This is a genomic window from Streptomyces violaceoruber, assembly GCF_033406955.1.
Classification (GTDB): Bacteria; Actinomycetota; Actinomycetes; order Streptomycetales; family Streptomycetaceae; genus Streptomyces; species Streptomyces violaceoruber.
Genome location: NZ_CP137734.1, coordinates 5,571,776 through 5,629,446, shown reverse-complemented (window position 1 = coordinate 5,629,446; position 57,671 = coordinate 5,571,776). Strand labels below are relative to the sequence as shown.

The 57,671-nt window shown below is 71.8% G+C and carries 48 protein-coding genes and 2 tRNA genes (1 of these 50 cut by a window edge); 26 read left to right on the top strand and 24 right to left on the bottom strand.

The annotated features are described in order from the left end of the window. On the bottom strand, positions 1-2,163 hold the 5' portion of the coding sequence (locus R2E43_RS25145) for a valine--tRNA ligase (protein WP_016326212.1). Its footprint begins 462 nt before the window's first position; 2,163 of the gene's 2,625 nt are visible here — the first part of the coding sequence; it begins with the start codon at positions 2,161-2,163; its stop codon lies off the left edge, out of view. 137 nt (positions 2,164-2,300) lie between these two features. Here R2E43_RS25145 and R2E43_RS25140 point away from each other — a divergent pair, with 137 nt between their 5' ends. After that, the gene (locus tag R2E43_RS25140) at positions 2,301-3,308 is read left to right on the top strand and encodes a hypothetical protein (protein WP_191849454.1); all 1,008 of its coding nucleotides are present in this window, start codon (positions 2,301-2,303) and stop codon (positions 3,306-3,308) included. 71 nt (positions 3,309-3,379) lie between these two features. On the opposite strand, the gene clpX is transcribed toward R2E43_RS25140, so the two are convergent. The 5 genes from clpX to R2E43_RS25115 all read right to left on the bottom strand — a co-directional run bounded on the left by clpX (position 3,380) and on the right by R2E43_RS25115 (position 8,234). Beyond that, positions 3,380-4,666 (bottom strand): ATP-dependent Clp protease ATP-binding subunit ClpX, encoded by a 1,287-nt coding sequence (clpX, locus tag R2E43_RS25135; protein WP_003976182.1) that lies wholly within the window; start codon positions 4,664-4,666, stop codon positions 3,380-3,382. A gap of 191 nt (positions 4,667-4,857) precedes the next feature. Next, a complete protein-coding gene (locus R2E43_RS25130; protein WP_011028458.1) occupies positions 4,858-5,568 on the bottom strand; it encodes an ATP-dependent Clp protease proteolytic subunit in 711 nt (236 codons plus the stop codon). 50 nt (positions 5,569-5,618) lie between these two features. Next, positions 5,619-6,224 carry an ATP-dependent Clp protease proteolytic subunit gene (locus R2E43_RS25125; protein WP_030186848.1) on the bottom strand — a complete coding sequence of 202 codons (606 nt, stop codon included), beginning with the start codon at positions 6,222-6,224 and terminating at the stop codon, positions 5,619-5,621. A 357-nt stretch (positions 6,225-6,581) separates the two neighbouring features. Beyond that, positions 6,582-7,988, bottom strand: a complete 1,407-nt coding sequence (gene tig / locus R2E43_RS25120) for a trigger factor (protein ID WP_003976179.1) — start codon at positions 7,986-7,988, stop codon at positions 6,582-6,584. A gap of 169 nt (positions 7,989-8,157) precedes the next feature. After that, positions 8,158-8,234 (bottom strand) — tRNA-Pro (locus R2E43_RS25115). 163 nt (positions 8,235-8,397) lie between these two features. On the opposite strand from R2E43_RS25115, the gene R2E43_RS25110 reads away from it, so the two are divergent. Further along, positions 8,398-8,468, top strand: a tRNA-Gly gene (locus R2E43_RS25110). Positions 8,469-8,564: 96 nt separating this feature from the next. Here the strand turns inward: R2E43_RS25110 and R2E43_RS25105 are convergent. Then, entirely contained in the window at positions 8,565-8,759 is a 195-nt protein-coding gene (locus tag R2E43_RS25105; protein ID WP_003976178.1) for a hypothetical protein, read from the bottom strand. Positions 8,760-9,392: 633 nt separating this feature from the next. Between R2E43_RS25105 and R2E43_RS25100 the strand changes: the two genes are divergently transcribed. Beyond that, a complete protein-coding gene (locus tag R2E43_RS25100) occupies positions 9,393-10,562 on the top strand; it encodes an acyltransferase family protein (protein ID WP_003976177.1) in 1,170 nt (389 codons plus the stop codon). A gap of 10 nt (positions 10,563-10,572) precedes the next feature. Here the strand turns inward: R2E43_RS25100 and R2E43_RS25095 are convergent, their stop codons facing one another. Both R2E43_RS25095 and R2E43_RS25090 read right to left on the bottom strand, forming a co-directional pair. Further along, positions 10,573-11,067 carry an HD domain-containing protein gene (locus tag R2E43_RS25095; protein WP_016326214.1) on the bottom strand — a complete coding sequence of 165 codons (495 nt, stop codon included), beginning with the start codon at positions 11,065-11,067 and terminating at the stop codon, positions 10,573-10,575. A 23-nt stretch (positions 11,068-11,090) separates the two neighbouring features. Beyond that, complete coding sequence (locus tag R2E43_RS25090; RefSeq protein WP_003976175.1) at positions 11,091-12,278, bottom strand: PP2C family protein-serine/threonine phosphatase; 1,188 nt, start codon at positions 12,276-12,278, stop codon at positions 11,091-11,093. Between the two features lie 213 nt (positions 12,279-12,491). Between R2E43_RS25090 and R2E43_RS25085 the strand changes: the two genes are divergently transcribed. Next, a complete protein-coding gene (locus R2E43_RS25085; protein ID WP_030869926.1) occupies positions 12,492-13,733 on the top strand; it encodes a GNAT family N-acetyltransferase in 1,242 nt (413 codons plus the stop codon). A 10-nt stretch (positions 13,734-13,743) separates the two neighbouring features. On the opposite strand, the gene R2E43_RS25080 is transcribed toward R2E43_RS25085, so the two are convergent. Then, positions 13,744-14,586 (bottom strand): Fpg/Nei family DNA glycosylase, encoded by an 843-nt coding sequence (locus R2E43_RS25080; RefSeq protein WP_003976173.1) that lies wholly within the window; start codon positions 14,584-14,586, stop codon positions 13,744-13,746. Between the two features lie 106 nt (positions 14,587-14,692). After that, on the bottom strand, positions 14,693-15,178 hold the full coding sequence (locus tag R2E43_RS25075; protein ID WP_037666673.1) for a ribose-5-phosphate isomerase: 486 nt from the start codon (positions 15,176-15,178) through the stop codon (positions 14,693-14,695). Positions 15,179-15,386: 208 nt separating this feature from the next. On the opposite strand from R2E43_RS25075, the gene R2E43_RS25070 reads away from it, so the two are divergent. Next, complete coding sequence (locus tag R2E43_RS25070; RefSeq protein ID WP_265701481.1) at positions 15,387-16,832, top strand: amino acid permease; 1,446 nt, start codon at positions 15,387-15,389, stop codon at positions 16,830-16,832. Between the two features lie 78 nt (positions 16,833-16,910). Here the strand turns inward: R2E43_RS25070 and R2E43_RS25065 are convergent, their stop codons facing one another. Then, entirely contained in the window at positions 16,911-17,492 is a 582-nt protein-coding gene (locus tag R2E43_RS25065; protein WP_016326217.1) for a biotin transporter BioY, read from the bottom strand. A 388-nt stretch (positions 17,493-17,880) separates the two neighbouring features. On the opposite strand from R2E43_RS25065, the gene R2E43_RS25060 reads away from it, so the two are divergent. Together R2E43_RS25060 and R2E43_RS25055 are read left to right on the top strand one after the other, a co-directional pair. Beyond that, complete coding sequence (locus R2E43_RS25060; RefSeq protein ID WP_003976169.1) at positions 17,881-19,266, top strand: amino acid permease; 1,386 nt, start codon at positions 17,881-17,883, stop codon at positions 19,264-19,266. A gap of 337 nt (positions 19,267-19,603) precedes the next feature. Further along, complete coding sequence (locus R2E43_RS25055; protein ID WP_003976168.1) at positions 19,604-20,245, top strand: superoxide dismutase; 642 nt, start codon at positions 19,604-19,606, stop codon at positions 20,243-20,245. 115 nt (positions 20,246-20,360) lie between these two features. Here the strand turns inward: R2E43_RS25055 and R2E43_RS25050 are convergent, their stop codons facing one another. After that, positions 20,361-20,999: a mycothiol-dependent nitroreductase Rv2466c family protein gene (locus R2E43_RS25050; protein WP_016326218.1), complete on the bottom strand. Its 639-nt coding sequence runs from the start codon at positions 20,997-20,999 to the stop codon at positions 20,361-20,363. A gap of 145 nt (positions 21,000-21,144) precedes the next feature. Here R2E43_RS25050 and pepN (R2E43_RS25045) point away from each other — a divergent pair, with 145 nt between their 5' ends. The 3 genes from pepN (R2E43_RS25045) to R2E43_RS25035 all read left to right on the top strand — a co-directional run bounded on the left by pepN (R2E43_RS25045) (position 21,145) and on the right by R2E43_RS25035 (position 28,724). Continuing rightward, the gene (gene pepN, locus R2E43_RS25045; RefSeq protein ID WP_161270041.1) at positions 21,145-23,718 is read left to right on the top strand and encodes an aminopeptidase N; all 2,574 of its coding nucleotides are present in this window, start codon (positions 21,145-21,147) and stop codon (positions 23,716-23,718) included. 323 nt (positions 23,719-24,041) lie between these two features. Next, positions 24,042-25,112 carry a hypothetical protein gene (locus R2E43_RS25040; RefSeq protein ID WP_161270042.1) on the top strand — a complete coding sequence of 357 codons (1,071 nt, stop codon included), beginning with the start codon at positions 24,042-24,044 and terminating at the stop codon, positions 25,110-25,112. A 315-nt stretch (positions 25,113-25,427) separates the two neighbouring features. Beyond that, the gene (locus R2E43_RS25035) at positions 25,428-28,724 is read left to right on the top strand and encodes a S8 family serine peptidase (RefSeq protein ID WP_332056592.1); all 3,297 of its coding nucleotides are present in this window, start codon (positions 25,428-25,430) and stop codon (positions 28,722-28,724) included. A gap of 71 nt (positions 28,725-28,795) precedes the next feature. On the opposite strand, the gene R2E43_RS25030 is transcribed toward R2E43_RS25035, so the two are convergent. Beyond that, entirely contained in the window at positions 28,796-29,545 is a 750-nt protein-coding gene (locus R2E43_RS25030) for a hypothetical protein (RefSeq protein ID WP_011028470.1), read from the bottom strand. A 1-nt stretch (position 29,546) separates the two neighbouring features. Next, positions 29,547-30,083: an RNA polymerase sigma factor gene (locus R2E43_RS25025; RefSeq protein WP_003976162.1), complete on the bottom strand. Its 537-nt coding sequence runs from the start codon at positions 30,081-30,083 to the stop codon at positions 29,547-29,549. A 267-nt stretch (positions 30,084-30,350) separates the two neighbouring features. On the opposite strand from R2E43_RS25025, the gene R2E43_RS25020 reads away from it, so the two are divergent. Beyond that, complete coding sequence (locus R2E43_RS25020) at positions 30,351-31,373, top strand: aspartate-semialdehyde dehydrogenase (RefSeq protein WP_011028472.1); 1,023 nt, start codon at positions 30,351-30,353, stop codon at positions 31,371-31,373. A 122-nt stretch (positions 31,374-31,495) separates the two neighbouring features. After that, positions 31,496-32,683: a TerD family protein gene (locus R2E43_RS25015; protein WP_011028473.1), complete on the top strand. Its 1,188-nt coding sequence runs from the start codon at positions 31,496-31,498 to the stop codon at positions 32,681-32,683. Positions 32,684-32,695: 12 nt separating this feature from the next. Here the strand turns inward: R2E43_RS25015 and R2E43_RS25010 are convergent, their stop codons facing one another. Beyond that, positions 32,696-33,172, bottom strand: a complete 477-nt coding sequence (locus tag R2E43_RS25010) for a DUF1203 domain-containing protein (protein WP_011028474.1) — start codon at positions 33,170-33,172, stop codon at positions 32,696-32,698. A 112-nt stretch (positions 33,173-33,284) separates the two neighbouring features. Here R2E43_RS25010 and pepN (R2E43_RS25005) point away from each other — a divergent pair, with 112 nt between their 5' ends. Then, positions 33,285-35,855 (top strand): aminopeptidase N, encoded by a 2,571-nt coding sequence (pepN, locus tag R2E43_RS25005; RefSeq protein ID WP_332056591.1) that lies wholly within the window; start codon positions 33,285-33,287, stop codon positions 35,853-35,855. A gap of 274 nt (positions 35,856-36,129) precedes the next feature. Further along, positions 36,130-37,467: a hypothetical protein gene (locus R2E43_RS25000; RefSeq protein ID WP_193484999.1), complete on the top strand. Its 1,338-nt coding sequence runs from the start codon at positions 36,130-36,132 to the stop codon at positions 37,465-37,467. Between the two features lie 9 nt (positions 37,468-37,476). Here R2E43_RS25000 and R2E43_RS24995 read toward each other — a convergent pair whose 3' ends face one another. From R2E43_RS24995 to R2E43_RS24985, 3 genes are read right to left on the bottom strand one after another with little or no spacing between them, the layout of a single operon-like run. Then, complete coding sequence (locus tag R2E43_RS24995) at positions 37,477-38,394, bottom strand: LysR family transcriptional regulator (RefSeq protein ID WP_191849463.1); 918 nt, start codon at positions 38,392-38,394, stop codon at positions 37,477-37,479. Positions 38,395-38,423: 29 nt separating this feature from the next. Then, positions 38,424-39,410, bottom strand: a complete 987-nt coding sequence (locus tag R2E43_RS24990) for a DMT family transporter (protein WP_332056590.1) — start codon at positions 39,408-39,410, stop codon at positions 38,424-38,426. A gap of 33 nt (positions 39,411-39,443) precedes the next feature. Then, on the bottom strand, positions 39,444-40,406 hold the full coding sequence (locus R2E43_RS24985; protein ID WP_332056589.1) for an EamA family transporter: 963 nt from the start codon (positions 40,404-40,406) through the stop codon (positions 39,444-39,446). Positions 40,407-40,518: 112 nt separating this feature from the next. On the opposite strand from R2E43_RS24985, the gene R2E43_RS24980 reads away from it, so the two are divergent. Further along, positions 40,519-41,037: a MarR family winged helix-turn-helix transcriptional regulator gene (locus R2E43_RS24980; RefSeq protein ID WP_319231522.1), complete on the top strand. Its 519-nt coding sequence runs from the start codon at positions 40,519-40,521 to the stop codon at positions 41,035-41,037. A 114-nt stretch (positions 41,038-41,151) separates the two neighbouring features. Here the strand turns inward: R2E43_RS24980 and R2E43_RS24975 are convergent, their stop codons facing one another. The 4 genes from R2E43_RS24975 to R2E43_RS24960 form a co-directional block, all read right to left on the bottom strand. Further along, positions 41,152-41,439, bottom strand: a complete 288-nt coding sequence (locus R2E43_RS24975) for a hypothetical protein (RefSeq protein WP_030866333.1) — start codon at positions 41,437-41,439, stop codon at positions 41,152-41,154. An 85-nt stretch (positions 41,440-41,524) separates the two neighbouring features. Next, positions 41,525-43,660, bottom strand: a complete 2,136-nt coding sequence (gene malQ / locus R2E43_RS24970) for a 4-alpha-glucanotransferase (protein WP_332056588.1) — start codon at positions 43,658-43,660, stop codon at positions 41,525-41,527. A gap of 9 nt (positions 43,661-43,669) precedes the next feature. After that, positions 43,670-43,981 carry a hypothetical protein gene (locus tag R2E43_RS24965; RefSeq protein WP_332056587.1) on the bottom strand — a complete coding sequence of 104 codons (312 nt, stop codon included), beginning with the start codon at positions 43,979-43,981 and terminating at the stop codon, positions 43,670-43,672. 305 nt (positions 43,982-44,286) lie between these two features. Beyond that, entirely contained in the window at positions 44,287-45,024 is a 738-nt protein-coding gene (locus R2E43_RS24960; protein ID WP_011028483.1) for an SDR family NAD(P)-dependent oxidoreductase, read from the bottom strand. 127 nt (positions 45,025-45,151) lie between these two features. Between R2E43_RS24960 and R2E43_RS24955 the strand changes: the two genes are divergently transcribed. From R2E43_RS24955 to R2E43_RS24945, 3 genes are all read left to right on the top strand, one after another. Continuing rightward, positions 45,152-45,586, top strand: coding sequence for an Rrf2 family transcriptional regulator (locus tag R2E43_RS24955; RefSeq protein ID WP_011028484.1), 435 nt, complete (start codon positions 45,152-45,154; stop codon positions 45,584-45,586). A 242-nt stretch (positions 45,587-45,828) separates the two neighbouring features. Then, positions 45,829-46,494: a class I SAM-dependent methyltransferase gene (locus tag R2E43_RS24950; protein ID WP_003976148.1), complete on the top strand. Its 666-nt coding sequence runs from the start codon at positions 45,829-45,831 to the stop codon at positions 46,492-46,494. A gap of 57 nt (positions 46,495-46,551) precedes the next feature. Then, entirely contained in the window at positions 46,552-47,136 is a 585-nt protein-coding gene (locus tag R2E43_RS24945) for a Uma2 family endonuclease (protein WP_193484995.1), read from the top strand. 37 nt (positions 47,137-47,173) lie between these two features. Here R2E43_RS24945 and R2E43_RS24940 read toward each other — a convergent pair whose 3' ends face one another. After that, the gene (locus tag R2E43_RS24940) at positions 47,174-47,710 is read right to left on the bottom strand and encodes an HNH endonuclease (protein WP_011028487.1); all 537 of its coding nucleotides are present in this window, start codon (positions 47,708-47,710) and stop codon (positions 47,174-47,176) included. Positions 47,711-47,966: 256 nt separating this feature from the next. Here R2E43_RS24940 and R2E43_RS24935 point away from each other — a divergent pair, with 256 nt between their 5' ends. The 8 genes from R2E43_RS24935 to R2E43_RS24900 all read left to right on the top strand — a co-directional run bounded on the left by R2E43_RS24935 (position 47,967) and on the right by R2E43_RS24900 (position 57,622). Then, complete coding sequence (locus tag R2E43_RS24935) at positions 47,967-49,154, top strand: mechanosensitive ion channel family protein (protein WP_247703340.1); 1,188 nt, start codon at positions 47,967-47,969, stop codon at positions 49,152-49,154. 223 nt (positions 49,155-49,377) lie between these two features. Further along, positions 49,378-50,595 carry an ROK family transcriptional regulator gene (locus R2E43_RS24930; RefSeq protein ID WP_332056586.1) on the top strand — a complete coding sequence of 406 codons (1,218 nt, stop codon included), beginning with the start codon at positions 49,378-49,380 and terminating at the stop codon, positions 50,593-50,595. A gap of 76 nt (positions 50,596-50,671) precedes the next feature. Next, positions 50,672-52,009, top strand: a complete 1,338-nt coding sequence (locus tag R2E43_RS24925; protein ID WP_030866325.1) for an ABC transporter substrate-binding protein — start codon at positions 50,672-50,674, stop codon at positions 52,007-52,009. Positions 52,010-52,015: 6 nt separating this feature from the next. Further along, positions 52,016-52,960 carry a carbohydrate ABC transporter permease gene (locus R2E43_RS24920; protein WP_003976142.1) on the top strand — a complete coding sequence of 315 codons (945 nt, stop codon included), beginning with the start codon at positions 52,016-52,018 and terminating at the stop codon, positions 52,958-52,960. Beyond that, positions 52,957-53,868, top strand: coding sequence for a carbohydrate ABC transporter permease (locus tag R2E43_RS24915; protein ID WP_003976141.1), 912 nt, complete (start codon positions 52,957-52,959; stop codon positions 53,866-53,868). Before R2E43_RS24920 ends, R2E43_RS24915 begins: the two co-directional genes overlap by 4 nt. A gap of 7 nt (positions 53,869-53,875) precedes the next feature. After that, the gene (locus R2E43_RS24910; protein ID WP_003976140.1) at positions 53,876-55,141 is read left to right on the top strand and encodes a 6-phospho-beta-glucosidase; all 1,266 of its coding nucleotides are present in this window, start codon (positions 53,876-53,878) and stop codon (positions 55,139-55,141) included. Beyond that, complete coding sequence (locus tag R2E43_RS24905) at positions 55,132-56,103, top strand: N-acetylglucosamine kinase (RefSeq protein WP_030866323.1); 972 nt, start codon at positions 55,132-55,134, stop codon at positions 56,101-56,103. The genes R2E43_RS24910 and R2E43_RS24905 overlap by 10 nt, the downstream gene beginning before the upstream one ends. A gap of 154 nt (positions 56,104-56,257) precedes the next feature. Continuing rightward, positions 56,258-57,622 (top strand): hypothetical protein, encoded by a 1,365-nt coding sequence (locus R2E43_RS24900; protein ID WP_003976138.1) that lies wholly within the window; start codon positions 56,258-56,260, stop codon positions 57,620-57,622. The last annotated feature ends 49 nt before the right edge of the window (positions 57,623-57,671 follow it).

Sequence of the window (57,671 nt, the reverse complement as noted above, 5' to 3'; positions counted from 1 at the left end):
CCGGAAACCGGAGTCCGTCGGCCACTCGGCGATGACGACCGACTCGCCGCCCGTGAGCGTCGTCCACAGCGTCTCCGTGACGAAGGGGACGACCGGGTGGAGGAGACGCAGCGTCACGTCCAGGACCTCGCCCAGGACGCGCTTCGAGACCTCGGCCGCCTCGCCGCCCGCCTGGAAGGTGGTCTTGGACAGCTCGACGTACCAGTCGAAGACCTCGTCCCAGGCGAAGTGGAACAGGGCGTCGGAGAGCTTCGCGAACTGGTAGTCCTCGTAGTACGCGTCGACCTCGGCGACGACCGAGTTCAGGCGGGAGAGGATCCAGCGGTCGGTCGAGGACATCCTCGACGCGTCCGGCAGCGGGCCCTCGACCGTCGCGCCGTTCATCAGCGCGAAGCGGGTGGCGTTCCAGATCTTGTTGGCGAAGTTGCGGGAACCCTGGACCCAGTCCTCGCCGATCGGGACGTCGACGCCCGGGTTGGCGCCGCGCGCGAGGGTGAAGCGCAGGGCGTCGGAGCCGTACTTGTCCATCCAGTCCAGCGGGTTGACCACGTTCCCGAAGGACTTGGACATCTTCTTGCCGTTCTGGTCACGGACCATGCCGTGCAGGGCGATGGTGTGGAACGGCGGGGTGCCGTCCATCGCGTAGAGGCCGAACATCATCATCCGGGCGACCCAGAAGAAGAGGATGTCGTAGCCGGTGACCAGGACGGAGTTCGGGTAGAACTTCGCGAGCGACTCGGTCTGCTCGGGCCAGCCGAGCGTGGAGAACGGCCACAGGCCGGAGGAGAACCAGGTGTCCAGGACGTCGGAGTCCTGGTACCAGCCCTCGCCGCTCGGCGGCTCCTCGCCGGGTCCGACGCAGACGACCTCGCCCTCGGGGCCGTACCAGACGGGGATGCGGTGGCCCCACCACAGCTGGCGCGAGATGCACCAGTCGTGGAGGTTGTCGACCCAGTCGAAGTACCGCTTCTCCATCTCCTGCGGGTGGATCTTGACCTTGCCGTCGCGGACCGCGTCACCGGCGGCCTTCGCCAGCGGACCGACCTTGACCCACCACTGCATGGACAGGCGCGGCTCGATGGTGGTCTTGCAGCGCGAGCAGTGGCCGACGGAGTGGACGTAGGGCCGCTTCTCGGCGACGATCCGGCCCTCGGCGCGCAGCGCGGCGACGATGGCGGAGCGGGCCTCCAGGCGGTCCTGGCCCTGGAAGGGGCCGTGGGCGGTGATGACGGCGTGCTCGTCCATCACGGCGATGGACGGCAGGCCGTGCCGCTGGCCGATCTCGAAGTCGTTCGGGTCGTGGGCGGGCGTCACCTTGACGGCGCCGGTGCCGAACTCGGGGTCGACGTGCTCGTCGGCGACGACCGGGATGGAGCGGTCGGTCAGCGGCAGCTTGATGAGCTTGCCGACCAGGTGCTTGTAGCGCTCGTCCTCGGGGTGGACGGCGACGGCGGTGTCGCCGAGCATCGTCTCCGCGCGGGTGGTGGCGACGACGATGGTCTCGTCGCCCTCCCCGTACTTCATGGAGACCAGCTCGCCGTCGTCGTCCTGGTACTCGACCTCGATGTCGGAGATCGCGGTCAGACAGCGCGGGCACCAGTTGATGATGCGCTCGGCGCGGTAGATCAGCTCGTCGTCGTAGAGCCGCTTGAAGATGGTCTGGACGGCCTGGGAGAGGCCCTCGTCCATCGTGAAGCGCTCGCGCGACCAGGCGACCGCGTCGCCGAGGCGGCGCATCTGGCCGGAAATCTGCCCTCCGGACTCGCTCTTCCACTGCCAGACGCGCTCGACGAAGGCCTCCCGGCCGAGGTCGTGCCGGGACTTGCCCTCCTTGCCCAGCTCGCGCTCGACGACGTTCTGGGTGGCGATGCCGGCGTGGTCCATGCCGGGCTGCCACAGCGTCTCGTAGCCCTGCATGCGCTTGCGGCGGGTCAGGGCGTCGATGAGCGTGTGCTCGAAGGCGTGCCCGAGATGCAGGCTGCCCGTGACGTTCGGCGGCGGGATGACGACGGTGTACGGCGGCTTGTCGCTCTTCGCGTCGGCTTCGAAGTAACCCCGTTCCACCCAGCGCTCGTACAGCTGCCCCTCTACCTCGGCCGGCGTGTACTGGGTCGGCAGTTCGGTGCTGGGTGCGGGCTGCGGCTGCTGAGAGTTCTCGGTCACGGGGTCAGTTTACGGGCGTCACGGCGCTGTCCCGAAACGCGTTTCTTCTGTAACGGTGCGGCCCCCGGTGACCTGCGCACGCCAGGTCTGAGTCAGGATGTCAGAACCACGTAAAGCATCCGAGGGGGAACCCAGGAATGAGTCACAACCAGCCGGGCCCGTACGGCGGGCAGCCCCAGCAGCCCGGACCGTACGGCCAGCCGGGCCCGTACGGTCAGCAGCCGCCGCAGGCTCCCCAGCCCGGCTACGGCTACCCCCAGCAGACGCCTCCCCCGCAGCAGCCGGGCTACGGCTACCCGCAGCAGCCCCAGCAGGGCGGCGTCCCCCCGCAGGCTCCGCCGTACGGCCAGCAGCCCGGCTACGGCCAGCAGCCCCCTTACGGCCAGCAGCCGCCCTACGGTCAGCAGCCGTACGGCATGCCCCAGCCACCGGCTCCGGGCGGTGGCGGCAAGAAGAAGGCCGGTCTGATCATCGGCGCGGTCGCCGTCGTGGCGGCGATCGGCGTGGGGGTCTACTTCGTGATCGGCGGCGGCGGTGGCGCGGGCGGCCTGGAGGACGACGGCGCCCACAAGCTGACGACGCCGGCGACGGTGCTCACCGATTACAAGCGCGCCAGCGACGAGGCCGCCGAGACCGACTCGGACACGGTCAAGGACCTTGAGAAGAGTGGCGTCAAGGACGGCACGAGCGTGACCGGTTTCTACACCACCGCGGACCTCACGGGGTACGACCCTTCGGACCCGAGCACTGCCCCCGACCCCAGTGAAATGGCGACCGCCAAGGGCATCACCTACCTCGGCGCGTACGGGAAGATCTCGGACCCGGAGGCGGTGCTCGACAAGTTCTTCGCCGAGTTCAAGAAGGAGTCCGAGAAGAACTCGTCTTCCTCCTCCGAGACGGGAGGCGGCGGCAAGGCCGTGGGCGAGCCCGAGTCGGTCGACATCGACGGCGCGGTCATGAAGTGCCAGGGCGTCGAGGGCACCAACCCGGTCTCCAAGAAGGAAAAGACCGACTGGATCTGTGCTTGGGCCGACTACAGCACGATCGCCCTGGTCTCCCCGGGTGACGCCACCAAGGGTGTGCCGAAGGACGTCGCCGTCGACATCACCACCAAGCTCCGCAAGGAAATCCGCGTCAAGGCCTGACGCGGAGCGGCAACGTGGAGGGGGCCCGGTCGAGCGACCGGGCCCCCTCCACATGTGTTCGTACGGTGCGGCTACGCCGTCTTCTGCTCGCCCGGGCCGCGCCCCCGCGAATCCCGGGGGATCAGCGTCGGGTTGACGTTGGAGAGGACCACGTCGGCGGTGATGACGACGCGGGCGACGTCCTTGCGGGAGGGGACCTCGTACATGACGCCCTGGAGGACTTCCTCCATGATGGCGCGCAGGCCGCGGGCGCCGGTCTGGCGCAGGATCGCCTGGTCGGCGATGGCCTCCAGGGCCTCGCGCTCGAAGTCCAGCTCCACGCCGTCGAGTTCGAAGAGGCGCTCGTACTGCTTGACGAGGGCGTTGCGCGGCTCGACCAGGATCTGGAGGAGCGCCTCGCGGTCGAGGTTGTGGACGGAGGTGATGACGGGCAGCCGGCCGATGAACTCGGGGATCATGCCGAACTTGACCAGGTCCTCCGGCATGACCTGCTCGAACTGGTCCTTGGACTCGATCTCCCGCTTGGAGCGGATCTGCGCGCCGAAGCCGATGCCCTTGGCGCCGGCCCGGCCCTCGATGATCTTCTCCAGGCCCGCGAAGGCACCGCCCACGATGAACAGCACGTTCGTCGTGTCGATCTGGATGAACTCCTGGTGCGGGTGCTTGCGGCCGCCCTGCGGCGGGACGGAGGCGGTGGTGCCCTCCAGGATCTTCAGCAGGGCCTGCTGGACGCCCTCGCCCGACACGTCGCGCGTGATGGAGGGGTTCTCACTCTTCCGCGCGACCTTGTCGATCTCGTCGATGTAGATGATCCCGGTCTCGGCCTTCTTGACGTCGTAGTCGGCGGCCTGGATCAGCTTCAGCAGGATGTTCTCGACGTCCTCGCCGACGTACCCCGCCTCGGTGAGCGCCGTGGCGTCGGCGATCGCGAACGGGACGTTCAGCATGCGGGCGAGGGTCTGGGCGAGGAGGGTCTTGCCGGAGCCCGTGGGGCCCAGCAGGAGGATGTTGGACTTCGCCAACTCGATGGCGTCCTCGCGGCCTTGGGCGCCGCCGTTCTCGCCGGCCTGGACCCGCTTGTAGTGGTTGTACACCGCGACGGAGAGGGCCTTCTTGGCCGCCTCCTGGCCGACCACGTAGCTCTCGAGGAACTCGTAGATCTCGCGGGGCTTGGGGAGCTCCTCCCAGCGCACCTCGCTGGTCTCGGCCAGCTCCTCCTCGATGATCTCGTTGCAGAGGTCGATGCACTCGTCGCAGATGTACACACCGGGCCCTGCGATGAGCTTCTTGACCTGCTTCTGGCTCTTCCCGCAGAACGAGCACTTGAGCAGATCGCCGCCGTCACCGATGCGTGCCACGGTGTGCTTCCCCTTCGCCTGGGAGACTCCCGGACGTCGACGTCACGTCAACGGCGGGCGGACTCCTGGTGCTGCCTTATGTCCGACGGTACCTTGCCGGGCCCCTCGTCCGGGCCCCCCTTGGCACGGTTCCCTTTGACGTGAATCGCGTCAAACCGTGCCAAGGAGCGGCAGACGATACAGCCTCTTGCCTAGCGGAGAGAGGAGTTGTCCATCTTCCGGGTGGTGATGATCTGGTCGATCAGGCCGTAGCTCAGCGCGTCCTCGGCCGTGAGGATCTTGTCGCGCTCGATGTCCTCGCGGATCTTCTCGACCGGCGTGGTGGAGTGCTTGGCCAGCATCTCCTCCAGCTGCGAGCGCATCCGGAGGATCTCGTTGGCGGCGATCTCCAGGTCGGAGACCTGACCGCGGCCGGTCTCGCTGTACGGCTGGTGGATCAGGACGCGGGCGTTCGGCAGCGCCATGCGCTTGCCCGGCGTACCGGCGGCCAGCAGGACGGCGGCGGCGGAGGCGGCCTGGCCCATGCAGACCGTCTGGACGTCCGGCTTCACGTACTGCATCGTGTCGTAGATGGCCGTGAGCGCGGTGAAGGAGCCGCCGGGGCTGTTGATGTAGACCGAGATGTCCCGGTCGGGGTCCATCGACTCCAGGCACAGCAGCTGCGCCATGACGTCGTTGGCCGAGGCGTCGTCGATCTGGACGCCGAGGAAGATCACCCGCTCCTCGAAGAGCTTCGCGTACGGGTCGTACTCGCGCACGCCCTGCGAGGTGCGCTCGACGAAGCGCGGGATGACGTAGCGGGACTCGGCCTGCGGGCCGGTGTAGCGGCCCTGGGAGGCGGCGCGCATGTCCTGTGCGGCGTTCACGCGGTCGTACAGGCCGCTGCCGGGGAAGTCGTTCACAGTGTCTCCTGTAAAGGGGCTGAGGCGGTCGGCTCGGGGCGGAGGATGGCTCAGGCGCCCGTGCCGCCGCCGCCCGGCATGCCGGCGGCCGTGGCGATGACGTCGTCGATGAGGCCGTACTCCTTGGCCTCGAAGGCGTCGAACCAGCGGTCGCGGTCCGAATCGCGGGTGATCTGCTCGATCGTCTGGCCGGTGTGCTGGGAGGTCAGCTCGGCCATGCGCCGCTTGGTGTGCAGCAGCCGCTCGGCGTGGATCTTGATGTCCGAGGCCGAACCGGCCAGGCCGGCGGAGGGCTGGTGGATCAGGATCTCGGCGTTCGGCAGCGCGAAGCGCTTGCCGGGGGTGCCCGCGCTGAGCAGGAACTGTCCCATGGAGGCCGCGAGACCCATCGCGATCGTCACCACGTCGTTCTTGATGTACTGCATGGTGTCGTAGATCGCCATGCCGGCCGTGATCGAACCGCCCGGGCTGTTGATGTACAGGAAGATGTCCTTGTCCGGGTCGGAGGCAAGGAGCAGCAGCTGTGCGGTGATCTTGTTGGCGATGTCGTCGTCGACCGGCTGGCCGAGGAAGATGATCCGCTCGCCGAGCAGTCGGTTGTAGACCTGGTCGCCGAGGCCGCCACCGATAGAGGGCTCGCCGGCGGCTGAGGGCATCAGATTCGTCACGTATCCACCTGCTCGTCTTACGACGGCGCCGGGCCGTCTCACGTTTCCCTGCGGGGCTGGAGCCGCTTTCCGGGACTCCCCTGCCCTCGTATTCATGGACCCTAACGCGGTGACCCTCCGGTGCCATCCCGGTTCTGCGGGTGTTCGCCGGGGGCGTAGCGCTCCGCGGGGTGCGCGGAGCGCCACCGCCGTGGCGGATTGGCCGGTTCCCGGGCGGCGGGCCGTCCGTGGCCCGTCGCGCGGTTCCCCGCGCCCCTGGGCGGGCTGTCCTGCCCTATACGAACGGGCCCCGGCGTCGGAACGTCCGGGGCCCGTTTCACATCCGTCGGGGACGGCGCGAGGGGATCAGCCCTCGGTCTTCTCCTCGGCCTTGTCGTCGGCCTTCTCGGCGTCGGCGGCCTCGGTGGCGTCGGCCTCGGCGGCCTCCGTCTCCTCGTCCTCCTCGTCGTCCAGGTCGACGATCTCGCCGTTGGTGTCCTTGACCGTGGCCTTCTCGACCACGGCGGCCAGGGCCTTGCCGCGGGCGACCTCACCGACGAGGAGCGGGACCTGGCCCTGCTCGACGACGGCCTGGGCGAACTGGTCGGGGGACATGCCGGAGGAGGCGGCACGGCGCATGAGGTGCTCGGTCAGCTCTTCCTGGCTGACGTTGAGCTTCTCCTGCTTGACCAGCTCGTCGAGGACGAACTGGGTCTTGATGCCCTTGACCGCGGCCTCGCGGGTCTCGGTCTCGAACTCCTCGGCGGTCTTGCCCTGGAGCTCGAGGTACTTCTCGAGGTCGAGGCCCATCTGGCCGAGCTGGTGGTGCTCGAGGTTGTGCTTGCGGGTGTTGATCTCGTCCTCGAGGAGCTTCTCGGGGACCGGGACCTCGACCAGCTCGAGCAGCTTGTCCAGGACGCGCTCCTGGGCCTGCGTGGCCTGGTCGTACTGCTTCATGTTGGCCAGGCGCTTGCGGCTGTCGGCCTGCAGCTCCTCCAGCGTGTCGAACTCCGACGCGAGCTGCGCGAAGTCGTCGTCCAGCTCGGGCAGCTCGCGCGCGGCGACCTGGGAGACCTTGACGGTGACCTCGGCCTCCTTGCCGGCCGCCGAGCCGCCCTTGAGCTCGGAGGTGAAGGTGGCCTCGCCACCGGCCTCCAGGCCCTTCACGGCCTCGTCGATGCCGTCCAGCAGCTCGCCGGAGCCGATGGTGTAGGACACACCGTCGGCGACGCCGTCCTCGAGGATCTCGCCGTCGACCTTGGCCTGCAGGTCGAGGGTGAGCACGTCGCCGTCCGCGGCGGCGCGCTCGACCGGGGAGGTGGAGGCGAAGCGCTCGCGCAGCTGCTCCACCGACTTCTCGACGTCCTCGTCGGTGACCTCGACGGCGTCGACCTCGACCTCGATGCCGGAGTAGTCCGGGATCTCGATGGAGGGGCGGATGTCGACCTCGGCGGTGAAGTTCAGCGTTTCGCCGTCCTTCAGCTCCGTGATGTCGACCTCGGGCTGGCCGAGCGGGTTCAGCTCGGCCTCGTTGACCGCGTCGGTGTAGAACTTGGGAAGCGCGTCGTTGACCGCCTCCTCCAGCACCGCACCGCGGCCGAACCGCTGGTCGATGACCCGGGCCGGGATCTTGCCCTTGCGGAAGCCCTTCACCGTGACCTGCTGGTTGATCTTCTTGTACGCCGCGTCGAGGCTGTCCTTGAGCTCCTCGAAGGGCACCTCGACAGTGAGCCGAACCCGGGTCGGGTTCAGGGTCTCCACGGCGCTCTTCACGGTTCGGTCTCCTTGGTGGCTGACTTCTTGGGTTCTGCCGGAACCAGAGAGTGTCCGGCAAATTTCGCCGCCCGGAGACTTCAGACGCTGATGACACACGGGCGTGCAGCTTGCATAGTAACGGCAGCGACTACACGGCCCAAAAGGCGATCACTCGGCGATCACTCGGTGGTCGGGGTGGCGGGATTTGAACCCACGGCCTTCCGCTCCCAAAGCGGACGCGCTACCAAGCTGCGCCACACCCCGTCTGGTGCGAGACGTAGGGTACATGCCGCCGGCCACCGGGGACCGCAGAGTTTCCGGAGCGTCCGCGAAGGTGCGGCGCGGACCCGAAGGGGTGTGCGTCGAGGGGGGACGACCCGCTACGATGCGTGCAGTGCCGCGGTCACCGACCTGCGGCGCGTGCTGTGCGGGCGTAGCTCAATGGTAGAGCACCAGTCTTCCAAACTGGCTACGCGGGTTCGATTCCCGTCGCCCGCTCCGAGAGGCCTCCGGCCCGGTCCCGCAGGGATCGGGCCGGAGGCCTTTGTGCGGTCCCGGGGGTGGCCGGACCGCACGGGGCCCGGAGGCGGCGGGCTAGAACTGGATCGAGTTGATCGTGTCCGCTATCGAGTCCAGGAAGCGCTGGATGTCGTCGGCCATCCCGGTCGAGGCGAGGAAGAAGCCGAAGAGGACCGCGACGACCGCCGGCCCCGCCTTGATCGACCCTCCCCGCAGCAGCACCACCAGGATGATCCCCAAGAGCAGCACCACTGACAGTGAAATGGCCACAACTGATCACACCCTCGGTCGGTCCGCACTCCCGCCCGGAGGTGTGGCACCGCAACACCCCCGCCAGAACCATCGTGCCACCAACCGGGCCCCGTCATGCGGCAGGTGACACATCGTCCGGCCGGTTCCGTGAGCGGCACGCTCCCCCGCGCACGCGGGCGCGGCCCGCCGTCGCCTCCCGCACACGATTTCGGCGGTCCACTCGTACGGGAAATTCGAGCCGTTTCGTTTCCATGCCCACACAACGCGTTCGCAGGTATTTCGAATTGTCGTGGCGGACACATCGGCGGGTGCGTCGGAAGCGTCACCGCAGGGAGATCACAGAGAGATCACACGGAGTCCACAGGACCCCCCTGAAGCCCGTAAGTGCGCTGTTCAGTCATGATGTGTCATGACAAACAGGACGCTCCACATGGGGTCCGTCGCGCGTCCGGGGAGGCCGAGTTCCCGGATTACGGGGTACTCGCACGGTACTCACACCGTGCCCAAGACCCGAAATGCGGGAATGACGTCGAGTGTTTTACGGAATGCGACGGCGAACGCTAGGGTGCCTCAGATGTTCTACGCTGCCTCGTCCCCCACCAGAGCAGCGAGGTCCTGTGACTACTCGCCGGTTTTTCGGCGGGGGGTTGCATGACTAGCTCGCTGCGATCCGACGGCGACCGGAAGTCGCCGCCGCCACGCACCCGCCCGAGCCGGCAGCGCGACGCGTTCTTCGACAACGCCAAGTACCTGGCGATCGTCCTGGTCGGTGTGGGCCACGCCTGGGGTCAGATCCTGGACGGGAACCGGACCGTGGAGACCCTCTACCGGGTCCTGTACACGTTCCACATGCCGGCGTTCATCGTCATCTCCGGCTACTTCTCGCGCAGTTTCGACCTGAGCCCCAAGCGCGTCAGACGGCTGATCACCGGCGTCGTCGTCCCCTACGTCGTCTTCGAGGTCGCCTACGCGCTGCACCGCCGCGTCAGCGAGGACCCGGGCAACGACATCAGCCTGCTGGACCCCACCTACCTGTTGTGGTTCCTGTGCGCGCTGTTCGTGTGGCGGCTGACCACCCCCCTCTGGCAGACGCTCCGTTGGCCGCTCCCGATCGCCCTCGGCATCGCCGCGCTGGCCTCCGTGACGCCCACCGTCGGCAACGACCTGAACATGCAGCGGGTGCTGCAGTTCCTGCCCTGCTTCGTGCTGGGTCTGCTGCTGCGCCCCGAGCACTTCCAGCTGGTGCGGCGCCGTTCGGTGCGGATCTGGTCCGTGCCGGTGGTCGCGGCGGCGCTGGTGATCGCCTGGTGGTCGGTGCCGCGCATGGAGACCGGCTGGTTCTACCGCAACGCCTCGGTGCAGGACACGAGTGCCCCGTGGTGGTCCGGGCCCGTCCTGACCCTCGCGCTGTTCGGCTGCTCCGTGGTGCTCACCGCGTGCTTCTTCGCCTGGGTGCCCGGCCGGCGCATGTGGTTCACCGCGCTCGGCGCCGGCACGATCTACGGCTACCTGCTGCACGGCTTCCTGGTGAAGGAGGGCGACTACACCGGCTGGTTCCAGCAGCCCTTCCTGGACCGGCCGCTCGGCGAGATCGGGCTCACCGTACTCGGCGCCACCGCCGTCACCCTGCTGTGCACCAGGCCCGTCCAGCGGGTCCTGCGGTACGTGGTCGAACCGAGGATGGACTGGGCCTTCGGACGGGATCCCGGTGACACCGCCCGGGGGCGCGGGAAGCGGGACCAGGCAGCCGGTCCCGGCGCACGCGAGACGTCCACCGAGCCCGCCGCTTCGAACGCCGGCGGCGAGAAGGTCTCCGTCTAGAACCGGTGGGTCACCCCTGACCGAGAAGGGCGCGCATCCGCGTGTACTTCTCGGTCAGTCGTGTGCGGGTGGCCCCGTCGAGGACAGCCAGCCGCGCGGGGTCGGCGTTGTGCGCCAGGTCGGCCTCCTTGACCAGCCGCGCGCCGGGGGTGGCCAGGATCCGCGCGGCGTACGCCTCGGGCGGCTCCCCCGCCCGCTTGGTGAGGGCCAGGACGATGTCCTTGGTACGGCGGCTCAGCGGCGCCTCGGCCAGCCACCCCTCGGTCAACGCGTCGTCCTCCACGGCGTCGTGCAGCCAGGCGGCCGCGATCTGCTCGGCGTCGCCGCCGCGCCGCCGCACGCCCTCGGCGACGGCCCGCAGGTGCTCGGCGTACGGCCGGCCCGCCTTGTCGGTCTGTCCGGCGTGGGCGGCGCGGGCCGTGGCCTCGACCTCGGCCAGGGAGAGCGGCCGGGCGGGCGGTCCGGAGTCGTGAGGCAGGGGTGGCGTGGGCGGCATGGGCGGCATGGGCCCAGTATGCGGCGCGGGCCTCAGTCCGTGGCCGGCGCGGACTGGGCCGTCGGGCCCTCCCGGCAGATCAGCAGCAGTGCCCGGTCGTCGTTGACGTCCTTGGCCACGGCCTCGATCAGGTGCCAGGCCGCGCCGTGGAAGCCGCCCGCGACATAGCGGTCGGCCTCGCCGGTGAGGCGGTCGATGCCCTCGGCGATGTCCCGGTCGGAGGTCTCCACCAGTCCGTCCGTGAACAGCATCAGTACGTCCCCGGGCCGCAGCGAGCCCTTCACCTGGTCGAACTGCGCACCGTCGTACACGCCGAGCAGCGGTCCGTCGGCGGACTTCTCCTCCCAGCGGCCGGTGCCCGCGCTGAGCTGGAGGCCCGGCGGGTGCCCGGCGGAGTACAGCTCGTAGTCGCCGGAGTCGAGGTCCAGGACGAGGTGGATGGAGGTGGCGAAGCCCTCGTCCCAGTCCTGGCGGAGGAGGTAGCCGTTGGCGGCCGGCAGGAAGGCGTGCGGGGGCAGGCTGCCCAGCAGTCCGCCGAAGGCCCCCGACAGCAGCAGGGCGCGCGAGGCGGCGTCCATGCCCTTGCCGGAGACGTCGGTGAGGACGACCTCCAGCGTCCGGCCGCCGTTGGTGCGGGCCGCGACGACGAAGTCGCCGGAGAAGGACTGGCCGCCGGCCGGGCGCAGCGCCATCTCGCGGTGCCAGCCCTTGGGCAGCTTGGGCAACTTGCTCTGGACGCGGATGCGTTCGCGCAGGTCGAAGAGCATGGTGCCGCCGCGCCGCCAGGGCACGCCGACCCGGCTGCGGAACTGGGCGACGAGGAGTCCGAAGAAGCCGCAGGCCGCGACGACGAGGACCACGCCGGGGGTGACCCGCGACGGTCCCTCGGTGTACGGGCCGAGCTGCACCGACTCCACGATCAGCGCGGTGGCCGCCGCGGCGTACAGGCCGAGCAGGCTCGCCGGGCGCAGCAGCAGGCCGCCCGCGACGATCGGGATGACCAGCGCGGAGGGGGAGCACCACACCGAGTTGGCCATCGTGGTGGCCGCGATGACGGGGATCGTCAGCAGCAGTCCGGCGAGCGCGATCCAGTCCGAGCCGTCGCCGCGGAAGTAGTCGACGGCGGCCCGGCGCACGCCGACGCGGGCCCGGTGCCACTGCTTCTTCCACCGGGCCGTGAACGTCTCGGCCTCCGCGCGCCGCTGTCGTCCTGCTGCCATTAGTTCGGGACCCTATCCATCGGACCGGCCGCTTGGCACGGGAGGTCCCACTTGTCCCCCGTCCGAGACCGGACTTCACAGTGAACTTCACGAACGGCTCCCGCGCCGCACCCCTGCGGAAATTGTGTCGCCCGACTCGTGCCGCCCTGGTACGCATGCCGTATGGAACGGTCCACGGGTGATGACGGCGGCGGCGTGACGAAGACGACGACGATGACGATGGAGCCGCGGGTGCTGCGGCGCGAGGAGTGGGACAGCTGGTACGGGTCGCTGATCCGTGCCTTCGGCGGGGTTCCGGAGCCGGCCGAGGAGCTGGAGCTGTTCCGGGAGCTGACGCGGGTGGACCGGTCGATCGGCGTCTGGGAGCGCGACGGGGCGGCCGAGGCGTGCGTCGGGACGACGGGGTCGTTCGACTTCCGGATGACCGTGCCGGGCGGCGCGCAGGTGCGCGCGGCGGGCGTGACGATGGTGAGCGTCGCCGCCACGCACCGGCGCCGGGGCGTGCTGACGTCGATGATGCGGCGGCAGTTGGACGACGTACGGGCCTGGGGCGAGCCGCTGGCGGTCCTGACGGCCTCCGAGCCGGCCATCTACGGCCGCTTCGGGTACGGCGCCGCGACCTTCTCGCTGAGCGCGGAGATCGACACGAGCCGGGTCCGGCTGTCGGTGCCGGCCGGTACGGATGACGTACGGCTGCGGTACGCGGCGCCCGCCGACGTGCTCGACGCGTGCGAGGCGGTGTACGCCCGGCTGGTGCCGGGGCGGCCGGGGATGCTGGCCCGGCGGCCCGGCTGGGAGCGGCTGGCGCTGCTGGATCCGGAGAGCGGGCGGGACGGCGCCTCGCCCCTGCAGTGCGTCGTGGCCCGGCGGGGCGGCGAGGTCACCGGGTTCGCGCGCTTCCGGGTGCGGCCGGCCTGGGGGCCCGAGGGGGCCGGGGGCACGGTGGTCCTCGACGACTTGGCGGGGCTCGACCCGGCGACCGAGGCGGCGTTGTGGCGGTTCCTGTACGACGTCGACCTGACCTCCCGGCTGGCGGTGCGGGGGCGGCCGGTGGACGAGGCGTGGCAGTACCAGGTGTCGGACATCCGGCGGTGCCGGCCGGAGTCGCGGGACGCGTTGTACGTGCGGCTGGTGGACGTGGGGGCGGCGCTCGCGGCGCGGACCTACCAGGCGCCGGTGGACGTGGTGTTCGAGGTCGAGGATGCCTTCTGCCCCTGGAACGCGGGGCGTTGGCGGCTGAGCGGCGACGCGAAGGGCGCGTCGTGCGAGCGTACGTCCGACGGGGCGGATCTGGCGCTGTCCGTGCGGGAGTTGGGCGCGGCGTACCTGGGGGGTGTGCGGCTGAGTTCGCTGGGCGCGGCCGGGCGGGTGCGCGAGGTGCGGGCCGGGGCGCTGGCGGAGGCGTCGGTGGGGTTCGGGTCGGACGTGGCGCCGTGGCTGCCGCACGGGTTCTGAGTGCGGGCTCTCACCGTTTCTGACAGGTGGGGCACCAGAAGAGGTTGCGGGCGGCGAGGCCGGCCGTGCTGATCGGGCCGCCGCACAGGTGGCAGGGCTGGTTGGCCCGGCGGTAGACGTAGACCTCGCCGCCGTGGTCGTCGACGCGGGGCGGGCGGCCCATGGCCTCGGGGGTGTGCTCGGGGCGGACGGTGTCGATGCGGTTGTTCCGCACCCCCTCGCGCATGAGGGCGGTGAGGTCCTGCCAGATGGTGTCCCACTCGGCGGGGGTGAGGTCCTTGCCGGGGCGGTACGGGTCGATGCCGTGGCGGAAGAGGACTTCGGCACGGTAGACGTTGCCGACGCCGGCGATGACCTTCTGGTCCATGAGCAGGGCGGCGATGGTGGTGCGGCTGCGGGAGATCCGGCGGTGGGCGGCCGCCGGGTCGGCGTCCGGGCGCAGGGGGTCGGGGCCGAGGCGGTCGTGTATCGCCCGCTTCTCGGGGTCCGTGATCAGGGCGCAGGTGGTGGGGCCGCGGAGGTCGACGTGGGCGGTGTCGTTGGCCAGGCGGAGGCGGACGGTGTCCGTGGGCGGGGGCGCGGGGACCGGGCCGAAGGCGACCTTGCCGAAGAGGCCCAGGTGGATGTGGACCCAGGCGGGGTTCTCGGCGGCGTCCTCGGCCGCGTTCCCGGCTGCGCCGAAGCCGAGGAAGAGGTGCTTGCCGTGGGCGTCGGCGGTGGTCAGGACGGTGCCGTCGAGGAGGGCGGCCGAGTCGGCGAACTTCCCCTGCGGGCTGGTGACGCGGACTGCCGTGCGGGCGAAGGCGGCGGTGCAGTCCTGGGCCAGCCGGTGGATCGTGTGCCCCTCTGGCACGTGAGGTGTCCTTTCGCCCGGCCCGCGAGGCCGGTGCCGCCCCCCGGTGCTCGTGCGGTGGGGGGCGGCAGGGCGGTCGGGGGATCGGGGTGCTGCTGCGGGGGTTCTACTGCTGCGGGTGGTGGGACGGGACCGGGGGAAGGTCGCCCGTCGTCTCGTAGGACGTGAGCATGTCGATGCGGCGGATGTGGCGTTCGTCGCCGGAGAACGGGGTGCCGAGGAAGGTCTCGACGAACTTCGTCGCCTCCTCCTGCGTGTGCATGCGGGCGCCGACCGCGACGACGTTGGCGTTGTTGTGCTGGCGGCCCAGCGACGCCGTCTCCTCGCTCCAGGCCAGCGCCGCGCGCACGCCCTTCACCTTGTTCGCCGCGATCTGCTCGCCGTTGCCGGAACCGCCGATCACGATGCCGAGGGCGCCCTGGTCCGCGGCCGTGCGCTCGGCGGCGCGCAGGCAGAAGGGCGGGTAGTCGTCCTGGGCGTCGTAGATGTGCGGACCGCAGTCGACGGGCTCGTGTCCCGCCGCCGCGAGCCACTCGACGAGGTGGTTCTTGAGTTCGAAGCCCGCATGGTCCGAGCCGAGATACACGCGCATGCGTCGAGTGTGACACGCGGGCCAGGCGGTGGACGCTTCGGGTCGCGACTGGGAAAACGATGCGTAAAACTTTAAAAGCTCAGGAAAAGCTCAAGTAACGATCCGGATTCAAAGGTTCCTGAATTCGTTCGCCTCCGTTTCACTGGTCCGGCTCGTACACCGCTCGTACGGGAAAGTGCTCGACCGGCGCAAAGGAAACCCTCCCCCCATGACTTCGCAGCCGACCCTGACCAAGCCCGAGGAAGGACCCGCGGGCCCCTGTGGACCCGATACCGGTCTTCAGGCCGGACTCAAGAACCGCCACCTTTCGATGATCGCCATCGGCGGCGTCATCGGAGCCGGGCTGTTCGTGGGTTCCAGTTCGGGAATCGCCACCGCGGGACCCGGCATCCTCCTCTCGTACGCCCTCGTCGGCACGCTCGTGGTGCTGGTGATGCGGATGCTCGGGGAGATGTCGGCCGCCAACCCGACCTCGGGCTCGTTCTCCGCACATGCCGACCGCGCGCTCGGCCCGTGGGCCGGGTTCTCCATCGGCTGGCTCTACTGGTTCTTCTGGGTCGTGGTGCTGGCCGTGGAGGCCACCGCCGGGGCCAAGATCCTGGAAGGGTGGATTCCCGCCGTGCCGCAGTGGGGCTGGGCACTGATCGTGATGGTCGTGCTCACCGCCACCAACCTCGCCTCCGTCGGCTCCTACGGCGAGTTCGAGTTCTGGTTCGCCGGGATCAAGGTCGTCGCCATCGCCGCGTTCATCGTCGTCGGCGGGCTGGCCGTCTTCGGGGTGCTGCCCGGCGTCGACAGCGACCGGGCGGGGCTCGGGAACCTCACCGAGCACGGCGGCTTCCTGCCGCACGGGGCCGGGGCCGTTCTCACCGGCGTACTGCTCGTCGTCTTCTCGTTCATGGGCAGCGAGATCCCCACGCTCGCCGCCGGTGAGTCCGAGGACCCGCAGCGGGCCGTCACCAAGGCGACCAACAGCATCATCTGGCGCATCGCCGTCTTCTACCTCGGGTCCATCTTCGTCGTGGTCGCGCTGCTGCCCTGGGACTCGCAGTCGATCGTCGACCAGGGCTCCTACGTCGCCGCGCTGGACTCGCTCGGGATCCCGAACGCCGGCGAGATCATGAACTTCATCGTGCTGACGTCCGTGCTGTCCTGTCTGAACTCCGGGCTCTACACCGCCTCCCGCATGGCCTTCTCGCTCGGCCGGCGCGGGGACGCGCCGAAGGCGTTCGCCCGGACCACCCGGCGCGGGGTGCCGCAGGCGGCGATCCTGTCGTCCGTCGTCTTCGGCTTCGTCGCGGTCTTCTTCAACTACAAGTTCCCCGACACGGTCTTCCTCTTCCTGCTCAACTCCTCGGGCGCCGTGGCCCTCTTCGTCTGGCTGGCCATCTGCTTCTCGCAGCTGCGGCTGCGGAAGATCATCCAGGCCGAGGCGCCGGAGAAGCTGGTCGTGCGGATGTGGCTGTACCCGTATCTGACCTGGGCGGCCGCCGCGGTCATCGTCTTCGTGCTCGGCTACATGCTGACCGACACCGAGCACGACGGGCGCAGCACCGTACTGCTGTCGCTGCTCGTCGCCGCGCTCGTCGTGGTCGTCGCCCTCGTCAAGCAGCGGATCACCGCGACGCGGACGGCCGGCGCCGCGAAGGGCTGACCCCGCGGGGAAACGGAAGAGGCTCGCCGGGGCGCTGTCGCGCTCCGGCGAGCCTCTTCCGCGTGGGCCCGCGGCCGGTTACCGCTTGTCGACCAGCTTCCACGCGGTGGGCAGGACGCCCATCGCCAGCGCGGCCTTCAGCGCGTCGCCGATCAGGAACGGGGTGAGACCGGCCGCGATCGCGGCGGTGAGGGACATGTCGGCGGCGAGGGCCAGGTACGGCACGCCGACGGCGTAGATGATCGCCTCGCCGAGCAGCATCGTGCCGGCCGTGCGCAGCACCGAGCGGTCGGCGCCGCGGCGGGCCAGGGCGCCCACGACCGTGGCGGCGAGCAGCATGCCGAAGACGTAGCCGAGGGAGGGCGCGGCGGTGCCGGAGCCGCCCTCGGCGAACCACGGCACGCCCGCCATGCCGAGAAGGGCGTAGAGCGCGAGGGAGAGCAGGCCGCGGCGGGCGCCGAGCGAGGTGCCGACGAGCAGTGCCGCGAAGGTCTGGCCGGTCACCGGCACCGGGGAGCCGGGCACGGGCACCGCGATCTGGGCCGCGATGCCGGTGAGCACGGCACCGCCCGCCACGAGCGCGACGTCCCGGACTCGGGAGGAGGGGATGAGGTCGGCGAGGACCTGCCCGGATCGGGCGGGGACGGCAGCGGTGCTCATGGGGACTCCGCGAGGGGTGGTGTGGACATGTCGGACACCGCGACGCTATCCCAGCGGGCGGGACCGATCACCGGCAGCGCTCGACAAAGGCCCGCTCCCGGACTTGGTGGGCTCCCGACAAAGGCCGCGGGATACACCCGGACTCGGGTGAGACCGGTCACCGAGCAGGTGAGGCGGACGTCACCCGGGCGCGCCGGCAGGCGGAACGCCGTATTCGGATGATCGCATTCCGTATCCGGTCCGTCCGCATCGTGGGCCGCCGCTGTCGCCGGGCGGCGCGAGACCGGAAACTGTGGGCGCTTTTGCCCTGCCCAGCCCCCACGTCCCCGCACCCCACCCCCCTCACCCCACCGCCACCCGTCCCCCCACGCATTGGACGAGCCGCTCCATGTCCAACAGCACCACCGCCAAGGCGCCCCGGCAGCCGGCGGACGCTTCCCTCTCCCACGGCCTCAAGCAGCGCCACCTGTCGATGATCGCCCTCGGCGGGGTGATCGGAGCCGGGCTGTTCGTCGGCTCCGGCGCCGGTATCGCCGCCGCGGGGCCCTCGATCGTCGTCGCCTACACCGTCTCCGGCCTCCTCGTGATGCTGGTGATGCGGATGCTGGGCGAGATGTCCGCCGCGTACCCCTCCTCCGGTTCCTTCTCCGCGCACGCCGAGCGGGCGATCGGCCCGTGGGCCGGTTTCACCGCGGGCTGGGCGTTCTGGGTGCTGCTGTGCACGGCCGTCGGGCTCGAGGGCATCGGCGCGGCGCAGATCGTGCACGGCTGGCTGCCGGGCACGCCCGAGTGGGCGTGGGTGGCGCTGTTCATGGTGGTGTTCTGCGGGACGAACCTGGCCGCCGTGAAGAACTTCGGCGAGTTCGAGTTCTGGTTCGCCGCGCTCAAGGTCGGCGCCATCTCGCTGTTCCTGGTGCTGGGCGTGCTGGCGATCTGCGGGGTCCTGCCGGGCACCGACTCCCCCGGCACCTCCCACCTGGGCGACTTCCTGCCCCACGGCGGCAACGGCCTGATCATCGGCCTGCTCGCCTCGGTGTTCGCCTACGGCGGCCTGGAGACGGTGACCATCGCGGCGGCCGAGTCGGAGAACCCGGTCAGGGGCGTGGCGAGCGCCGTGCGGACGGCGATGTGGCGCATCGCGCTGTTCTACATCGGCTCGATGGCGGTCATCGTGACCCTGGTCCCGTGGGACTCCCCCGAGGTCGTCGAGAAGGGCCCGTACGTGGCGGCCCTCGACGAGCTGGGCATCCCGGGCGCGGGGCAGCTCATGAACATCGTGGTGCTGGTGGCGCTGCTGAGCGCGATGAACGCCAACATCTACGGGGCCTCACGCATCGGCTACTCGCTGGTCGAGCGGGGTCAGGGACCGAAGGTGCTGGGCCGGGTGTCGGGCGGGGTGCCGCGGGTCGCGGTGCTGGTCTCCTCCCTCTTCGGCTTCGGCTGCGTGCTGCTCAGCTACTGGCGGCCGGACGACGTCTTCTCCTGGCTGCTGAACATGATCGGCGCGGTCATCCTGGTCGTCTGGATCTTCATCGCCGCCGCGCAGCTGCGGCTGCGCCGCCGCCTGGAGCGGGAGGCGCCCGAGAAGCTGGTCGTGCGCATGTGGGCCTTCCCGTGGCTGACCTGGGTGGCGCTGGCGGGCATGGCCGCGGTGTTCGTCCTGATGGCCCGCGAACCGGACACCCGGGTGCAGCTGTACTCGACGGGCGGGATGACGCTGGTCCTGGCGGCCGTCGGCTACGCCCGGCAGCGGCGGGGCGCGGCCCGCGACTAGGGGGTGTCGTTTGGATCAGGCCGGCCGCGGCCGACGGTGCCTTGTGGCCGACCCGAGCGGGGTCTGGTGCGTGCGGCTGCAAGGCGGAGGAGGGCGACAACGCGGAGCGTTGGCAACCGACGACAACGCCGCAGATGTGCGTGCCAGACCCCGCGCCCCCGGCAAGATCCAAACGACACCCCCTAAGGCCTGCCGCGAGGCTCCCGAGGGCCCCCGCACGAAGCCGTGCGGGGGCCCTTTCGTGTGCGCCGGGCCCGGCCCGCCACCCCTTCCGAGCCTCTTGCTGCTAGCGTGCAGTTGCAAGGCTTTTGCAATAAGAGGCCGGAGGGGATCCGCCATGTCCGTCTACACGCTTCCTGAACTGCCGTACGACTACTCCGCGCTGGCTCCCGTGATCAGTCCCGAGATCATCGAGCTGCACCACGACAAGCACCACGCCGCGTACGTCAAGGGCGCCAACGACACGCTGGAGCAGCTCGCCGAGGCGCGGGACAAGGAGACGTGGGGCTCGATCAACGGCCTGGAGAAGAACCTGGCCTTCCACCTCTCCGGCCACATCCTGCACTCGATCTACTGGCACAACATGACCGGTGACGGCGGCGGCGAGCCCCTGGACAAGGACGGCGTGGGCGAGCTGGCCGACGCGATCGCCGAGTCCTTCGGCTCCTTCGCCGGATTCCGGGCGCAGCTCACCAAGGCCGCCGCGACCACCCAGGGCTCGGGCTGGGGCGTGCTGGCCTACGAGCCGCTGAGCGGCCGGCTGATCGTCGAGCAGATCTACGACCACCAGGGCAACGTCGGCCAGGGCTCCACCCCGATCCTGGTCTTCGACGCCTGGGAGCACGCCTTCTACCTGCAGTACAAGAACCAGAAGGTCGACTTCATCGACGCCATGTGGGCCGTCGTCAACTGGCAGGACGTGGCCAGGCGCTACGAGGCCGCCAAGTCCCGCACCAACACGCTGCTGCTGGCCCCCTGAACCCCTTGAGTCGTCCCGCCTCGTGATCGTCTTCTCAACCTTCACCGGGCGGGCGGAATGAGGAAGGCCCCCGCGAGGACGTGACTCGCGGGGGCCTTCTGTGCGCCGGCACGGCTTACAGGTTGCTGAAGTCCGGGCCCTTGGTGCGGGTCCGCTTGATCTCGTAGAAGCCCGGTACGGAGGCCACGGCGAGGGTGCCGTCCCAGAGCTTGGCGGCGTCCTCGCCCTTGGGGGCGGGGGTGACGACCGGGCCGAAGAAGGCGAGCTGCCCGCCGTCGGCGCCGGGCACGGCGATGACCGGGGTGCCGACCTCCTGGCCGACCTTGTCGATGCCCTCCTTGTGGGAGGCGCGCAGCTGCGGCTCGTAGGGGGTGCCGTCCCAGTGGTCCATGAGGGACTCGGGCAGGCCGACGTCCTTCAGGGCCGCGGCGACCGTCTCCCGGCCCGGGCCCTCCTCCTGGTTGTGGATGCGGGTGCCCAGCGCCGTGTAGAGGTCGCCGAGCACGTCGGCGCCGTGCTCCTCCTGGGCGGCGATGACGACCCGTACCGGGCCCCAGGCCTTGGTCTCCAGCAGCTCGCGGTACTCGGCGGGCAGCTCGTCGAGCTTGTCCTCGTTGAGGACGGCCAGGCTCATCAGGTGCCAGCGGACCTCGATGTCCCTGACCTTCTCCACCTCCAGGACCCAGCGGGAGGTCATCCAGGCCCAGGGGCACAGGGGGTCGAACCAGAAGTCGACGGGCGTCTTCTCCGACATGTCTCTCCTCATGAGGCGGCGCGAACGAGTACTCAACCCGGCAACCGAACGACCGGCCCGCCCATTCCCGGCTGCCGCGCGTCAGGGGCGCATGGCAGGATCGGTGCTGTCCGCATACTGAACACCATCCGAGGGAGTGCCGCCCGTGCCCGGTGAGAATCTGTCCCGCGACGAGGCCCGGGAGCGGGCCGCCCTGCTGTCCGTCGACGGGTACGAGGTGTCCCTCGACGTGCGCTCGGCCGTCGGTGACGCGCAGGGCGGGGGGCCGCGCACGTTCCGGTCCGTCACCACGCTCCGCTTCCGCTGCAACGAGCCCGGCGCGAGCAGCTTCGCCGACCTGGTCGCACCGAGCGTCACCGCCGTGTCCCTCAACGGCCGCGACCTCGACCCGAGCGAGGTCTTCGACGGCTCCCGGATCGCCCTGGAGGACCTGGCCGCCGACAACGAGCTGGTGGTCGACGCCCAGTGCGCGTACTCCCGTACCGGCGAGGGCCTGCACCGCTTCGTCGACCCGGAGGACGGCGAGGTGTACCTGTACACCCAGTACGAGCCGGCCGACTCGCGCCGGGTCTTCGCCACCTTCGAGCAGCCGGACCTCAAGGCACCCTTCCGTTTCGAGGTGCGGGCGCCGGAGGAGTGGACGGTGTGGTCCAACGGCGCGGGCGAGCGGGTCGACGGGGTGTGGCGGTTCGCGGAGACGAAGCCGATCTCGACGTACATCACGTGTGTGGTGGCGGGTCCGTACCACTACGTGACGGATTCCTACGAGCGGACCTTCGAGGACGGCACCCGGCTGGAGATCCCGCTCGGCGCCCTGTGCCGCAAGGGCCTGGCGCCGCACTTCGACGCGGACGACGTCTTCCTGATCACCAAGCAGGGGCTGGACTTCTTCCACGACCACTTCGACTACCCGTACCCCTTCGGGAAGTACGACCAGGCGTTCGTGCCCGAGTACAACCTGGGCGCGATGGAGAACCCGGGGATGGTGACCTTCCGGGAGGAGTACATCTTCCGCGGGAAGGTGACGCGGGCGTCGTACGAGGGCCGCGCCAACACGATCCTGCACGAGATGGCGCACATGTGGTTCGGCGACCTGGTCACCATGGAGTGGTGGGACGACCTGTGGCTGAAGGAGTCCTTCGCCGACTTCATGGGTGCGTTCGCGAACGTCGGCGCGACCCGCTTCAAGGACGCCTGGATCACCTTCGCCAACCGCCGCAAGGCCTGGGCGTACCGCGCCGACCAGCTCCCCTCCACGCACCCGATCACGGCCGACATCCGTGACCTGGAGGACGCCAAGCTCAACTTCGACGGCATCACCTACGCCAAGGGCGCCTCCGCGCTCAAGCAGCTGGTGGCGTACGTCGGTCAGGACGCGTTCCTGGAGGGCGCGCGGCGCTACTTCAAGCGGCACGCGTACGGCAACACGCGCCTCGGTGACCTGCTGTCGGTCCTGGAGGAGACCAGCGGCCGGGACATGGCGGCCTGGTCGCGCTCCTGGCTCCAGACGGCCGGCGTCAACTCGCTGACCCCGCAGGTGCTGCTGGGCGAGGCGGGCACGGTCGACGAGCTGGCGGTCGTGCAGGAGGCCGCCGAGTCGCACCCCGAACTGCGCCCGCACCGCGTCGCGGTGGGCCTGTACCGGCGCACCGCCGAGGGCGCGCTGGAGCGGTACGCGCGCGCCGAGGTGGACGTGGAGGGGCCGCGCACGGTGGTGGCGGAGCTGGCCGGTGCCGAGGCCCCCGAGCTGGTCCTGGTCAACGACGACGACCTCACGTACTGCAAGACGCGGTTCGACGCGACCTCGCTGGAGACGCTGCGCGAGCACCTGGGGTCCCTGACCGACCCGCTGGCCCGTGCCCTGTGCTGGTCGGCGCTGTGGAACATGACGCGGGACGCGCTGCTGCCGGCCCGGGACTTCGCGGCGCTGGTGCTGCGGTTCGCCGGACGCGAGTCCGACATCGGCGTCCTGCAGATGCTGCACGCCTGGACGAACTCGGCGCTGGTGCACTACGCGGCCCCCGACTGGCGGGAGACCGGCGGCCGGCTGCTCGGCGAGGGTGCGCTGCGCGAGCTGCGGGACGCGGCGCCGGGCAGCGAGCAGCAGCTGGCCTGGGCGCGGTTCTTCGCGTCGGTGGCGTCCGGGGAGGCGGAGCTGGAGCTGCTGCGCGGGCTGCTGGAGGGCACCGAGAAGATCGAGGGCCTGGACGTGGACCAGGAGCTGCGCTGGGCCTTCCTCGCGCCACTGGCGGCCCACGGCGCCGCCGACGAGGGCGTCCTGGCCGCCGAGCTGGCCCGCGACGACACGGCCTCCGGCAAGCGCCACCAGGTGCGCTGCCTGGCGGCCCGCCCCTCGGCGGCGGTGAAGGCGCAGGCCTGGGCGCAGGTCGTGGAGTCGGACGCGCTGTCGAACGCGCTGGTGGAGGCGACCATCGCCGGGTTCGCGCAGCCCTCGCAGCGGGACCTGCTCGCGCCGTACGCCGAGAAGTACTTCGCGGCGATCGAGCGGGTGTGGGCCGAGCGGTCCATCCAGATCGGGATGGACGTGGTCCGGGGCCTGTTCCCCTCGCTGCGGGACTCCCAGGACACCCTGGACGCGACCGACGCGTGGCTGTCGGCGCACGAGGACGCGGCCCCGGCGCTGCGCCGGCTGGTGCTGGAGGCGCGGGACGACCTGGCGCGGGCGCTGCGGGCGCAGGCCTGTGACGGGGGTGCGTGAGGGTTCTGCTGCTCGTCGTGTGCGGCAGCGTCGTGGCCGGGCGCGCCCGCGCGGCGGAGCCGCACACCGGTGCAGCCCCGCGCCCCTGGAGGGACGCTGCCCCACTCGGTGTGACATGAACACCGTTGCTTTGGCCAACGATTGAGCGTTCCGTCGTCGTTACGGAATTCAGGCAATAGCAGCCGTAACCCCTGGGCCGCACGGTGGTGGACCAGGGGTTTTCGGCATCCGAACAGGAGTCCTTTAGGGCGGGCTTGTCCCGGTTCGGCGATGGGCGTGTAACAGCGGTTAAGGGGCCGATCGGGCGCGGGAAGTTGCCCGTCATGACGCACAACATCCCGCTCTCCCCCCGCCCCCGTCCGCTGCACGCCCTGGCCGACGGCCGGCGCCGGCTGATGACGGCCGCCCAGTTGCGGGCGCACGGTGTCTCCGCCGCGGAGACCAGCGAGCAGTGCCGGCCCGGCGGACCCTGGCAGCAGCTCCTGCCGAACGTCGTCCTGCTGCACCCGGGGCCGCCGACCAGCGACGAGCGCCTGCACGCGGTGCTGCTCTACGCGGCGCGGGAGCGCACCTCCGGCACGGCACCCGGCGTGCCCGCCTCGGTCCCGGTCCAGCCGGGCGGGGAGCACCCGCCGGTACCGGCCTACGCGGAGGCGATGATCACGGGCCTGGCCGCGCTGACGCTGCACGGCTTCTCCGCCGCTCCCCCGCTGTCGGCCCTGGAGCTGATCGACGTCCTGGTCCCGCGGCTGCGCCGGTTGCGCACGACGGGGTGTGCGCGCGTCGTCCGCACGACCGCGCTGCCGACCGCCGTGGAGCTGACGGGGGTTCCGGTGGCGCCGGTGGCGCGGGCCCTGGCGGACGCGGTCGCCGAGCTGACCGACCCGGGCACGGTCCGCCGGCTGCTGACCGAGGCCGTGCGCGGCGGCCACTGCGAGCCGGCCGCGGTGGTACGGGAGCTGAACCGGGCGCGGCTGCTCAGCCGCCCGCACGTGGTGGACGCGGTGGACTCGCTGGTCGCCGAGGGGCGGGCGCTGGCCGAGCAGCGGCTGTACCGGATGGTGCGCGAGTACGCCCTGCCCGAGCCGGTCTGGAACGTCGGCCTGCGCCTGCCCGGCGGCCCGCATCTGGGCGGCGTGGACGCCTTCTGGCCCGAGCAGGCGGTGGCGCTGGAGCTGGACACCCGGGCGCACCGGCAGCAGGAGGACGACGCCGCGCGGGCGGAGCACGCCCGCAAGCGCGAGCACCTGGAACGGCTGGGGATCACGGTCGTACACCTCACCCCGCGCAAGCTGCGGGACTGCCCGGAGCACGAGGCGGCCGTCGTACGGACGGCGCTGATGGCGGCCGGGGACCGGGAGCCCGCCGCGTACGTCGTGGTACTGCCCCGGTAGAGGCGCCGGGCGGGCCGGCGGGTGACGGGGACCGGAGGCCGGGGACGGAGGCCCGGGAGGCCGGGGGCCGGGGACGGAGGCCCGGGAGGCCGGGGGCCGGGGACGGGAAACGGGATTGTCATGACCCGTCCCTTGTGTCCCCGATGGCGCATGGCGGAAGTACGCCATGGCTTCATCCCGTCCCGGACAACTCTCCCCAATCAGTGATCTCTTGAGTAAAGCTGAGCGGTCGTCCGGGATCGGATTCCGGACTGCCTCGGCCAGGGCCGGTCGGCCTTGGTCGTACCGCTCGTTCCTTCACCCCAAGGGATGCCGATGACCAACAGCCCCCAGCGCGAACCGATACCGGGCGCGAGACGCGCGGCCCGCCTGGCCCTCGCCACGGGTCTCGCCGCCGCGCTCGCCGCCGTCGGGCCGGTGCCCGTGGCCCTCGCCGCCGACGGGCCCGCGACGACCGCGCCGCCCGTCGACGCGTCCGTCAAGTCCGCCCACGACAAGCTCGGTTCCGACGACGCGGACCTGCTCGCCGAGGCGAAGGCCGCCGGCGAGAAGAACGTCACGATGATGGTCGCCACCGCGCCGGGCCGGACCGAGCAGGTGGCGAAGGAGCTGGACGCGGTCTCCGGCGGCACCGTCGGCCGCACCTACGACGAGCTGGGCTACGTGCGCGCCACCGTGCCCACCGCCAAGGCGGACTCGGCCATCGCCGCCGCCGCGAAGCTCTCCTCCGTCCACGGCATCGACCTGCGCGACGAGATCCCGCTGGACGACCCGACGCCGAGCGCCGACATGGCGAAGGGCGCCGCGCACAAGGGCCGTTCCTACCCGGCGCCCAACCGCTGGACCCCGGCCGAGAACCCGTACAACCCGTCCTTCGAGACGGGCGCCGTCGACTTCGTGAAGAAGTACCCGAAGTCGGACGGCCGCGGCGTCACCATCGGCATCCTCGACTCGGGCGTCGACCTCGGCCACCCGGCGCTGCAGAAGACCACCACCGGCGAGCGCAAGATCGTCGACTGGGTCACCGCCACAGACCCGGTCGTCGACGGCGACCGCACCTGGCGTCCGATGACCACCTCGGTCTCCGGACCCACCTTCACCTACGGCGGGCAGACCTGGACCGCGCCCGCGGGCTCGTACCGGGTCAGCACCTTCCTGGAGTCGTACACCACCGGCGGTGACGCCGCGGGCGACGCCAACCGGGACGGCGACACCACCGACTCCTGGGGCGTGCTGTACGACGCGAAGGCCGGCACGGTCCGCGTCGACCTGAACAACAACCACGACTTCGCCGACGACACCCCGATGAAGCCCTACAAGGACGGCTTCCAGGTCGGGTACTTCGGCACCGACGACCCGAAGACGGACGTGGCCGAGCGCCAGCCCTTCGTCGTCGAGATCCGCAAGGACGTCGTCTACAACTCCGCCGGTGCCAAGGCGGACTTCGTCAACATCGGCGTCATCGAGTCCGAGCACGGCACGCATGTCGCCGGACTCGCCGCCGCCAACGGCCTGTTCGGCGGCCGCATGGACGGTGCCGCGCCCGGCGCGAAGATCGTCTCCTCGCGCGCGTGCACCTGGAGCGGCGGCTGCACCAACGTCGCGCTCACCGAGGGCATGATCGATCTCGTCGTCAACCGGGGCGTCGACATCGTCAACATGTCGATCGGCGGACTGCCCGCCCTCAACGACGGCAACAACGCGCGTTCCGAGCTGTACACCCGCCTCATCGACACCTACGGCGTGCAGCTCGTCATCTCCGCGGGCAACTCCGGCCCCGGCGCCAACACCATCGGCGACCCCGGCCTCGCCGACAAGGTGATCTCGGTCGGCGCCTCCATCTCCCGCGAGACCTGGGCCGCCAACTACGGCTCCGCGGTGAGGACCAAGTACCAGATGATGCCGTTCTCCTCGCGCGGACCGCGTGAGGACGGCGGCTTCACGCCGACGCTGACCGCGCCCGGCGCCGCGGTCAACTCCATCCAGACCTGGATGCCGGGCGCCCCGGTCCCCGAGGCGGGCTACGACCTCCCGGCCGGCTACGGCATGCTCCAGGGCACCTCGATGGCGTCCCCGCAGGCCGCGGGCGCCTCGGCGCTGCTGCTGTCGGCGGCGAAGCAGGCCCGCGTCGACCTCACCCCGGCGAAGCTGCGCACCGCGCTGACCTCCACCGCCGACCACATCAAGGGCGTGCAGGCGTACGAGGAGGGCGCGGGTCTGATCAACATCCCCGACGCCTGGAAGTCGATCCGGCGCGGCGCGAGCGCCCACGAGTACACGGTCAAGGCACCGGTCGACACCGCGATCGACCAGTTCCTCGAGACGCCGGGCTACGGCACCGGCCTCTACGACCGCGAGGGCGGCCTGAAGGCCGGGCAGAAGAAGACGTACGAGATCACGCTCACCCGTACCTCCGGCGCCGACCGGCCGATCCGGCACGAGCTGGACTTCGAGAACAACGCGGGCCACACCTTCCGGATCGTGGGCCGCGACGAGGTGAAGCTGCCGCTGAACGAGCCGGTGACCGTCAAGGTCGAGGCGCGCCCCGGCTCCGCCGGGCTCAAGAGCGCGATCCTCGAGGTGGACGACCCGCGCACCGAGGGCGTCGACCAGCAGGTGCTCACCACGGTCGTGGTCTCCGCCCCGCTGAAGTACGACTTCTCCGCGAGGAACTCGGTGCAGCGCAACAGCACCGAGTCGTACTTCGTGACCGTCCCCGAGGGCGCGAAGGCGCTGGAGGTGGCGATCGGCGGGCTCAGGGGCGAGAGCCAGACCCGGTTCATCTCCATCCACCCGTACGGCGTCCCGTCCGACAACACCTCGACGCCGTACTGCTACAACAACTACCTCGACGGCAACGGCTGCCGCCCCGACGTGCGCGCCTACGCGGACCCGCAGCCGGGTGTCTGGGAGGTCGAGGTCGAGGCGCGGCGCACGTCGCCGCTGCTCGACAACCCCTACGAGCTGGACGTCACCGTGCTCGGCGCCGACTTCGACCCGGAGGTCGTGACCGTGCCCGAGGCCAAGGCGGGCACCCCGGCCGACGCCTCCTGGACGGTGACCAACACGTACGCCGCCCTGGAGGGCAAGCTGGTCGGCGGCCCGCTCGGCTCCTCCGAGACGACCCGGCCGACGATCAAGCAGGGTGAGACGGCCACCTCCACGATCGAGGTGCCCGAGGGCGCGGAGTCGCTGGACGTCGCCATCGGGGGCGTCTCCGACGCGGCCGCCGACCTGGACCTGACGGTCTACGGCGAGGACGGCGCCGTCGTCGCCCAGTCCGCCGACGGCGACTCGGAGGAGTCGGTCTCCGTCGCGAAGCCGGCCGCCGGCACGTACACCGTCGAGGTCGCGGGCTACTCCGTGCCGTCGGGCAGCACGGAGTACGACTACCGGGACGTGTACTTCGCCGCCACCCTCGGCTCGGTGACGGTGGACGACTCGGCGACGGTGCGGCTCGGCACGGGCGACTCCGCCACGGTCTCCGGCAGCGTCACGGCCCTGGCCGCCGCCCCCGAGGGCCGCGAGTTCTCCGGCCGCGTCCAGCTGGTCAACACCCACGGCACGGTCGCGGGCCTGGGCAGCGTGCGGATCGGGAAGGTCGTGCCGTAGTCCGGTGCGGTACGGAGAGGGGGCGGGCGCGCCGGTTCGGGCGCCCGCCCCTTTCGCCTGCCCCGCGGGGGTCAGTCGCAGGTGAGGGTGCGGGACTCGGGGAGGGAGGCGGTGATCCGGGCGCGGGCGGTGGCGATGTTCCGGTCGCCGGTGATCACCGTGTCCGCGGTGGGCCGGTCCCGCAGGGCGCCGACCAGCACCCGGTCGCCGGGGGCGAGGCGGGCGAGGGCGTCGTCCAGGACGAACGCCGTGGTCGGGCCGGTGCTCTTCGCGGGTGCGTAGGCGTGCGTCAGGCGGAGCGTGATCCGGTGCCGCGCGGTGCCCGGTACCGGATCGGCGGCGGTCACCGTGCCCTCGGCGACCAGCCGGGCGCAGGCGAGGTAGCGGGGGGTGCCGAAGACGACGGCGGCCTCCTGGCCCGCGGAGGGGCTGTCCGGCCGCGCCGCCGACCGGTCGGCCGCGCTGCCGCTCGCCGCGTCGTCGGAGGCACCGCTGCCGCCCTGCACGACCAGCCAGCCCAGGCCCGTGACCAGGACCCCCGCGCAGGCCGCCGCGAGGACGCCGAACGCGAGGCGGAAGGGGCGGCGGGGTGCCGGGGCCCGGGCGGGGGCCGGAGCCGGTGCCGGAGCGGGGCGGTCTTCCGGGACGGTGCCGCCGAGGGCCCCGCCGATCAGGTTGAGCTGCTCCCGCAGCAACGCCACGTCGGCCGTCGCCGAGCGGTACTCGCCCCGGGCGTCCGCCCCCGCGTCCGGCGGCAGCGGCTCGCCCGTGATCGCGGCCATCAGCGCGTCGTCCCCACCGGGGTGCTGTTCGGCGGCCATCTCACACCACCTCGTCCTCGTGCAGGCGGGCGCGCAGGGCCCGTACCGCCGTGTGCAGCCTGCTCTTGACCGTGCCCTCGGGGATGCCCAGCTCCTCGGCGATGCCGCGCACCGGAAGATCGGCGTAGAAGCGCAGGACGAGGACCTGGCGCTGGGCGTCGGGCAGCTCGTCCAGGCCCTGCGCCACGGCGAGGGACAGGACGCTGGTGTCCTCGTCGCCGGGGTGCTCGGTCTGGCGCAGCGCGGCCAGGCGTTCCCCGAGCCGGTCCTGGCGGTGTCTGGCCCGGTGCCAGTCCATGGCCAGGTTGGAGGCGACGACCGCCGCCCAGGCCGACACGTCGCGCGGCGCCTCGCGGCCGCTGGCCGTCCGCTCCAGCAGCCGCAGGCGGACCTGCTGCACCCCGTCCGGCAGGTCCGCCTGCGGCACCCCGCCGAGCGCGAGCACCGCCCGCACCCGGCGTTCCTGTGCCGCGTCCAGGGGGTCGTCGCGTACGTCGTCCCCCTGGCCGCGGCGGGCCCTTCTGCGCAGCAAAGCCATTTCCTCCCCCGGCCACGTTTCCCCTACGACGCGCGAGCGGCCCGAAACGTTCGCTCCGACGGCCGCCTTTCGGCGCGAGGCGTACGTCACATCGTCGTGTGGGGCGGGAAGGGATGGGCAGGGGCGGACCGAGCCACCGCGTCCCAAGGTGCGGGAACACCGTGCAAAGGATTGGACAGGCGGGCCGGGCTTCGCCCCATGATGGAAAAGTCTCGGCCGAGCAAAGCGCGCGTGAGGACACGCGTACAAAACGGAGAAGGAGTCACCGTGAGGGTCGGAATCGTCGGAGCCACCGGTCAGGTGGGCACGGTCATGCGCAGGATCCTCACGGAGCGCGACTTCCCCGTCACCGAGCTGCGCCTGTTCGCCTCGGCGCGCAGCGCCGGCAAGGAGCTGGACGGCGTGACGGTGGAGGACGCGGCCACCGCCGACTACTCCGGGCTGGACATCGTGCTGTTCTCGGCGGGCGGCGCCACCTCCAAGGCGCTGGCCGAAAAGGTCGCCTCGCAGGGCCCCGTCGTGATCGACAACTCCTCCGCCTGGCGCCGCGACCCCGAGGTCCCGCTGGTGGTCTCCGAGGTGAACCCGCACGCGATCACCGACCGCCCCAAGGGCATCATCGCCAACCCGAACTGCACCACGATGGCCGCGATGCCGGTGCTGCGCCCGCTGCACGCGGAGGCGGGCCTGGAGGCGGTCGTCGTCGCCACCTACCAGGCGGTGTCCGGCTCCGGCCTGGCCGGTGTGGACGAGCTGTTCGAGCAGGTCCAGAAGGTCGGCGCGGACGCCCCCAAGCTGACCCACGACGGTTCGGCGGTCGAGTTCCCGAAGCCGGACAAGTACGTGGCGCCCATCGCGTACAACGTGCTGCCGCTGGCCGGTTCCATCGTCGACGACGGCCTGCACGAGACGGACGAGGAGCAGAAGCTCCGCAACGAGTCCCGCAAGATCCTGGAGATCCCGGAGCTGAAGGTGTCCGGCACCTGCGTGCGCGTGCCCGTCTTCAGCGGCCACTCCCTGCAGATCAACGCCCGTTTCGCCCGGCCGATCAGCGTGGAGCGCGCCAAGGAGCTGCTGGCCGGAGCCCCCGGCGTGGCGCTCACCGAGGTGCCGACGCCGCTGGAGGCGGCCGGTCAGGACCCGTCGTACGTGGGCCGGATCCGCCAGGACGAGACCGTGGACAACGGCCTCGCCCTGTTCGTCTCCAACGACAACCTCCGCAAGGGCGCGGCCCTGAACGCGGTGCAGATCGCGGAGCTGGTCGCGGCCGAGCTGTCCGCCGCCAAGTAGTCCACCGCTTTCCAGGGGCGGTCACCCGGTACGGGGTGGCCGCCCCTCACGCGTCCCGACCACTCGATGCGGAGTATGACAATCCGCCCCACCGGTCGTGCTGATCGTGTGAAGATCACGCCATGACGCAGATGACGAAGGGCGGCAACCTGCCCGTTCCCGGGGCCGCCCTCCAGGTGGCGGTGACCTGGCGGCAGGGCGTCCACGTACCGGACGTGGACGTTTCGGCCCTGCTGCTCGACGCGACGGGCCGGGTCCGCTCGGACGCCGACCTCGTCTTCTACAACCAGCCGGCCCACCCGTCGGGCGCCGTCCGCCACCTGGGCAAGGGCCAGGGGGCCGACGGCACGGGCGCCGACTGGCTGTGGCTGGACCTCGCGGCCGTCGCGCCCGGCACGGACCGGGTCGTGGTGGCCGCGTCCGCCGACGGGGGAACGTTCGGGCAGGTGCCCTCCCTCGACGTCCGGGTCGCGCTGCCGGACGGGCAGCAGGTCGCGTCCTTCACGATCGGGGACGCCTCGACGGAGACCGCGTTCGTCTTCGGCGAGTTCTACCGCAGGAACGGCGGCTGGAAGTTCCGCGCGGTGGGGCAGGGGTACGCCTCGGGTCTCGCCGGGCTCGCCACGGACTTCGGCATCTCGGTCGCCGAGGACCCGCAGCCGGTGTCCGCGGCCCCGGCCCCTCCGCCCCCCGCTCCCCTGCCGCTCGCCCCCGTGGCCCCGCCCGCCGACCGCCTGGTGTCGGAACTGGCGCTCTCCTTCCCGCCGTTCACGCACCACGCCACGGGCAAGGAGCGCGTCACCTGCCCGCCTAACCTGCCGCCCGGCGCCCGCGTGGTCGTCGAGATCGAGTGCAGGGACAGCATCTCGGTGAACATCGACTCCTGCGACGCGTACGGCCGCGCCGACCAGGACCTGCTGTCCACGTACGAGGACGAGGTGCACGCCCGTACGTTCGCCACCGTCCCCCAGGACCGCCCGCTGTCCCTGGTGGTGCGCGCCGACACGCCCTGGACGCTGCGGGTGCTGCCGCTCGCCCACGCCCGTCGCCTGGAGCACGGCCTCGACGGGCGGGGTCCGGACCTGCTGGTCTACGAGGGCCCCCCGGGCGTGCTGTCCTTCGTCCACCAGGGCCGGAGCAACTTCGTCGTCTGGCACTACTTCGCCTCGGACGATCCCCAGCGGCAGGGAGACGAGGAGGACCTCCTCGTCAACGAGGTCGGCCGCCTCGACGTCCTGGCCCCCGTCCGGGCGCCCGGCCTCCTGCGCATCGAGGCCGACGGCCCCTGGCGGCTCGGGGTGGGCGGCTGAGCCGGGCGGGGCTCAGTCCCGGCGCACCTCGTACAGGAAGCAGCCGTACTCGACGGCCCGGACGTGGACGAACGCCACGGCCGGGTCGTCGAGCGCTTCCCGGAGGGCGGGCGCGAAGTCGTCGCCGGAACCGACCAGGCGTCCGCCCAGGATGCGTCCGTCGGCGGAGTAGCGGCGGACGGTGCGGTGCGCGTTGGTGAACGCGAGGCCGTCGCCGTCCGGTCCCGCGCACTGCTCGGCGTGGATGAAGACGGGGCCCTGCTCGTCGTAGGCGCCCGGGTCGGCGCCCGTTTCCGCCGCCCAGCGGCGCAGCGGGGCGTAGGAGACGAGGGCGATGTGCTCCCCGGCGCGGCTGCGGCGCAGGCAGCAGCGCAGCGGCGTGCCGCCCTCGTCGTCGGCCACGGGTGCGGGGACGCGGCCCGCGTCGTCGGCGACGCGCAGTTCCTCGAGGGTGGCCGCGGGAATGGGTCGTGCCGTGTGGGCGTTCATGCGTCAAGGCTCACGCGCGGAAGGTCCGCGCACCGGCGGGAAACGGACATCGCGTTCGGTGCGGGGCACGTGGAAGGATGGCGCAACCCACACATAACGAGGAGATGACCGCGTGCCTGGCACAAACCTGACTCGCGAAGAGGCGCGGCAGCGGGCGACGCTGCTGACCGTTGACTCGTACGAGATCGATCTCGACCTCACCGGCGCGCAGGAGGGCGGCACCTACCGGTCCGTGACCACGGTGCGCTTCGACGTCGCCGAGGGCGGCGGCGAGTCCTTCATCGACCTGGTCGCCCCGACGGTCCACGAGGTGACGCTGAACGGCGACGCCCTCGACGCCGCCGAGGTGTTCCAGGACTCCCGCATCGCCCTGCCGGGCCTGCTGCCGGGACGCAACATCCTGCGCGTGGTCGCCGACTGCGCCTACACCAACACCGGCGAGGGCCTGCACCGGTTCGTCGACCCGGTGGACGACCAGGCCTACCTGTACACCCAGTTCGAGGTGCCGGACGCGCGCCGCGTCTTCGCGAGCTTCGAGCAGCCGGACCTGAAGGCGACGTTCCAGTTCACCGTGAAGGCCCCCGAGGGCTGGACGGTCATCTCCAACTCGCCGACTCCCGAGCCGAAGGACAATGTCTGGGAGTTCGAGCCGACCCCGCGCATCTCGTCGTACGTCACGGCGCTGATCGTCGGCCCGTACCACTCGGTGCACAGCGTGTACGAGAAGGACGGCCAGTCCGTCCCGCTCGGCATCTACTGCCGTCCCTCGCTGGCCGAGCACCTCGACGCGGACGCGATCTTCGAGGTCACCCGGCAGGGCTTCGACTGGTTCCAGGAGAAGTTCGACTACGCGTACCCGTTCAAGAAGTACGACCAGCTCTTCGTGCCGGAGTTCAACGCGGGCGCGATGGAGAACGCGGGCGCGGTGACCATCCGCGACCAGTACGTGTTCCGCTCCAAGGTGACGGACGCCGCGTACGAGGTGCGGGCGGCGACGATCCTGCACGAGCTGGCGCACATGTGGTTCGGCGACCTGGTCACCATGGAGTGGTGGAACGACCTGTGGCTGAACGAGTCGTTCGCCACCTACGCCGAGGCCGCCTGCCAGACCGCCGCGCCGGGCTCGAAGTGGCCGCACTCGTGGACGACGTTCGCCAACCAGATGAAGACCTGGGCGTACCGGCAGGACCAGCTGCCGTCCACGCACCCGATCATGGCGGACATCAGCGACCTGGACGACGTGCTCGTCAACTTCGACGGCATCACGTACGCCAAGGGCGCCAGCGTCCTCAAGCAGCTCGTCGCCTACGTCGGTGAAGAGGCGTTCTTCAAGGGCGTGCAGGCGTACTTCAAGCGGCACGCGTTCGGCAACACCCGCCTGTCCGACCTGCTGGGCGCGCTGGAGGAGACCTCGGGGCGCGACCTGAAGACCTGGTCGAAGGCGTGGCTGGAGACGGCCGGCATCAACGTGCTCCGCCCGGAGATCGAGACCGACGCCGACGGTGTCATCACCTCCTTCGCCATCCGCCAGGAGGCCCCCGCCCTGCCCGCCGGCGCCAAGGGCGAGCCGACGCTGCGCCCGCACCGCATCGCGATCGGCGCCTACGACCTCGACGGCGCCGGCAAGCTGGTGCGCGGCGACCGGGTCGAGCTGGACGTGGACGGCGAGCTGACGGCCGTGCCGCAGCTGGTCGGCAAGGCCCGCCCGGCGGTGCTCCTGCTCAACGACGACGACCTCTCGTACGCGAAGGTCCGCCTGGACGAGCAGTCGCTCGCGGTGGTCACCGAGCACCTGGGCGACTTCACGGAGTCCCTCCCCCGCGCCCTGTGCTGGGCGTCGGCGTGGGACATGACCCGGGACGGGGAGCTGGCGACCCGGGACTACCTGGCGCTGGTGCTGTCCGGCATCGGCAAGGAGTCCGACATCGGTGTCGTGCAGTCGCTGCACCGCCAGGTGAAGCTGGCCATCGACCAGTACGCCGCCCCCACCGCCCGCGAGGCGCTGCTCACCCGCTGGACCGAGGCCACGCTGGCCCACCTGCGGGCCGCCGAGGCGGGCAGCGACCACCAGCTGGCGTGGGCGCGGGCGTTCGCGGCGACGGCGCGGACGCCGGAGCAGCTGGATCTGCTGGACGCGCTGCTGGACGGCACGCAGACGATCGAGGGCCTGGCCGTCGACACCGAGCTGCGCTGGGCGTTCGTGCAGCGGCTCGCGGCCGTGGGCCGGTTCGGCGGGTCGGAGATCGCGGCCGAGTACGAGCGGGACAAGACCGCCGCAGGTGAGCGCCACGCGGCCACCGCACGGGCGGCCCGCCCGACCGAGGCGGCCAAGGCGGAGGCCTGGGAGTCGGTCGTGGAGTCCGACAAGCTGCCGAACGCCGTCCAGGAGGCGGTCATCGCCGGCTTCGTCCAGACCGACCAGCGCGAGCTGCTGGCGGCGTACACGGAGCGGTACTTCGAGGCGCTGAAGGACGTCTGGGCGTCTCGTTCGCACGAGATGGCCCAGCAGATCGCGGTCGGCCTGTACCCGGCGGTGCAGGTGTCGCAGGACACCCTGGACCGCACGGACGCGTGGCTGGCCTCCGCCGAGCCGAACGCGGCTCTGCGCCGGCTGGTCTCGGAGTCCCGCTCCGGCATCGAGCGCGCCCTGCGGGCGCAGGCGGCGGACGCGGCGGCCGCGTAGGCGGTCGGTACGTACGAGGGGGCGCCCGGTGTCGTACTGGGCGCCCCGTTCGCGTTCCTGCTCCGGCGCGGCGGCTCACGTGCCGCTCGTGACACAGATCATGACCTCGACCTGCCGGTTCTCGCTTTCGCCCGGTTCCCGAGGTAGACACTCGGGCCAATCCCCCGTTCGATGGGGCACTTGACCGAGGGGGCGACGAAGGCCACCGCTGGGCGCGAATCGTCCGCCGTGGTTCGACCAGATCGGCCGGTGGCCGAGAAGTGGGGGCGGGGCAATGACGGGAATCAGCCGACGGGGACTGCTGCGCGGGAGCGTGGCCGGAGCCGTCACCGTGGTGGGAGGGGCGGCGTCGGCGGGCAGGGCCAGCGCCGCGGGCATCAATCCGTCCGTCGCGGGCGAGGCGGCGCACGTCCGTGCACTGCGCAAGGCGTTGGACGACGCGGCGGCGGGCGTCGTCGGCCCGCACGGCGTCGACGACAAGGGCCGGATCATCGTGAAGGCCGGGTACGCGGGCGTCCCCACCTACACGCTGCTCAACACCCTGATCATCGGCGCCAACACGGTCCTGGACGGCACCGGCGCCCGCTTCGTCGCCAAGTTCGGCACGGTGACCAAGCGGTACACCCTGGACCGGACGAACCAGCACTCACCCAGCCCGGAGTACGCCACGGACGGCCAGGGGACGTTCGGCGCGCCCGCGGTCAGCGGCGCCAGAGCCGCCACCATGTTGCTCAACCACGTCCCTTCCGGCACGCAGGGCTACTCGGCTCCGGGCAACATCATGGTCAAGGGCGGCGAATGGGACCCCATCTCCGCGTACGTGTGGAACGACTCCGGGCCCGCGCGGGCACGTGCCGACAAGGCGCCGCCCATGAACGTGCTGACCTTCACCCACACCCAGGACGTGGAGGTCGAGGGAGTGACGGTCTGGAACGTCAAGTGGTGGCACGGGGTCGAACTCAACGCCGTGCGCCGGGGTGCAGTACGGGACTGCTTCTTCAAGGGGTGGGTTGAGAATCCGACGTGGGGCCTGTGGCAGGGTGAGGCCGTCCAGCTCGACCTGCCCCTGTCCGGCAACACCTGGGCCGGAGCCCACGACGGCACCCCGACCGTGGACGTGCAGGTCCAGCGCAACTACGCGGGCCCGTCCGGGTCCCAGCCGTCCTGGGCGAAGCTGGTCGGATCGCACACCGGCGGCGAGAAGGTCGGCCAGGTGCACGCGCGCGTGCTGATCGAGGGCAACGTCGTGGACGGCGCCAAGTGGGACGCCATCGGCGCGATGAACACCACCGACATCGTCGTCCGCGACAACACGATCAACAACAGCGTCGGCGGGGTCTACGTCAGTTCCGTGTCGGCGCGCAGGTTCACCCAGCCACCGGTCCAGGTGGGGGCGAACCCCGTCTCCGGGGTCGACATCATCGGCAACCGGGTGACCGTGGCGGCGGGCGCTTCGGGGGCCTCGCGCAACGCGGTCCGCGTGAGCGCCGACACGGTCGGGTTCGTCTCGCCGGTCAGCGATGTCGAGGTCACCGGCAACGAGGTCAGTGGCGGAGGCTTCTACTACACCCCGCACGTGACGTTTCGCCCCGGCACCACGCCACAGCGCTGAGTACGCGGCTCAGTGGCCGGGCGTGCCGGGGCGCCCGTCCGCCGCGTCGCGCAGCGCGGTGAGGACGGTGCCGACGGCCCCGTCCTCACCGGCGCCCCTGCGCACGGCCGCGACCACGTGCCGGACGGGGCGGTCCGCGCGCAGTTCGCGCATCGCCACCCCGCCCCGGGGCACGGCCGCCATGCGCGGGACCAGGGCGACCCCCATGCCCGCCTCGACCATGGCGAGGATGGCCGGCCAGCCGGCCGCCGCATGGGCCTGGTGGGGGCGGAACCCGGCGGCCTCGCAGGCGCCGCGCGTGATGTCGGACCAGGGCCCGCCGGCGCCGAAGATCCACGGTTCGGCCGCGAGGTCGGCCAGCCGCAGCCGCTCCGCGCGGGCCAGCGGATGGTCCCCGGGCAGGGCGACGTCCAGCGGGTCGGCGAACAGCGGGACGCGGGTGAAGCGCGGGTCGACGGCGCTCGGCGCCTGCGCGGCCAGCGACAGCGCGAGGTCCACCTCCCCGGCGGCCAGCAGCTCGTACACCTCCTGCGCCTCGGCCTCCCGCACCCGCACCGCGATCCCGGGGCGCGAGGCGCGCAGCGCGGTGACGGCCGGAACGACGAGGGCGGGCACGGCGGTGGAGAAGGCACCGACCCGGACCTCGCCCGCCTCCCCGCGCAGGTGGGCCGCCAACTCGGCGTCGGCGCGCTCCAGTTGCTCGAACACCGCCTCGGCGTGCCGCAGCACCAGCCGGGCCGCGTCCGTCAGCCGGACCCTTCTGCCCTGGGCCCGGAGCAGCTCCACGCCGAGCTGTTTGGAGAGGTTCGTCAGCTGCTGGGAGACGGCGGACGGCGTCATGTGCAGCGCCTCGGCCGTCGCCGTCACCGTGCCCCTCTCCCGCAGTGTCCGCAGGATGTGCAGCTTGCGGAGGTCCCAGTCGGCCATGGCGGCAACCTACCGGCGGGCCCCGCGACCTACCGGCGGGCCCCCGCGCCCAGGACGACGCCGCCGAGGATCAGCGCCATGCAGCCCGCCTGCGCCCAGCCGGTGGGCTCGGCGAGCAGGGTCCAGGACAGCAGGGCGACGCACACCGGCTGGAGGTAGTAGACGGCCCCGGCGCGGGACGGTCCGATCAGGGAGACCGCCTTGTTCCAGGCGAAGAAGGCGACGGCGGAGGAGGCGACGCCGACGTAGAGGAGCGGCCAGACGGTGCCCGGTGTCGGGTGGAAGCCGCCCTGGACGGCGAGGCTGACGCCGTGCGCGGGAAGCAGCAGGACGGTGCCGGCGAGGAACGTGGTGAACAGGAACCCCACCCCGTCCAGCCCCTCGGGCCTGCGGCGCAGCAGCGCGCTGTACGACCCGAAGCAGCAGGCGGCGGCGATCATCCACAGGTCGCCGGCCGAGAAGGCCGCGCCGTCCCCTCCGACGAGCAGCAGGACGCCCGCGCAGGCCACGCCCAGCCCGGCGACCCGGCGGACGCCGAGCCGCACCCCGCCCGCGCGTTCGCACAGGGCCATGAGCACCGGGGACGCCGCCATGATCATGCCCATGTTGGCGGCGGGGGTGGTGACGCCGGCCTGGTTGACGAGGGTGTTGTAGACGGTCACGCCGAGCAGGGAGGCGAGGACCACGAAGCCGAGGTGGCGCCGGATCAGTGCGCGCTGCCGCCAGGCCCGCCGGGCGCCGAAGGGGGCGACGACGGCGAGGGCCACCACCCAGCGCCAGAACGCGTGCTGGACGGGCGGCACGCTGTCGCCGAGGGCCCGCGAGGTGACGAAGCTGCCGGACCAGACGAGGGTGGCGAGGACGGCGAGCGCGAGACCGAGGGCGACGGGCGCCGTCGGCCGCGCCGGGTCGCCGGTCGGCGTGGGGGCTTCGGCGGGGTGGGCGGTGGTGCGGCGGGCGTTGGTGCGGCGGGCGGTGGTGCGGCGGGCGGTGGTGTGGCGGGCGGCTGTGGCCACGAAGGTCCTTTCCTGGTCGGAGGCCTGGCGGGCCTACCGTCGCAGGGCCGTACCCGTCAGGTCCATCGAATCTTTTCGACCGTTTCGTGAAGCAGAACTGAACGGACCGGCGCCCGCGGCGACCGGCGGCGTGCGCGGCGCGCTCGGTACCGTCTGGCCCACGAGGGTCGCTCCGAAGGCCAGCGCCGTCCCCGCCAGTTGCACCGGGCCGAGCGCCTCGCCGAGTGCCGCCCAGCCGATCACGGCGGCGGTCAGCGGCGAGAGCGGTCCGAGGAAGGTGACCTGAGTGGCCGAGAGCCGGCCGATGCCGCGGAACCAGAGCCAGTACGCCAGCGCCGTGTTGGCCAGCGCCACGTAGAGATAGCCGCCGACGGCCGGGCCGTCCAGGGCGGGCGGGGCACCCTCGACCAGCAGGGCGAGCGGTGCCAGGAGCAGGCCGCCCGCGGTCAGCTGCCAGCCGGTGAGGGCGAGCGGGCCGACGCCTTCGGGGCGGCCCCAGCGCCCCGCGAGCACGGTGCCGGTGGACATGGAGGCGGTGGCGGCGAGGGCCGCCAGCACGCCGAGCGGGTCCAGCGCCCCGGCCGCCTCCAGCACCACCAGGCTGACGCCGGACGCGGCGGCGACGCCGGTGAGTACGGACCGGGTGGTGGGCCGCTGCCCGAGCAGGAGGGCCGAGAGGCCGACGACGAGGAGCGGGCCGACCGAGCCGACGACGGCGGCCATTCCGCCGGGCATCCGGTAGGCGGCGAGGAACAGCAGCGGGAAGAAGGCCCCGATGTTCAGCACCCCCAGCACCGCCGCCTTCCCCCACCAGGCGCCGCGCGGCAGCACCCGGGCGAGGGCGAGCAGCAGCAGGCCGGCGGGCAGGGCCCGCATCAGCCCGGTGAACAGGGGCCGGTCGGGCGGCAGGAACTCGGTGGTCACGGCGTAGGTGCTGCCCCAGGAGACGGGGGCGAGGGCGGTGAGCGCGATGACGGCGGGGCGGGTGGCGGCCATGAGGGCACCCTTCGGAGGCGAATGAAGCTCGATGGCAAGTAGCTTACTTCTAAGCAAGTTTCCGTCAAGCCACTTTCTTGCGGCCGAGCGGAATGGCCCCGATACTCGTCGCATGACTGAACGCCCCCCGCAGCCCGGACCGCGCAAGGACCCCGTCGACGTGATCATCGACCAGTGGGCGGCGGTACGGCCCGACCTGGACACGGCCGCCATGGAGGTCTTCGGCCGGGTCTTCCGGCTGGCGCGCGCGATGGGCGACCGGATGGAGAAGGCGTACGAGCGCTTCGGCATCTCGCGCGGGGAGTTCGACGCCCTGGCCACCCTGCGCCGCTCCGGCGAGCCGTACACGCTCTCGCCTCGGCAGCTGTCGGCCACGCTGATGCTGACCACCGGCGGCATGACCGGCCGGCTGGACAAGCTGGAACGGGCGGGCCTGCTGCGCCGCTCCCCCGACCCGCACGACCGCCGGGGACTCCAGGTCACCCTCACCGAACGGGGCCTCGAGCTGATCGACGAGGCGGTCGGCGTGGGCCTGGACGCCCAGACCGAGGCGCTGGCCTCCCTCGACGCGGAACGGTCCGGTCAGCTGGCCGGCCTGCTGCGGGACCTCCTCGCCGGTACGGAGAAGTAGGGGCCACCCGCTCCGCGTGCGTGCGGCGGGAACGCCGAAGGGCGCCGCCCCCTCCGCGTGCGTGCGGTGGGACGGCGCCCTCGGTGAGACTGGGGCGGGCGGCCGGGCGTCGGGTCAGGCCTTCGCGGCGACCTTGCCCTTGGCCTTGCCCTTCGTACCGGGAACCGACACCCGGTGGTCCGGGTGGGACCGGTCCAGGACCATGACCAGGCCCGCGATGATCGCGAACAGCGCGAGCGGGGCCAGGACGTAGAGACCCAGCGTCTCGACGACGCTCAGGCCGGTGCCGGGGTCGTCGCCGTCGTCGCGCGTCAGCGCGAGCGCGGGGGACGACATGAGCAGCATCATCAGCGTCGTACCGGCTGCCAGGGCGCCGGCGCGCAGGGCGTTCTTCTTGTCCACGGTGCCAAGTTAGCGAACGGTCCGGGCGGCCGCGCGCCCGGGGTGCCCGTACGGGGTCCGCGGGCGTCCGGCGCGGGCGTCCCGCTCAGCCGTCCCGGACGCCGCCGCGCTCGGGTACGGCGGCGCGTGCGGCATCGCGCACGACGTCGATCAGCGCGTGCAGCCGGGGCGAGGCGGCCAGCTCCTCCAGCGTCACCGGGCGGCCCCCGGCGTCGGCGACGGGCAGCCGCCAGTTCGGGTACTGGTCCCAGGTGCCGGGCAGGTTCTGCGGGCGGCGGTCGCCGACGGCGTCCGGGAGCCAGAGGCCGACCAGGCGGGCGGGGGTGCGCAGCAGGAAGCGGTGCACGGCCTGGATCTCCGCCTCCTCGGCGGGCGTTCCGGTGTCGCCGCCGGTGCCGTGCAGCAGCCCGAGCCGGCTCAGTACGTCGAGCCACTCCGCGGTGTCCGCCGCGGCCTCGGCGCGCTCCTCCTCCAGCGGGCGGGCGAGCAGGCCGAGCCGGTCGCGCAGTTCGACGTGTTCGCCGGTGAGTCGGGCCGCGGTGGACGGCAGGTCGTGGGTGGTGGCGGTGGCCAGGCAGTCGGCGCGCCACCGCTCGGGCGGCAGAGGGCGGCCGTCGCCGGTCCAGTCCCGTTCGAACCACAGCACCGAGGTGCCCAGCACCCCGCGCTCGCGCAGCGCCTCGCGCACCCCGGGCTCCACGGTGCCCAGGTCCTCGCCGATGACGACGACACCGGCCCGGGCGGCCTCCAGGACGAGGACGGCGAGCATGGCCTCGGCGTCGTAGTGGACGTAGGTGCCCTCGGTGGGCGGCCGGCCCTCGGGCACCCACCAGAGCCGGAACAGGCCCATGACGTGGTCGACGCGCAGCGCCCCGGCGTACCGGAACAGGCCGCGCAGCAGTCCCCGGAACGGCGCGTACCCGGACGCGGCCAGGCGGTCCGGGCGCCAGGGCGGCAACCCCCAGTCCTGGCCGCGGGAGTTGAAGGCGTCGGGCGGCGCTCCCACCGACATCCCCGCGGCGAAGTACTCCTGCTGGGCCCAGGAGTCGGCACCGCGCGGGTGCACGCCGACGGCGAGGTCGTGGACGATCCCCACCGGCATGCCCGCCTCGCGGGCGGTGCGCTGGGCGGCGGTCAGCTGGGTGTCGGTGAGCCAGGTGAGGCGGGAGTGGAGGTCGACGCGGTCCATCAGCTCGCGGCGGGCGCGGTCGGTGCCGGCCGAGCGGGGGGCGCGCAGGCCCTCGGGCCAGCGGTGCCAGTCGGAGCCGTGGACCTCGGCGAGCGCGCACCAGGTGGCGTGGTCCTCCAGGGCGGTGCCCTGTTCGGCGAGGTAGTCGCAGTAGGCGGCGCGGCGGCCGGGGCCGAGGGGGACCTCGTGGAGCAGTTCCAGGGCCTCGCGCTTCAGCTCCCACACGGCGTCCCGGTCGATCAGGGCGTCCTTCTCCAGCACGCCCTCGCGCAGCCGCCCGGCCCGCTCCCTCAGGGACCGGGCGCGCTCGTGGTCGGTGACGTACGCGAACTCGGGCACGTCCTCGATCCGCAGATGCACCGGGTCGGGGAAGCGGCGCGAGGACGGCCGGTACGGCGACGGGTCGGCGGGGGCACCGGGTACGGCCGCGTGCAACGGGTTGACCTGGACGAATCCGGCGCCGAGGGAGCGACCGGCCCAGGCGGCCAGTTCACCGAGGTCGCCGAGGTCGCCCATGCCCCAGGAGCGGCGGGAGAGGAGGGAGTAGAGCTGGACGAGGAGGCCGTAGGAGCGCACGGCCGGGGCGGGCAGCCGGGCGGGCGCGACGATCAGGTGTGCGTCGGCGGTACGCCCGTCGGGTGCGGTGGCGGTCAGCCGGTGCACTCCGTGCGGAAGCCGCCCGACGCCGTCGAGCCGCTCGCCCTGCTCGGTGTCGACGCGCAGCCGGGTGCCCGCCGGCAGGGCGGCCAGCGCGGCCGGGGTGCCGCCGCCGTCCCAGCGGACGACGGTGGGCGGCAGCAGCCGTCCGCGCAGCTCGGTCTCGCGGGCGGTGAGCGCGGCCCGTACGGCCCCGGGGCTGCTCGCGTCCACGCCGAGGGCGGCCAGCGCGAGGGTGACGGCGGTGGCCGTGGCCGGGACGGTGCGGTCCGGGGAGGGGCGGTAGGAGGTGGCGACGCCGTGCAGGGCGGCGAGCCTGGTCAGATCCTCGGGAAGGTCCTCGGCGGGGGGCTCGGCCGGCTGGGCTGCGGGCATCTGCTTCCTCTACGACCTCGTGGGTTCCGGGACGGGGACGGCGAAGGAGGGGCCGCCCTGGTCCGGCACGTCGGCCGTGAGTTCGGGCGAGGACTCGCTGGTCAGCGGTACGGCGTCGGCGAACGGCGACTCGCTGGTGAGGGGCTCGGCGTCGGGCAGCGGCGGTTCGCTGGTCAGCGGGGTCTCGGCGCAGCTGCCGGTGGCGCCGAAGACGCAGTAGTGCGGGGCCTCGGAGGCGGCGGAGGGCTCCGCCCAGGGGGTGGACGGCTCCGCCACGGGTTTGGAAGGGGCCGGGAGCAGAAGGGGCGCCAGTGCAGCCACGGGGGTCTCCTTTGGATCAGGCTCTGGGTCGGACGGTGGAACGGGCCCGTCATCGGGCTCTGGGTCGGGCGTCGTACCGAGCACGCTTGTGGCGAGTTACGGCAGCCCCTACCCAGTCCGCACGAGGACAGACGCCCCAATACCGCCAACGTGGCCCTGGTCACATCCACGCCCTCCCGAATACCTACAAAACCAGCCAAAAAAACACGTAACCCGGGCACGGATCAGCCAAACCGGCCGCACATGCGCCCCCTCTTCGACACGCCGCCGCGGCGTGTCGAAGAGGGGGCGCGACGGCGTGCGTGTCACACCTGCGCGTAACCACCGTCGGCGAAGAACTCGGCACCGTTGACGTAACTCGACGCGTCCGAGGCGAGGAACGTCGTCAGGGCGGCGATCTCTTCGGGTTCGGCGAGCCGGCCGAGAGGGATCCCGCCTTCGGCCTGCTGGAGAGCCTCGGGCGGGACCAGCTCCAGCAGACCGGGGGTGCGCGTCCCGCCCGGGGACACGACGTTGACCCGGAAGCCGTGCGTGCGCGAGCTGTGGGCCCAGCCACGGGCGAGGTTGCGGACGGCGGCCTTCGACGCCCCGTAGACCTCGAGCCCCTGGGTGGGCCGTGTCGAGGCGGTCGAACCCGTGAGGATCACCGACGCGTTGGAGCTGAGCAGCGGCAGCGCTTGCTGCAGAGTGAAGATCGTTCCCTTGACGTTGACGGCGAACACCGAGTCGATCAGTTCCTCCGTCACCTCCCCGAACGGAGCCGCGACGCCGATGCCGGCATTGGCGACCAGCACGTCGATGCGGCCGGCCTGGTCGCGCACCGTGCCGTAGAACGCGTCGAGGTCCGCGGGCACGGAGACGTCACAGACCACGCCGGTCACGGCAGGTCCGAGCTCGGCGGTCGCGGCGTCGAGCGCGTCCTTGCGGCGACCGGTGACGAAGACCCTGGCACCCTCGTCGCGGAACGCGCGTGCGGTCGCGAACCCGATACCGGTGCTGCCCCCGGTGACCACGGCGATCTTGCCCGTGAGTGACTTGCCCATTCGTCCCACCTCGTTGATCGACTCTTCAGGTAGTCGCAACACTAATTGTTACGACAGCCTGTCGCAACCTTCGCTGTTACGACTGCGTTGTCGTAACATAAAGCGTTGCGGCCGGGAGGAGGGACTCATGAGCGCCAACAGCAGGCTGACCATCGCTGCCCACGCGCTGGCCTGGATCGGCCTCTACCAGCGCCAGGGCCATGAGGTCGCCACCTCCGAGCAGATCGCGGCCAGCGCGAACACCAACCCCGTGGTGATCAGGCGGCTGCTGGGTGAGCTGCGCAGGTCCGGGCTCGTGGAGTCCCGACGGGGTGTGGGCGCGGGCTGGTCGCTGGCGCGCGAGCTGGGGTCGATGACCCTGCTCGACGTGTACGAGGCAGTGGAACCCGGCCCGCTGTTCGCGATGCACCGCACCACCCCGGATCAGGGATGCGTGGTGGGTCACGGCATCCAGCCGGCGATGCGGGACGTCTACGAGGGCATCGAGGAGACCGTGAGGCACGAGCTGGCCCGCGTCACGCTCGAAGACGTACTCCGGAACGTACTCGCGACACCTCGCTAGCCTCTCCGTCCCGCCCGGGCTCGGCACGCGCGGCGACAGCGGCTGTACCCTCCCAGGCTGCGCGAAACCGCGGCTGCCGGTGCGGTCGCTCGCAGCCTCGTCCGACCGCAGGCGGACGGCGCCCGCGTCGGTGGCCGTGCGGTCGGTCCCCGCTCCTGTTCCGATTCCGAGGCCGTGCAGGAGTCATTCCTCGGGTTCGAGCATCCTGCTGTACCAAAAGCACCTCACCGTCGGAGGACAGCGTGACGTTGGCCGGCTTGACCCCGCACCGCCTCGTTCAGGCGCTCGACCGGTTCAACGCCGCTCACCCCTGGGACCACAACGCCCACTACCACCGCTGGATCCTGCGGCAGCTCCCTCGCCGGTTCGGCAGCGCGCTGGACGTCGGTTCCGGCACCGGTGACCTGGCCCGTCTGCTCGCCACCCGGGCCGACGAGGTCCGCGGCGTCGATTCGGATCCGGCGATCACCGCACAGGCACGCGCGCTGACTCCCGAGCCGACGGCGGCCTCCTTCGCCGTCGCCGACGCCCTGACGGACCTCCCCGCCGGACCCCACGACGTCATCACCTGCGTCGCCACCCTCCACCACCTGCCGTTCACCGAGGCCCTCGACACCTTCCGTGAGCACATGGCCCCCGGCGGCACCCTGGTCGTCGTCGGCCTCTACCGACCGCGAACCGTCACGGACCACCTGCTCGGCGCAGGCGCCGTCCTCCCGAACGCCGCCCTCGGGTGGCTCAAGAACAGGGGCCGGGCCGCCGCCCCGCCCACCTCGATGACCGCCCGGACCCGCCCGGCCGACATGGCCTTCCCCGACATCGCCGCGGAGGCCCACACGGTTCTGCCCGGCGCCCGACTGCGCCGCCGCCTCTTCTGGCGCTACACCCTCACCTGGCGCCGCCCCTGACCGGCCGGATCCCCCCTACGCTGAGGTTGTGGACCCCCGCGGATCCGGAGGAGCCTTGTGTCCGTGACCTCCGACGGGCCGCAGATGCTCGTCACCGAGTTCGAGGAACGCGCCCGCCACGCCGACCGGAGCACAGAAGGCGCGCGGCTCGAGTTCATCAACGGACATCTTGGCGGGAAGGCCGTGCCCGACGGCGACCACGGACGCGTCATCCAATGGCTGACGCGCATCTGTATGCAGCACCGACCCGACCTGTGGCTGGACCCGACACAGGGACTGGTGGTCGAGGCATGCCGAGGCGGTCGCGCCCGGCCGGACGGCTCGCTGGCTCCGTCGGAAGCCTTCGTGGGGCAGGGCGAGTGGGCCGACCCCGCCCCCGTCCTCCCGGTCGTCGAGGTCACCTCGTACGACTCGGACACCGACCGGCGTGAGCGTGTCGACAAGCCCCGGGCGTACGCCGAGACCGGCATCCCGGTGTATCTGCTGATCGACCGGGACACCTGCGAGGTCAAGGTGCACAGCCGCCCCGACGGGGGCCGGTACGAGACCGTGCAGGCGCTGCCCTTCGGCAAGGAGGTCGCGCTGCCCGAGCCGGTCGGGACCGCCCTGGACACCGAGCCGCTGAAGAACCGGGTGCGCTGAGCCGGAGCACGGGCGGGAGCAGGCGGAGGCCCGGACGTCAGGCGGAGATGCCGTCGATCCGGGCCATGGCGTCCTCCGCGCCGTACGGCTGCAAGTACGGCAACCAGCGCGGGTCCCGGTGGCCGGTGCCGATGATGCGCCAGGCCAGACCGGTGGGCGGAGCCGGTTTGTGGCGCAGGCGCCAGCCCAGCTCGACCAGGTGGCGGTCGGCCTTCACGTGATTGCAGCGCCGGCAGGACGCCACCACGTTGTCCCACGCGTGCAGGCCCCCGCGGCTGCGCGGGATGACGTGGTCGACGCTGGTGGCGACGGCGCCGCAGTACATGCAGCGGCCTCCGTCGCGGGCGAACAGGGCACGGCGGGTGAGCGGGACGGGGCCCCGGTAGGGCACCCGCACGAACCGCTTGAGCCGGACCACGCTGGGTGCGGGCACGGTGACGGTCGCGCTGTGCAGAAAGGCGCCGGACTCCTCGAGGCACACGGCCTTGTTCTCCAGGACGAGGACGAGCGCGCGGCGGAGCGGTACGACGCCGAGTGGCTCGTACGACGCGTTGAGGACCAGGACATGCGGCACGGGTGCCTCCTTGGGCGTCGGCGGCGCGTGGCTCGCGCCGGGACGATCTGGTTCAGTCTCCCCTCATGCCTGGTCGTAGCGCCACCATGTCCCGGTAACGGGCTGGGAGTGTTTTCGACCACACGGGGCGCCGGGGCGCGAGCGTGACCAGTTCAAGCGCGGGTGAGCGACGTCTCCCCCGCCCGTTTCGGGCCGAACCGGGTCCGGTGCCCCGTTAGTGTGGTGCATCTGCCCGTCCGGTGACCTTTCCGTGACCTTGGACCGGACCTCGGACCGGACCGCGCAGGACGGGCCGCCGCACCTGGAGGTTTCCGCCGTGTCCCTGTCCGCCGCCGTCCTGCCGGCCGCCGGTTCGTCGTCCGCGTCGTCGGCCTCGTCCGCGTCGTCGCCCTCGCCGTCGCCGTCCCCGACGACGCCGACCGTGCCCTCGCTGAAGGAGGCCCACGAGAGCGCGACGAACGCCGCGGGCTGGGTCGAGGAGAACTGGTCGACGTGGCTCGCGATCGGGCTGCGGGTGCTGCTGATCGTGGTGATCGCGGTGGTGCTGCGCGCCGTGGTGCGGCGGGCGATCACCAAGCTGATAGAGCGGATGAACCGCAGGAGCGGGTCGTCCGGCGGCACCGCGCTGAGCGGGCTGCTGGTCAACGCCGAGCGGCGCCGCCAGCGCTCCGAGGCCATCGGGTCCGTGCTGCGCTCGGTGGCCAGCTTCCTCATCCTCGGCACCGCCGCCCTGATGGTGCTCGGCACCTTCCAGATCAACCTGGCCCCGCTGCTGGCCTCCGCCGGTGTCGCCGGTGTCGCGATCGGTTTCGGCGCCCGCAACCTGGTCACCGACTTCCTGTCCGGCGTCTTCATGATCCTGGAGGACCAGTACGGCGTCGGCGACAGCATCGACGCGGGCGTGGCCTCCGGCGAGGTGATCGAGGTCGGGCTGCGGGTGACCAAGCTGCGCGGTGTCGACGGCGAGATCTGGTACGTCCGCAACGGCGAGGTCAAGCGCATCGGCAACCTCTCCCAGGGCTGGTCCACGGCCGGGGTCGACGTCACGGTCCGCTCCGGCGAGGACCTGGACAAGGTGAAGGAGACCCTGTCCGCGGTCGGCGAGCGGATGAGCAAGGAAGAGCCGTGGAACGAGATGCTCTGGGGGCCGATCGAGACCCTCGGGCTGGACTCCGTACTGCTCGACTCGATGGTGGTGCGGGTCTCCGCGAAGACCATGCCCGGCAAGTCCCTCACCGTCGAGCGTGAACTGCGCTGGCGGATCAAGCGGGCCTTCGACGCGGCCGGCATCGCGATCGTCGGCGGGGCCACGGTCCCGCTGGAGGGCGCCCCGGCCGCCGCCGACCCGACGGCGGGCGTCGCGGCACCGTCGGCGTACGCCAGCACCGTGTCGCCGCAGTCGATGGCGGCCTCCCCCATTCCGCCGCCCAGCACCAGCAAGTAGCCCCGCCCGGCGCGCTTCCCGCCCCCGAGGTAACGACTGCGTTGCCTCGGGGGCGGTCTCTTGACGGCTCCTTGCGGGCGGGCCTACGTTCTCCAGCCAACAGGAAACTTTCCTAACAGACGCACTCGGGCGTCCCGCCGGAACGTGTCCCGTGATCCGCGCGGTGGACTTCCCCCACCGCCCCCTGAAAAGCTGAGCGGTCGAGAGGCAGGTGTGGACACGCATGGCAGGAACCGCCGGTACGCCGGGCACCCCGCGCGTCCTGCGCGCCATGAACGACCGGGCCGCACTCGACCTCCTGCTGGAGCACGGACCGCTGTCCCGGACCCGGATCGGCAAGCTGACCGGCCTGTCGAAGCCGACCGCCTCCCAGTTGCTGGCCCGCCTGGAGGCGGCGGGGCTGGTCCTGGCCGGGGGGACGACCGAGGGGCGCCCCGGACCCGGCGCCCAGCTCTACGAGGTCAACCCGGCCGCCGCGTACGCCGCCGGGATCGACGTCACCCCGGACCGCGTCCTCGCCGCGGTCGCCGACGTCACCGGGCGCACCGTCGGCCGGTACGAGCTGCCCACCCCGGGCCGACGCGCCGCCACCCCCGTCGTCCAGCAGGTCACCGACGCCCTCGACGGCGCGGTGAAAGCGGCCGGACTCGCCCGCGACGACGTCCACCGCCTGGTCATCGGCACGCCGGGCGCTTTCGACCCGGGTACCGGGCGGCTGCGCTACGCCTCCCACCTGCCCGGCTGGCACTCCCCCGCCCTCCTGGAGGAACTCGCCGCCGCACTGCCGATGCCGGTCGAGTACGAGAACGACGTGAACCTCGCCGCCGTGGCCGAGCAGCGCCTCGGCGCGGCCCGGGGCCACGAGGACTTCGTCCTGCTGTGGAACCAGGAGGGGCTGGGCGCCGCCCTGGTCCTCGGTGGCCGGCTGCACCGCGGCTGGACCGGCGGCGCCGGCGAGGTCGGGTTCCTGCCGGTACCCGGCGCCCCCCTGGTCCGCAAGGTCAGCCGCACCGGCAGCGGCGGCTTCCAGGAGCTGGCCGGCTCCCAGGCCCTGGCGGGACTGGCCCGGGAGCTGGGGGTCACCGACGTGCCGTCGGGGCCGTACCCCGAGGTCGCCGCCACCCTGGTGGCCCGCGCGGCGCGGGCCGACGCCGCGGACGGACCGCACCGCCGGCTGCTCCAGACCTACGCCACCCGCCTGGCCATCGGCCTCGCCTCCCTCGTCTCGGTCCTGGACCCCGAGCTGGTGGTCCTGAGCGGCACCTCCCTCACCGCGGGCGGCGAGGCGCTGCGCGACCTGGTCCGGGACGAGCTGGAGGAGTTGGCCGCCTCCCGGCCCCGGCTCGCCGTCGGCGACGTGACCGAACACCCCGTCCTGCGCGGCGCGCTGGAGAGTGCGCTCGCGACCACCCGCGACGAGGTCTTCGACACCTCGCGCTGACCCCCGCGCCACCCCGCCCCGCCCCACCCACTCGCCCCACCCACCTGTCCCCCGCCCTGCCCCTGGGAGCTTCGCCATGCCCGGAATATCCAGAAAAGCGGCCCTCGCGGTCGCCGCCTCCGCCTCCCTCGCCCTGCTCGCCACCGCCTGCACCGGGCAGTCCGCCACCGGCGCCTCCGACGACCCGAACGCCGAGACCACCATCACCTTCTGGCACGGCTGGAGCGCGCCCGCCGAGGTGAAGGCCGTCCAGGCGAACGTGGACCGCTTCGAGAAGGCACACCCCAACATCAAGGTGAAGGTCGTCGGCAACATCAACGACGACAAGCTCAACCAGGCCCTGCGCGCGGGCGGTTCGAGCGGTCCCGACGTGGTGTCCTCGTTCACCACGTCCAACATCGGCAAGTTCTGCTCCTCGGGCGCCTTCCTCGACCTGAAGCCGTTCGTCGAGAAGTCGAAGCTCGACCTGGACGCACTCATCCCGAAGCCGATGCTGGACTACACCCAGTTCGAGGGGACGCGCTGCGCCCTGCCCCTGCTCGGCGACGCCTACGGCCTCTACTACAACAAGGACGCCTTCGAGGCGGCCGGGATCAAGGCCCCGCCGAAGACCTGGTCCGAGTTCGCCCAGGTGGCGAAGAAGCTGACGAAGACCAAGGGCGACGGGTACCAGCAGCTCGGCTTCATGCCGAACTACCACGGCTACGAGACCGTGGTCGACCACTACATGTCCCAGTGGGACCACGCCTACTTCGACGAGGACGGCAGGTCCGCCGTCGCCGAGGACCCGGCGTTCGCCGAGATGTTCACGTACCAGAAGAAGCTCGTCGACGACCTCGGCGGCTTCGAGAAGCTGGAGAAGTACCGCAACACCTTCGGTGACGAGTGGGGCGCCAAGCACCCCTTCCAGACCGGCCAGGTGGCCATGCAGCTGGACGGCGAGTGGCGGCTCGGCATGGCGAAGGACGCCGGGGTCGACTTCGAGATCGGCACCGCGCCGATGCCCGTCGCCGACGACGAGGCGGCCGAGTACGGCAAGGGATTCCTGTCCGGCACCGTCATGGGCATCGCCCCGCAGAGCAAGAAGCAGAACGCCGCGTGGGAGCTGGTGAAGTACATGACGACCGACACCGGGGCCGTCGTCGCCTTCGCCAACGCCATCCGCAACGTGCCCTCCACCTTCCCGGCCCTCAAGTCCCCCGACCTGAAGACCGACCCGGAGTTCAAGACCTTCCTGGACATCGCCCAGCACCCCGAGTCGAACTCCCCGCCGGCCTCCGTCAACGGCGCCACCTACCAGCTGACCCTCCAGGACCTCGGCTACCAGTACGAGTCGGGCAAGGTGAAGGACCTCAAGGCCGGTCTGGAGAAGGCCGCCGCGCAGATCGACCGCGACATCGAGCAGGCGAAGTAGCGGTCCATGGCCACCAACACGCTCCGCGCGAAGCGCCGTTCCTCGGCGCTTCGGACGGCGGCCTTCATGTCGCCCTGGCTGGTCGGGTTCGCCGTCTTCTTCGCCTACCCCCTGGTGTCCACCGTGTACTTCTCGCTGATGAAGTACGACGGCTTCGGCGTCCCGCAGTTCCGGGGCCTGGAGAACTGGGCGTACGTCTTCCAGGACTACCCGCTGTTCTGGCCCGCCCTGCGCAACACCCTCTGGCTGGTGCTGGTGATGGTGACCTGCCGAGTGGTGTTCGGGCTCGGGGTCGGGCTGCTCATCACGAAGATCAGGACGGGCGCCGGGGTCTTCCGCACTCTCTTCTACCTGCCCTATCTCGCTCCGCCCGTCGCCGCGACGCTGGCCTTCGTCTTCCTCCTCAACCCCGGCACGGGACCGGTCAACTCGGTCCTGGAGGGCCTCGGCGTACCGGCGCCCGGCTGGTTCACGGACTCCGCCTGGTCCAAGCCGGCGCTGACCGCGCTCGCCGTGTGGGGCGTGGGCGACCTCATGGTGATCTTCATGGCGGCGCTGCTCGACGTGCCGAAGGAGCAGTACGAGGCGGCCGAGCTGGACGGGGCCTCGGCCTGGCAGCGGTTCCGGTTCGTGACGCTGCCGAACATCTCGCCGATCGTGCTGTTCGCCGTGGTCACGGGCGTGATCCAGACGATGCAGTACTACACGCAGCCGCTGGTCGCCGGGAAGGTCGCCTCCGGGATCATCGGCGGCTCCGGGCAGTCCTTCGAGCCCGGCTATCCCGACAAGTCGACCCTCACCCTCCCCCAGCTCGTCTACAACCTCGGCTTCCAGCGCTTCGACTACGGCTCCGCCTGTGTGGTCGCGCTCGTGCTGTTCGCCCTGGCCATGGCGTTCACGGCGCTGCTGATGCGCCGCCGGGGCGGTCTGATCCAGGCAGGTGACCGATGACCACCCAGGTACCGACGGCCCAGGTTCCGGCCCGGCCCGCCGCGGCCGGCAGCCCGCCGCCCACCGAGGAGCGCACCGCCCGCAGGCGCGTGCTGCTGCACTGGATCGCCGTCCACTCGCTCGGCGTGGCCGCCGCCCTCTTCTTCACGCTGCCGTTCGTCTTCGTGGTCCTCACCTCGCTGATGAGCGACCAGCAGGCCCTCACCCGGGACCTGTGGCCGCACACCTGGGAGTGGGGCAACTACCGGGCCGTCCTGGACACGCCCGGCTTCCTCACCTGGTGGAAGAACACGCTGCTGTACGCGGGCCTCGGCACCGTGCTCACCGTGGCGTCGTCGGTCCCGGTGGCGTACGCGCTGGCCAAGTTCCGCTTCCGGGGCCGGCACCTGTCCCTGATGCTGGTGATCTCGATGATGATGCTGCCCCCGCAGGTGATCATCATCCCGATGTACCTGTTCTGGGCGAAGCAGCTGGACCTGTCCGGCACGCTGTGGCCGCTGATCGTCCCGATGGCCTTCGGCGACGCCTTCTCCATCTTCCTGCTGCGGCAGTTCCTGCTGACCATCCCGGACGAGTACCTGGACGCGGCGAAGGTCGACGGCTGCGGGGAGCTGCGCACCCTGCTGAGGGTCGTCCTGCCGATGGCCAGGCCGGGCATCGCGGCCGTGGCCCTCTTCCAGTTCTTCTACGCCTGGAACGACTACTTCGGCCCCCAGATCTACGCCTCCGAGAACCCCGGCGCCTGGACCCTCTCCTACGGCCTGGAATCCTTCAAGGGCGCCCACCACACCGACTGGAACCTCACCATGGCCGCGACCGTGCTGGTCATGGCCCCCGTGATCCTCGTGTTCTTCTTCGCGCAGAAGGCGTTCGTCGAGGGCGTCACACTGACCGGAGTAAAGGGTTGATGACTTCATGAAACTCACCGTGGTCGGCGGCGGTTCGACCTACACGCCCGAACTGATCGACGGCTTCGCCCGGTTGCGGGACACGCTGCCCGTCGAGGAGCTGGTGCTCGTCGATCCGGCGGCGGACCGGCTGGAGCTGGTGGGCGGTCTCGCCCGCCGCATCTTCGCCAGGCAGGGGCACGCCGGCCGCGTGGTCACCACCTCCGACCTGGACGCGGCCGTCGACGGCGCCGACGCCGTACTGCTCCAGCTGCGGGTCGGCGGACAGGCGGCCAGGCAGCAGGACGAGACCTGGCCGCTGGAGTGCGGCTGCGTCGGGCAGGAGACGACCGGCGCGGGCGGTCTCGCCAAGGCGCTGCGCACGGTGCCGGTGGTGCTGGACATCGCCGAGCGGGTGCGCCGGGCCAACCCGGACGCCTGGATCATCGACTTCACCAACCCGGTCGGCATCGTCACCCGCGCCCTGCTCCAGGCCGGGCACCGGGCGGTCGGCCTGTGCAACGTGGCGATCGGGCTCCAGCGCAAGTTCGCCGCGCTGCTCGGGGTGGCACCGGCCGACGTCCACCTGGACCACGTCGGCCTCAACCACCTCACCTGGGAGACCGGCGTACGCCTCGGCGGCCCCGAGGGCGAGGACGTGCTGCCCCGCCTGCTGGCCGAGCACGGGGAGGCCGTCGCCGCCGACCTGCGCCTGCCCCGGCCGCTCCTGGACCGGCTGGGCGTCGTCCCCTCCTACTACCTGCGCTACTACTACGCCCACGACGAGGTCGTCGACGAGCTGCGCACCAAGCCGTCCCGGGCCGCCGAGGTCGCGGAGATGGAACGGCAACTGCTTCAGATGTACGGCGACCCGGCCCTGGACGAGAAGCCCGCGCTGCTCGCCAAGCGCGGCGGCGCCTACTACTCCGAGGCCGCCGTCGACCTCGCCGCCGCCCTGCTCGGCGGCGCGGGCTCCCCGTACCAGGTGGTGAACACCTACAACCGGGGCACGCTGCCCTTCCTCCCCGACGACGCGGTGATCGAGGTCCCGGCGGCGGTGGGCGGCAAGGGCGCCGCCCCGCTGCCGGTGGCGGACGTGGACCCGCTGTACGCGGGGCTGATGGCGAACGTCACCGCGTACGAGGACCTGGCCCTGGACGCGGCCCTGCGCGGCGGGCGGGACCGGGTCTTCCGGGCGCTGCTCGCCCACCCCCTCGTCGGCCAGTACGCGTACGCCGAGCAGCTCACCGACCGGCTGATCGCACACAACCGGGAGCACCTGGCGTGGGCCTGAGCGCAAGCGTCCTCGCCGTCGACGCGGGCAACAGCAAGACCGACGTGGCCGTGGTGGCGGCCGACGGCGAGGTACTCGCCACGGCGCGCGGCGGGGCCTTCCGGCCGCCCGCCGTGGGTGTCGAGCGGGCCGTGGACGCCCTGGCGGACGCGGTGACGCGGGCCTTCGCGGCGGCCGGGGTCACCGCCGTCGGCCACGTGTCGGCGTGCCTGGCCAACGCCGACCTGCCCGTGGAGGAGGAACAGCTGGCCGCCGCGCTGCACGCGCGCGCGTGGGGCGGGAGCGTCGAGGTGCGCAACGACACGTTCGCGCTCCTGCGGGCGGGCGTCGACGAACCGTTGGGCGTCGCCGTCGTGTGCGGGGCGGGCGTGAACTGCGTCGGCATGCGCCCCGACGGCCGTACCGCCCGCTTCCCGGCCATCGGCCGCATCTCCGGGGACTGGGGCGGCGGCTGGGGGCTGGCCGAGGAGGCGCTGTGGCACGCCGCGCGCGCGGAGGACGGGCGGGGGGAGCCGACCGAGCTGGCCCGCACCCTGCCGGCCCACTTCGGCCTCGACTCGATGTACGCCCTCATCGAGGCCCTGCACCTGCGGCGGGTCGAGCCGGTACGGCGGCACGAGCTGACCCCGGTGCTGTTCGCCACGGCCGCGGGCGGCGACCCGCTCGCCCGGTCGGTCGTGGACCGGCAGGCCGACGAGGTGGTGGCCATGGCCACGGTCGCGCTGACCCGCCTCGACCTGCTGGCCGAGCCCGCGCCGGTGGTGCTGGGCGGCAGCGTGCTGGCGGCCCGGCATCCGCAACTCGACCAGCGGATACGGGAGCTGCTGGCGGCCCGCGCCCCCAAGGCCGTACCCAGGGTGGTGACGGCCCGGCCCGTGCTCGGTGCCGTGCTCCTGGGGCTCGACCACGTGGGCGCTGCGCCCGGGGCCGGTGAGCGGGCCCGGGAGCACTTCGCCGCCTGAGCCGCCACGGGAACCGAACCGGTTCCCGTGGCGTATTCATGGGCAGGGGTGGTGCGTTGCACCGGGATCACATCAGGATCGGACGAAGGCCGGTGCGAATGTCGGTGCGGACGGCGATACTTGCGGCGACGGATGACCATGGGGGAGGTCAGCGGTGACTCAACCGCCGGGGAGCAGCGCGGCACCGCCGCCGGGCACGGCGCCGCGTCGTACCGCCTTCGCCGAGGGCGTGGACCGGCTGCGCGCGGCGGCGGTCACCGAGCCGGGGCGGCTGCGCATCATCGGCGCGCTGCTCGCCGTGCTCGTCGTCGCCTTCGGCACCGTCACCGCCTGGCAGATGAACGAGCGGGCCGCGGCCGCCGACGACGTGCTCACCCGCAGCCAGCCGCTCAGCTCCGCGGCGGCCGACATCTACCGCTCCCTCGCCGAGGCCAACACCGCCGCCTCCAGCGGCTTCCTGGCCGGCGGCCAGGAGACGGAGGACTCCCGCACGCGCTACGACAACGGGATCCGCGCGGCCGCCGAGGGGCTCGTGACGGCCGCCGCCAACTCCGAGCCGAAGTCGCCCGCGGCGACCACCATCGCGAAGCTCAACCGCCTGCTGCCCGAGTACAAGGGCCTGGTCGAGCGCGCCCGCACCTACAACCGGCAGGGCTTCCCGGTCGGCGGCGCCTATCTGCGCTACGCCAACGAGAAGATGCAGAAGGAGATGCTCCCGGCGGCGGAGGACCTCTACACGAAGGAGAACCAGCGGCTGGGCGCCGACTACGGCGACGCCAAGCCCTACCCCTGGGCGGCGATCGCCCTCGGCGTCGTCCTGCTCGCCGCGCTGGCCTGGGCCCAGCACCGCACCTACCGGCGCACCAACCGCGTCCTGAACCACGGGATGGTCGCGGCGACCGCCGCCTCCGCCGTCGTACTGCTCTGGCTGGTCGTCGGCCACAGCGTCGCGCGGTCGAACCTGACCGAATCCCACGAGCACGGCGTCCGCTCCCTGAACGCGCTGAACGAGGCCCGCATCGCCTCCCTCAAGGCCCGGGGCAACGAGAACCTGACCCTGGTCTCCCGCGGCGCGGAGACGACCAAGGTGGGCGACAAGACGTACGACTCCTACGACCTGGCCTTCGGCAAGAACATGGACGGCCTCGGCAGGGCGCTGGCCGAGGCGGCACGGCTCGCCGACGACAAGGCGGGCGAACAGCCCGTCGACACGGCGAACGGCAACATGACGGAGTGGAAGAAGCGCCACACCTCGGCCCGTACGCAGGACGAGAACGGCAACTACCAGCAGGCGCTGAACCTGGTGATCGGCGGCGACGGTGCCACGGTGGAATGCTTCGACGGCGTCGACGCCGCCCTCGCCACCGCCCTGAAGCACGAGAAGGCGGAGTTCGAGCAGGCGGCGGGCGACGGTCTGGACGCGATGCGCTACCTGCCGCAGGGCGCCGGCGTGCTCGCCGCGCTGGGGGCGGCCGGCGCGCTCATAGGCATCGGCCGCAGGCTGTCGGAGTACCGGTGAGGCGGGGTGCGGCCCGGCAGGCCGGTGGGAAGAGGTGCCCGTGCGGCCC

Bases quoted from the DNA above. Each gene is read 5' to 3' on its own strand.
- R2E43_RS25055 (WP_003976168.1), top strand. From the start codon at position 19,604: ATGTCCGTCTACACGCTTCCTGAACTGCCGTACGACTACTCCGCGCTG.
- R2E43_RS24925 (WP_030866325.1), top strand. From the start codon at position 50,672: ATGCCCGGAATATCCAGAAAAGCGGCCCTCGCGGTCGCCGCCTCCGCC.
- R2E43_RS25140 (WP_191849454.1), top strand. From the start codon at position 2,301: ATGAGTCACAACCAGCCGGGCCCGTACGGCGGGCAGCCCCAGCAGCCC.
- R2E43_RS25125 (WP_030186848.1), bottom strand. From the start codon at position 6,224: ATGCCCTCAGCCGCCGGCGAGCCCTCTATCGGTGGCGGCCTCGGCGAC.
- R2E43_RS24985 (WP_332056589.1), bottom strand. From the start codon at position 40,406: ATGGCCGCCACCCGCCCCGCCGTCATCGCGCTCACCGCCCTCGCCCCC.
- R2E43_RS25010 (WP_011028474.1), bottom strand. From the start codon at position 33,172: ATGAACGCCCACACGGCACGACCCATTCCCGCGGCCACCCTCGAGGAA.
- R2E43_RS25095 (WP_016326214.1), bottom strand. From the start codon at position 11,067: ATGCCGCCCATGCCGCCCACGCCACCCCTGCCTCACGACTCCGGACCG.
- R2E43_RS25085 (WP_030869926.1), top strand. From the start codon at position 12,492: ATGACGATGGAGCCGCGGGTGCTGCGGCGCGAGGAGTGGGACAGCTGG.
- R2E43_RS25035 (WP_332056592.1), top strand. From the start codon at position 25,428: ATGACCAACAGCCCCCAGCGCGAACCGATACCGGGCGCGAGACGCGCG.
- R2E43_RS24915 (WP_003976141.1), top strand. From the start codon at position 52,957: ATGACCACCCAGGTACCGACGGCCCAGGTTCCGGCCCGGCCCGCCGCG.
- R2E43_RS25000 (WP_193484999.1), top strand. From the start codon at position 36,130: ATGACGGGAATCAGCCGACGGGGACTGCTGCGCGGGAGCGTGGCCGGA.
- malQ (WP_332056588.1), bottom strand. From the start codon at position 43,660: ATGCCCGCAGCCCAGCCGGCCGAGCCCCCCGCCGAGGACCTTCCCGAG.
- R2E43_RS24995 (WP_191849463.1), bottom strand. From the start codon at position 38,394: ATGGCCGACTGGGACCTCCGCAAGCTGCACATCCTGCGGACACTGCGG.
- R2E43_RS24980 (WP_319231522.1), top strand. From the start codon at position 40,519: ATGACTGAACGCCCCCCGCAGCCCGGACCGCGCAAGGACCCCGTCGAC.
- R2E43_RS24930 (WP_332056586.1), top strand. From the start codon at position 49,378: ATGGCAGGAACCGCCGGTACGCCGGGCACCCCGCGCGTCCTGCGCGCC.
- R2E43_RS25075 (WP_037666673.1), bottom strand. From the start codon at position 15,178: ATGCGCGTGTATCTCGGCTCGGACCATGCGGGCTTCGAACTCAAGAAC.
- R2E43_RS25100 (WP_003976177.1), top strand. From the start codon at position 9,393: ATGACTAGCTCGCTGCGATCCGACGGCGACCGGAAGTCGCCGCCGCCA.
- R2E43_RS25050 (WP_016326218.1), bottom strand. From the start codon at position 20,999: ATGTCGGAGAAGACGCCCGTCGACTTCTGGTTCGACCCCCTGTGCCCC.
- R2E43_RS24955 (WP_011028484.1), top strand. From the start codon at position 45,152: ATGAGCGCCAACAGCAGGCTGACCATCGCTGCCCACGCGCTGGCCTGG.
- R2E43_RS24910 (WP_003976140.1), top strand. From the start codon at position 53,876: ATGAAACTCACCGTGGTCGGCGGCGGTTCGACCTACACGCCCGAACTG.
- R2E43_RS25070 (WP_265701481.1), top strand. From the start codon at position 15,387: ATGACTTCGCAGCCGACCCTGACCAAGCCCGAGGAAGGACCCGCGGGC.
- R2E43_RS24960 (WP_011028483.1), bottom strand. From the start codon at position 45,024: ATGGGCAAGTCACTCACGGGCAAGATCGCCGTGGTCACCGGGGGCAGC.
- R2E43_RS25040 (WP_161270042.1), top strand. From the start codon at position 24,042: ATGACGCACAACATCCCGCTCTCCCCCCGCCCCCGTCCGCTGCACGCC.
- R2E43_RS25090 (WP_003976175.1), bottom strand. From the start codon at position 12,278: ATGGCAGCAGGACGACAGCGGCGCGCGGAGGCCGAGACGTTCACGGCC.
- R2E43_RS25030 (WP_011028470.1), bottom strand. From the start codon at position 29,545: ATGGCCGCCGAACAGCACCCCGGTGGGGACGACGCGCTGATGGCCGCG.
- R2E43_RS25060 (WP_003976169.1), top strand. From the start codon at position 17,881: ATGTCCAACAGCACCACCGCCAAGGCGCCCCGGCAGCCGGCGGACGCT.
- R2E43_RS24920 (WP_003976142.1), top strand. From the start codon at position 52,016: ATGGCCACCAACACGCTCCGCGCGAAGCGCCGTTCCTCGGCGCTTCGG.
- R2E43_RS25015 (WP_011028473.1), top strand. From the start codon at position 31,496: ATGACGCAGATGACGAAGGGCGGCAACCTGCCCGTTCCCGGGGCCGCC.
- R2E43_RS25065 (WP_016326217.1), bottom strand. From the start codon at position 17,492: ATGAGCACCGCTGCCGTCCCCGCCCGATCCGGGCAGGTCCTCGCCGAC.
- R2E43_RS25025 (WP_003976162.1), bottom strand. From the start codon at position 30,083: ATGGCTTTGCTGCGCAGAAGGGCCCGCCGCGGCCAGGGGGACGACGTA.